This is a genomic window from bacterium, from assembly GCA_031082185.1.
In the GTDB taxonomy this organism is placed as follows: Bacteria; Sysuimicrobiota; Sysuimicrobiia; order Sysuimicrobiales; family Humicultoraceae; genus VGFA01.
In genome coordinates, this window is record JAVHLI010000003.1 from 173,015 (window position 1) to 230,501 (window position 57,487).

General features: G+C 67.6%; 53 protein-coding genes and 1 pseudogene (2 of these 54 cut by a window edge). 10 read left to right on the plus strand and 44 right to left on the minus strand.

All coding sequences use genetic code 11. The features are described from left to right. The 3 genes in view from RDU83_04660 to RDU83_04670 are tightly spaced (at most 57 nt apart) and all read right to left on the minus strand, a layout consistent with a single transcriptional unit that may run on beyond the window. Positions 1-836: the 5' portion of an anion permease gene (locus RDU83_04660; protein ID MDQ7840304.1), read on the minus strand. 100 nt of this gene lie to the left of the window's left edge; only the first 836 of its 936 coding nucleotides appear in the window; the start codon lies at positions 834-836; the stop codon falls past the left edge of the window. Positions 837-893: 57 nt separating this feature from the next. Then, entirely contained in the window at positions 894-1,829 is a 936-nt protein-coding gene (locus tag RDU83_04665) for an anion permease (GenBank protein MDQ7840305.1), read from the minus strand. 2 nt (positions 1,830-1,831) lie between these two features. Next, complete coding sequence (locus RDU83_04670) at positions 1,832-2,509, minus strand: DUF47 family protein (protein ID MDQ7840306.1); 678 nt, start codon at positions 2,507-2,509, stop codon at positions 1,832-1,834. 184 nt (positions 2,510-2,693) lie between these two features. Between RDU83_04670 and cutA the strand changes: the two genes are divergently transcribed. The 5 genes from cutA to RDU83_04695 all read left to right on the plus strand — a co-directional run bounded on the left by cutA (position 2,694) and on the right by RDU83_04695 (position 8,219). Then, on the plus strand, positions 2,694-5,042 hold the full coding sequence (cutA, locus tag RDU83_04675) for an aerobic carbon-monoxide dehydrogenase large subunit (protein ID MDQ7840307.1): 2,349 nt from the start codon (positions 2,694-2,696) through the stop codon (positions 5,040-5,042). Then, on the plus strand, positions 5,039-5,914 hold the full coding sequence (locus RDU83_04680; protein MDQ7840308.1) for an FAD binding domain-containing protein: 876 nt from the start codon (positions 5,039-5,041) through the stop codon (positions 5,912-5,914). The genes cutA and RDU83_04680 overlap by 4 nt, the downstream gene beginning before the upstream one ends. Positions 5,915-5,985: 71 nt before the next feature. Further along, positions 5,986-6,447 (plus strand): (2Fe-2S)-binding protein, encoded by a 462-nt coding sequence (locus RDU83_04685; GenBank protein ID MDQ7840309.1) that lies wholly within the window; start codon positions 5,986-5,988, stop codon positions 6,445-6,447. Next, complete coding sequence (locus tag RDU83_04690; protein MDQ7840310.1) at positions 6,444-7,319, plus strand: DUF2877 domain-containing protein; 876 nt, start codon at positions 6,444-6,446, stop codon at positions 7,317-7,319. The genes RDU83_04685 and RDU83_04690 overlap by 4 nt, the downstream gene beginning before the upstream one ends. Beyond that, positions 7,320-8,219: an EamA family transporter gene (locus tag RDU83_04695; protein MDQ7840311.1), complete on the plus strand. Its 900-nt coding sequence runs from the start codon at positions 7,320-7,322 to the stop codon at positions 8,217-8,219. Here the strand turns inward: RDU83_04695 and RDU83_04700 are convergent. The 8 genes from RDU83_04700 to RDU83_04735 all read right to left on the minus strand — a co-directional run bounded on the left by RDU83_04700 (position 8,185) and on the right by RDU83_04735 (position 19,284). Further along, positions 8,185-9,540: an aminotransferase class III-fold pyridoxal phosphate-dependent enzyme gene (locus RDU83_04700; protein ID MDQ7840312.1), complete on the minus strand. Its 1,356-nt coding sequence runs from the start codon at positions 9,538-9,540 to the stop codon at positions 8,185-8,187. The two genes, RDU83_04695 and RDU83_04700, sit on opposite strands and share 35 nt — an antisense overlap. Before the next feature lie 50 nt (positions 9,541-9,590). After that, positions 9,591-11,084 (minus strand): aldehyde dehydrogenase family protein, encoded by a 1,494-nt coding sequence (locus tag RDU83_04705; protein MDQ7840313.1) that lies wholly within the window; start codon positions 11,082-11,084, stop codon positions 9,591-9,593. Between the two features lie 22 nt (positions 11,085-11,106). Then, on the minus strand, positions 11,107-12,351 hold the full coding sequence (locus RDU83_04710; protein MDQ7840314.1) for a M20 family metallo-hydrolase: 1,245 nt from the start codon (positions 12,349-12,351) through the stop codon (positions 11,107-11,109). Positions 12,352-12,377: 26 nt separating this feature from the next. Further along, complete coding sequence (gene hydA / locus RDU83_04715) at positions 12,378-13,760, minus strand: dihydropyrimidinase (GenBank protein ID MDQ7840315.1); 1,383 nt, start codon at positions 13,758-13,760, stop codon at positions 12,378-12,380. A 149-nt stretch (positions 13,761-13,909) separates the two neighbouring features. Then, positions 13,910-15,331 (minus strand): solute carrier family 23 protein, encoded by a 1,422-nt coding sequence (locus tag RDU83_04720; protein MDQ7840316.1) that lies wholly within the window; start codon positions 15,329-15,331, stop codon positions 13,910-13,912. 131 nt (positions 15,332-15,462) lie between these two features. After that, positions 15,463-17,214 (minus strand): acetyl-CoA carboxylase carboxyltransferase subunit alpha, encoded by a 1,752-nt coding sequence (locus RDU83_04725; protein MDQ7840317.1) that lies wholly within the window; start codon positions 17,212-17,214, stop codon positions 15,463-15,465. A 26-nt stretch (positions 17,215-17,240) separates the two neighbouring features. Beyond that, positions 17,241-18,428, minus strand: a complete 1,188-nt coding sequence (locus tag RDU83_04730) for a CoA transferase (protein ID MDQ7840318.1) — start codon at positions 18,426-18,428, stop codon at positions 17,241-17,243. 25 nt (positions 18,429-18,453) lie between these two features. Then, positions 18,454-19,284: a cyclase family protein gene (locus RDU83_04735; GenBank protein MDQ7840319.1), complete on the minus strand. Its 831-nt coding sequence runs from the start codon at positions 19,282-19,284 to the stop codon at positions 18,454-18,456. Between the two features lie 179 nt (positions 19,285-19,463). Between RDU83_04735 and RDU83_04740 the strand changes: the two genes are divergently transcribed. Further along, on the plus strand, positions 19,464-20,741 hold the full coding sequence (locus RDU83_04740) for a cytosine deaminase (GenBank protein ID MDQ7840320.1): 1,278 nt from the start codon (positions 19,464-19,466) through the stop codon (positions 20,739-20,741). 23 nt (positions 20,742-20,764) lie between these two features. Here RDU83_04740 and RDU83_04745 read toward each other — a convergent pair whose 3' ends face one another. The 22 genes from RDU83_04745 to RDU83_04850 form a co-directional block, all read right to left on the minus strand. Beyond that, positions 20,765-21,154 (minus strand): helix-turn-helix transcriptional regulator, encoded by a 390-nt coding sequence (locus RDU83_04745; protein ID MDQ7840321.1) that lies wholly within the window; start codon positions 21,152-21,154, stop codon positions 20,765-20,767. A gap of 544 nt (positions 21,155-21,698) precedes the next feature. Continuing rightward, positions 21,699-22,157, minus strand: coding sequence for a RidA family protein (locus RDU83_04750; GenBank protein MDQ7840322.1), 459 nt, complete (start codon positions 22,155-22,157; stop codon positions 21,699-21,701). 36 nt (positions 22,158-22,193) lie between these two features. Continuing rightward, positions 22,194-23,432 (minus strand): DUF1116 domain-containing protein, encoded by a 1,239-nt coding sequence (locus RDU83_04755; GenBank protein MDQ7840323.1) that lies wholly within the window; start codon positions 23,430-23,432, stop codon positions 22,194-22,196. A gap of 4 nt (positions 23,433-23,436) precedes the next feature. After that, entirely contained in the window at positions 23,437-25,203 is a 1,767-nt protein-coding gene (fdrA, locus tag RDU83_04760) for an acyl-CoA synthetase FdrA (GenBank protein MDQ7840324.1), read from the minus strand. Between the two features lie 30 nt (positions 25,204-25,233). Further along, a complete protein-coding gene (locus RDU83_04765) occupies positions 25,234-26,568 on the minus strand; it encodes a S41 family peptidase (GenBank protein MDQ7840325.1) in 1,335 nt (444 codons plus the stop codon). A 3-nt stretch (positions 26,569-26,571) separates the two neighbouring features. Beyond that, a complete protein-coding gene (locus RDU83_04770; protein MDQ7840326.1) occupies positions 26,572-27,849 on the minus strand; it encodes a TolC family protein in 1,278 nt (425 codons plus the stop codon). A gap of 28 nt (positions 27,850-27,877) precedes the next feature. Then, a complete protein-coding gene (locus RDU83_04775) occupies positions 27,878-28,414 on the minus strand; it encodes a hypothetical protein (GenBank protein ID MDQ7840327.1) in 537 nt (178 codons plus the stop codon). Between the two features lie 50 nt (positions 28,415-28,464). Further along, positions 28,465-29,676: an ABC transporter permease gene (locus tag RDU83_04780; GenBank protein ID MDQ7840328.1), complete on the minus strand. Its 1,212-nt coding sequence runs from the start codon at positions 29,674-29,676 to the stop codon at positions 28,465-28,467. Then, positions 29,673-30,386: an ABC transporter ATP-binding protein gene (locus RDU83_04785; protein ID MDQ7840329.1), complete on the minus strand. Its 714-nt coding sequence runs from the start codon at positions 30,384-30,386 to the stop codon at positions 29,673-29,675. The genes RDU83_04780 and RDU83_04785 overlap by 4 nt, the downstream gene beginning before the upstream one ends. Positions 30,387-30,396: 10 nt before the next feature. Then, positions 30,397-31,863: an efflux RND transporter periplasmic adaptor subunit gene (locus tag RDU83_04790; protein ID MDQ7840330.1), complete on the minus strand. Its 1,467-nt coding sequence runs from the start codon at positions 31,861-31,863 to the stop codon at positions 30,397-30,399. Between the two features lie 43 nt (positions 31,864-31,906). Further along, positions 31,907-32,320 carry a MaoC family dehydratase gene (locus RDU83_04795; protein MDQ7840331.1) on the minus strand — a complete coding sequence of 138 codons (414 nt, stop codon included), beginning with the start codon at positions 32,318-32,320 and terminating at the stop codon, positions 31,907-31,909. Then, a complete protein-coding gene (locus tag RDU83_04800; GenBank protein ID MDQ7840332.1) occupies positions 32,317-33,099 on the minus strand; it encodes a 3-hydroxybutyrate dehydrogenase in 783 nt (260 codons plus the stop codon). Before RDU83_04800 ends, RDU83_04795 begins: the two co-directional genes overlap by 4 nt. 12 nt (positions 33,100-33,111) lie before the next feature. Then, positions 33,112-33,819 (minus strand): ABC transporter ATP-binding protein, encoded by a 708-nt coding sequence (locus RDU83_04805; GenBank protein MDQ7840333.1) that lies wholly within the window; start codon positions 33,817-33,819, stop codon positions 33,112-33,114. Further along, on the minus strand, positions 33,812-34,543 hold the full coding sequence (locus RDU83_04810) for an ABC transporter ATP-binding protein (GenBank protein ID MDQ7840334.1): 732 nt from the start codon (positions 34,541-34,543) through the stop codon (positions 33,812-33,814). Before RDU83_04810 ends, RDU83_04805 begins: the two co-directional genes overlap by 8 nt. After that, complete coding sequence (locus tag RDU83_04815) at positions 34,524-35,450, minus strand: branched-chain amino acid ABC transporter permease (protein ID MDQ7840335.1); 927 nt, start codon at positions 35,448-35,450, stop codon at positions 34,524-34,526. Before RDU83_04815 ends, RDU83_04810 begins: the two co-directional genes overlap by 20 nt. Continuing rightward, positions 35,447-36,304 (minus strand): branched-chain amino acid ABC transporter permease, encoded by an 858-nt coding sequence (locus RDU83_04820; protein ID MDQ7840336.1) that lies wholly within the window; start codon positions 36,302-36,304, stop codon positions 35,447-35,449. The genes RDU83_04815 and RDU83_04820 overlap by 4 nt, the downstream gene beginning before the upstream one ends. A 55-nt stretch (positions 36,305-36,359) precedes the next feature. Beyond that, positions 36,360-37,556, minus strand: coding sequence for an ABC transporter substrate-binding protein (locus RDU83_04825; GenBank protein MDQ7840337.1), 1,197 nt, complete (start codon positions 37,554-37,556; stop codon positions 36,360-36,362). Between the two features lie 3 nt (positions 37,557-37,559). Continuing rightward, positions 37,560-38,369 carry an alpha/beta fold hydrolase gene (locus tag RDU83_04830; protein ID MDQ7840338.1) on the minus strand — a complete coding sequence of 270 codons (810 nt, stop codon included), beginning with the start codon at positions 38,367-38,369 and terminating at the stop codon, positions 37,560-37,562. Between the two features lie 4 nt (positions 38,370-38,373). Continuing rightward, the gene (locus RDU83_04835) at positions 38,374-39,918 is read right to left on the minus strand and encodes a long-chain fatty acid--CoA ligase (protein ID MDQ7840339.1); all 1,545 of its coding nucleotides are present in this window, start codon (positions 39,916-39,918) and stop codon (positions 38,374-38,376) included. After that, complete coding sequence (locus tag RDU83_04840) at positions 39,918-40,928, minus strand: 3-oxoacyl-ACP synthase (GenBank protein ID MDQ7840340.1); 1,011 nt, start codon at positions 40,926-40,928, stop codon at positions 39,918-39,920. The genes RDU83_04835 and RDU83_04840 overlap by 1 nt, the downstream gene beginning before the upstream one ends. Beyond that, entirely contained in the window at positions 40,925-41,644 is a 720-nt protein-coding gene (locus RDU83_04845) for a TetR/AcrR family transcriptional regulator (GenBank protein ID MDQ7840341.1), read from the minus strand. Before RDU83_04845 ends, RDU83_04840 begins: the two co-directional genes overlap by 4 nt. Before the next feature lie 64 nt (positions 41,645-41,708). Beyond that, positions 41,709-42,185, minus strand: a complete 477-nt coding sequence (locus RDU83_04850; protein MDQ7840342.1) for a (2Fe-2S)-binding protein — start codon at positions 42,183-42,185, stop codon at positions 41,709-41,711. Positions 42,186-42,421: 236 nt separating this feature from the next. Between RDU83_04850 and RDU83_04855 the strand changes: the two genes are divergently transcribed. Continuing rightward, positions 42,422-44,305: an acetate--CoA ligase gene (locus tag RDU83_04855; protein ID MDQ7840343.1), complete on the plus strand. Its 1,884-nt coding sequence runs from the start codon at positions 42,422-42,424 to the stop codon at positions 44,303-44,305. A 27-nt stretch (positions 44,306-44,332) separates the two neighbouring features. Here RDU83_04855 and RDU83_04860 read toward each other — a convergent pair whose 3' ends face one another. Then, positions 44,333-44,842: a hypothetical protein gene (locus RDU83_04860; protein MDQ7840344.1), complete on the minus strand. Its 510-nt coding sequence runs from the start codon at positions 44,840-44,842 to the stop codon at positions 44,333-44,335. Between the two features lie 157 nt (positions 44,843-44,999). Here RDU83_04860 and RDU83_04865 point away from each other — a divergent pair. Continuing rightward, positions 45,000-45,305 (plus strand): annotated as a pseudogene (locus RDU83_04865) (AMP-dependent synthetase). Here RDU83_04865 and RDU83_04870 read toward each other — a convergent pair. From RDU83_04870 to RDU83_04890, 5 genes are read right to left on the minus strand one after another with little or no spacing between them, the layout of a single operon-like run. Next, a complete protein-coding gene (locus RDU83_04870) occupies positions 45,302-45,814 on the minus strand; it encodes a hypothetical protein (protein MDQ7840345.1) in 513 nt (170 codons plus the stop codon). The pseudogene RDU83_04865 and the gene RDU83_04870 overlap by 4 nt on opposite strands. A 26-nt stretch (positions 45,815-45,840) precedes the next feature. Continuing rightward, positions 45,841-46,644 (minus strand): SDR family oxidoreductase, encoded by an 804-nt coding sequence (locus RDU83_04875; GenBank protein MDQ7840346.1) that lies wholly within the window; start codon positions 46,642-46,644, stop codon positions 45,841-45,843. Then, positions 46,641-47,654 (minus strand): carbon-nitrogen hydrolase family protein, encoded by a 1,014-nt coding sequence (locus tag RDU83_04880; GenBank protein ID MDQ7840347.1) that lies wholly within the window; start codon positions 47,652-47,654, stop codon positions 46,641-46,643. Before RDU83_04880 ends, RDU83_04875 begins: the two co-directional genes overlap by 4 nt. Positions 47,655-47,665: 11 nt before the next feature. After that, the gene (locus RDU83_04885; protein MDQ7840348.1) at positions 47,666-48,664 is read right to left on the minus strand and encodes a lysylphosphatidylglycerol synthase transmembrane domain-containing protein; all 999 of its coding nucleotides are present in this window, start codon (positions 48,662-48,664) and stop codon (positions 47,666-47,668) included. A gap of 23 nt (positions 48,665-48,687) precedes the next feature. After that, positions 48,688-49,911 (minus strand): SPASM domain-containing protein, encoded by a 1,224-nt coding sequence (locus RDU83_04890; GenBank protein ID MDQ7840349.1) that lies wholly within the window; start codon positions 49,909-49,911, stop codon positions 48,688-48,690. Positions 49,912-49,972: 61 nt separating this feature from the next. On the opposite strand from RDU83_04890, the gene RDU83_04895 reads away from it, so the two are divergent. Continuing rightward, a complete protein-coding gene (locus RDU83_04895) occupies positions 49,973-50,554 on the plus strand; it encodes a metallophosphoesterase family protein (protein ID MDQ7840350.1) in 582 nt (193 codons plus the stop codon). A 25-nt stretch (positions 50,555-50,579) separates the two neighbouring features. On the opposite strand, the gene RDU83_04900 is transcribed toward RDU83_04895, so the two are convergent. From RDU83_04900 to RDU83_04910, 3 genes are read right to left on the minus strand one after another with little or no spacing between them, the layout of a single operon-like run. Then, positions 50,580-51,230 (minus strand): zinc ribbon domain-containing protein, encoded by a 651-nt coding sequence (locus tag RDU83_04900; GenBank protein ID MDQ7840351.1) that lies wholly within the window; start codon positions 51,228-51,230, stop codon positions 50,580-50,582. Continuing rightward, entirely contained in the window at positions 51,227-53,137 is a 1,911-nt protein-coding gene (locus tag RDU83_04905; protein ID MDQ7840352.1) for an aldehyde ferredoxin oxidoreductase family protein, read from the minus strand. Before RDU83_04905 ends, RDU83_04900 begins: the two co-directional genes overlap by 4 nt. A gap of 28 nt (positions 53,138-53,165) precedes the next feature. Next, complete coding sequence (locus RDU83_04910) at positions 53,166-53,411, minus strand: MoaD/ThiS family protein (GenBank protein MDQ7840353.1); 246 nt, start codon at positions 53,409-53,411, stop codon at positions 53,166-53,168. A 182-nt stretch (positions 53,412-53,593) separates the two neighbouring features. Here RDU83_04910 and RDU83_04915 point away from each other — a divergent pair, with 182 nt between their 5' ends. Further along, complete coding sequence (locus RDU83_04915) at positions 53,594-54,700, plus strand: mandelate racemase/muconate lactonizing enzyme family protein (GenBank protein ID MDQ7840354.1); 1,107 nt, start codon at positions 53,594-53,596, stop codon at positions 54,698-54,700. Positions 54,701-54,765: 65 nt separating this feature from the next. Here the strand turns inward: RDU83_04915 and RDU83_04920 are convergent, their stop codons facing one another. Together RDU83_04920 and RDU83_04925 are read right to left on the minus strand one after the other, a co-directional pair. Continuing rightward, entirely contained in the window at positions 54,766-56,325 is a 1,560-nt protein-coding gene (locus RDU83_04920; GenBank protein ID MDQ7840355.1) for a glutathione ABC transporter substrate-binding protein, read from the minus strand. 16 nt (positions 56,326-56,341) lie between these two features. Further along, a protein-coding gene (locus tag RDU83_04925; GenBank protein ID MDQ7840356.1) for a glycyl radical protein crosses the window boundary here: on the minus strand, positions 56,342-57,487 show its 3' portion. Its footprint extends 1,212 nt past the window's final position; 1,146 of the gene's 2,358 nt are visible here — the last part of the coding sequence; its start codon lies off the right edge, out of view; the stop codon is at positions 56,342-56,344.

Sequence of the window (57,487 nt, forward strand, 5' to 3'; positions counted from 1 at the left end):
CGGTTGACGCCCATGATCCCCTTGGTGAGGCCGACCCCGACAACCGCGCCGACGATCGCCTGTGAGGTGGACACGGGGATCCCAATCTGGGTGAACAGGTGAATCGTGATCGCCGTGGCCGTCGTGGCCACCAGGGCGGAGATCGGATCCAGCGCCGTGATCTGCTTTCCAACCACCGCCATGACACGATGGCTGTAGGTCAGCACGCCTAGCGCTATGGCCGCGCCGCCCAGGGCGGCACCGGAAGAGGCCCCGATCACCCCGACGGCCACGTACGGCGCCATGGCGTTGCCGACGTTGTTGGCGCCCATGGCATAGGCGGCATAGCAACCTATGACAACCGCGGCGTATTGCACGGACCGCTGGAAGAACAGCGCGCTTCCCAGACGCCCGGCAGCCAGCGCCGCGAGCCCCCTGTAGATCAGGTAGGCGATGGTGGCGGCTCCAACCGGCGTCGCCACCATTGAGGTGGCTACCCTCATCACGATCGGGATGTTGAACCCCGCCCGTTCGGCGAACCCGACGCCGATGAGCGCACCGATTATCGCGTGCGAGGTCGAGACCGGCATCCCGAATCTGGTCATCACGTGCACGTTAATGGCCGCCGCCAGGGCGGCCACCACGCTCATCTCGAGTGAGAGGTGGGTAAAACCGCCCAGGGCCGGAAAGATCTTCTGCCCCTCGACCACGGCGCCCAGGAAGCCGAAGGCCGCGGTGAGGACCGCGGCCCGGCGCAGCGTGACGATGTTGGCGCCTACCTGGGGGCCGAATGCGTTGGCGGTATCGTTGGCGCCGATCCCCCAACCGAGGTAGAGACCTGGAAGGAGACTCAGCACGGATGAGCCGCTCCGGGGGCGGCCCGTGTGCCTATGCCCATGCCCCTGCCGACCTTCTCACCGCAACAGGCCTGACCCTGCCATCAGGAGGTAGCCCGTGATTCCCGAACCCAGGATGCTGATAACCCATCCCGCTGGGATCATCCAGAACATCCGGCGGTTGACCGCCACCACCCCTTTGGTAAGCCCGACGCCGACCACCGCGCCGACGATCGCCTGCGAGGTGGAAACCGGGATCTTGAGCTGGGTGAAAAGGTGGACCGTGATCGCCGTGGCCAGCGCCGCCACCAGCGCGGTGATCGGGTCCAACGCCGTGATCTGCTTGCCGACCAGCATGACGACGTTCCGGCTGTAGGTGAGCACGCCGGCGGCGATGGCCACTCCGCCCAGCGCAGCCCCGGCGGCAGGGCCTATCACGCCCACGGCCACAAACGGGGCCATCGCGTTGCCGACGTTATTGGAACCCAGCGCGTACGCGGCGTAGCACCCCACCACCACAGCGGAATAGCGCACGGCACGGCCGAAGAGCATCCCCCCGCCGAGCCTCCCGGCCGCCACCGCGGCGAGCAGCCGGTGGAGGAGGTAGGCACCGACCCCGGCCCCGATCGGCGCGGCCATCATCGAGGCGACCATCCGCGCTGCGATCGTTGGATCGGAGCCTTTCCCCGTATACAGCCCTGCGGCAATCAGCGCGCCGAAGATGGCGTGCGAGGTCGAGATGGGCAGCCCCAGCTTCGTCATGACGTTGGTCGTGATGCCGGCGGCCATCGCGGCGATGATGCTCGTCTCCAGCGTCAGGCTGGTAAGGCGCCCCAGCGTTGGGAATACCTTCTCGCCCTCCAGAACCGCGCCGAGGAAAGCGAAGATCGCCGCCAGGACTATCGCGCGGCGGTAGGCGATGATGTTGGCGCCGATCTGGGGGCCGAAGGTGTTGGCCGCGTCGTTGGCCCCAATCCCCCAGCCGAGGTAGAGGGCAGGCAGTATTGCGATCATGTCTAGATCTTCAGGCCGATAATCAGTGCCTCAAGACGGTCGCCCGCGTCCTCCATCTTGTCGGACATCTCGGTCAGTGTATCAAGGAACTGCTTCAGGTGGGCCTTGCCGGCCAGGGGAAGCTCAGAGGTGAAGATCTGCCGGGTCATCTTCCACTCGATGCCGTCAATCAGTGATTCGGTGACGCCGAGCTTGGTCAGGCTATCGCGGATCACCCGTTGATCAGGGGTCAAGAAGAAGTTCGTCACGGCATCGTGCAGACCGCCGTAGGCCACCAGGGTTTGCTCCTGTATCTGCTGGATGTGCTCCGCGTACTCCGAGGGGATCTCGGGGCGCTGGCCCAGCAGAAAGTCGCACGCCACCTCGGCCGCATCGGCGATCATGTCCATCCGCTCAACGAACTCGTGGATGTCGGATCGGAAAATCGGCAGAAACGCTCCCCGGTAGAGCAGATCAACCACCGAGCGCCGCATCTGGTCCGCGTCGGTTTCCAGGTGGTCCACCTCGATCGCTCCTGCCTTGGCCTCTTCAATCCGGCCGGCGAGGTAGTCGTCCATGACGGTTCGGGCCCGCGCCACGCACTCACCGACCTTGTCTAGGTGTTGGAGAAGCAACTCGCGGACTTCCCCCTCGCTGCCGTGTCCAAAGATGAACTTCATCGCTCTTGCCACTGCCGTCACCTCCAAGAGGCATTCCTCCCGTAGGTTCGTCGCCGCCGCGGCCCCTCCTCCGCCCGGCCGGATGCACCGCGGTAGGGCAGGAGCACCGTTCACGCGCCGCGAAGAAGCCGGTACTCCCGCAGGGCTCGACGTTCCGCAGCGGTCCCGGGCAACCCGGCAGGCTGTGGCGTTGGAGGCGCACACGATGGGGACGCGGTGGTTCGGCGAACGGATCCGGCGGGTCGAGGATCCCCGGCTGCTGACCGGCAGGGGCACCTACGTGGACGACATTCAACCGCCCAACCTGCTCCACGGGGCTGTGCTCCGAAGCCCGCATGCCCGCGCGCGGATCGTGCGGATTGACGCCTCCGGGGCCCGGGCGATGCCCGGCGTCGCCGCGGTCTATACCCACGCCGACCTGCCGCCGCCGCTGGGGGATCCGCTACCCAGGCTCATTCCCCATCCTACCCTGGTCCACCACAAGACCCAGGTGGCACTGGCCGCGGAGAGTGTCCGACACGTGGGCGAGCCGGTGGCGTTCGTGGTAGCCGAAAGCCGCTACCTGGCCGAGGATGCCCTGGAGGCCATCGAGGTTGAGTACGAGGTACTACCGGCCGTTGCAGATTTGGAGACCGCGGCCGGGCCCGACGGCCCTCTGGTCCACGAGGATGCCGGCACCAACGTGGCCGCGCACTACACCCAGCAGGTGGGCGACCCCGAGGGTGCGTTTGCCCGCGCTCCGCACGTCTTCCGCGAGAGGATCCGCATGGACCGGGGGACGGCCGCCTCCATGGAGACCCGCGGGGTCGTGGCGATCTGGGACGCGCGCATGCGCAACCTGGTGATCTATGACTCAACGCAGTCGCCCATCCCGATTCGCAACGGCCTGGCGCAGCTGTTCGGCCTTCCCCAGAACAACGTACGGGTGGTCGCGCCCGATGTGGGTGGTGGATTCGGGCCCAAGATCATGATGTTCTACCCCGAGGAGATCCTGGTGCCGCTGGCCGCGATGCGCCTGGGCCGGCCGGTCAAGTGGATCGAGGACCGGCGCGAGAACTTCGTGGCCACCAACCAGGAGCGGGAGCAGATCCACGACGTTGAGATCGCGGTGGACGGCGAGGGCCGGATCCTGGGCGTGCGCACCGTCTTCCTCCACGACGCCGGCGCCTACATCGCCTATGGGCTGATCGTGCCCATCGTCGCCAGCACCACGCTGGTCGGTCCATACAAGATCCCCAACTACCACTGCGAGTTCAAAGCCGTGTTCACGAACAAGACCCAGGTGAGCCCCTACCGCGGGGCAGGCCGGCCTCAGGGCGTCTTCATCATGGAGCGCCTACTGGATAGGGTGGCGCGGGAGCTGGAGATCGACCGCGCCGAGGTCCGCCGGCGCAACCTGATACAGCCCGACGAGTTCCCCTACGACACCGGGCTGATCTACCAGGACAACGCGCCGCTCATCTACGACAGCGGCAACTACCCCGCGGTGCTGAAGAAGACCCTCGAGATGATAGGGTATGCCCTCTGGCCACAGAGGCAGGCCGAGGCGCGCAAGGCAGGACGAGCGGTGGGCCTGGGCCTGGCCCTCTACGTGGAAGGCACCGGAATCGGTCCATACGAAGGATGCCGGGTCACGGTAGAGCCGACGGGCAGGGTGTTCGCGGCGACGAGCGTGGGCACGCAGGGCCAAGGACACTTCACCGTGTTCGCGCAAATCATCGCGGATGCCCTGGGCGTGGACGTGCGCGACGTCACGGTCACCACCGGCGATACCGCGGCGTTTGGATGGGGCACCGGGACGTTTGCAAGCCGCTCGGCCGTGGTGGCAGGCAACGCGGTGGCGCTCGCGGGCCAGGCGGTGCGGGAGAAGGCGCTCACGGTCGCCGCGGGGATGCTGGAGGCGAGCCCGGACGACCTCGAACTTGCCGAGGGAAAGGTCTTCGTGCGCGGAGCGCCGGCAAGGTCCGTAACGTTGGGCGAGGTCGCCTCCGCGGCCAACCCGCTCCGCGGAACCATCCCAAAGGAATGGGAAGGTCCGGGGCTGGAAGCCTCACGCTATTTCGCCCCGCCGCGGGGCAGCTTCGCCGGCGGGTGTCACGCCGCAATCATAGAGGTTGACCGGGAGACAGGGACGGTGCACGTCGAGCGGTACGTGGTTGTCCACGACTGCGGCACCGTGATCAACCCTATGATCCTGGACGGACAGATCCAGGGCGGCGTGGCCCAGGGCATCGGCGGTGCCTTCTATGAGAAACTGGTCTACGACGAGGACGGCCAGCTCCTGACGCAGACGTTCATGGACTACCTGCTGCCGACCGCAGCCGAGGTCCCCAAGGTCGAGATCGGACATGTCGAGACCCCGTCCCCGCTCAACCCGCTGGGCGTGAAGGGCGCGGGGGAGGCGGGTGTGATCCCGGCCGCGGCGGTCATCGCCTCGGCCCTGGACGATGCCCTGGGCACGCAGGTCGCGGAGATGCCGCTTTCGCACAACCGCCTGCTGGAACTGCTGTGCTGCGCGGAAGCCCCGGCGGCAGATCGGAGAGTGCCATCGTGAAACCCGCACCCTTCGGATACCTCGCGCCCCGCCGGCGCATCGAGGCGCTGGAGGCCCTGAGCGAGTACGGTGTTGAAGCAAAGGTGCTGGCCGGCGGGCAGAGTCTGGTGCCGCTGCTGGCGATGCGCCTGGCCAGCCCGGCGGTACTGGTGGATCTGAACCGAATCAAAGACCTAGCCTTCATCCGTCCCTTTGGAGAAGGGCTGACGATCGGCGCGATGACGCGCCAGCGCGTGGTGGAAACCCACCGACGGGTGGTCAGGCGGATCCCTCTGCTGGCGGAGGCCGTCCGCTGCATCGGGCACCCGCAGATCCGCGCACGCGGCACGATCGGCGGGAGCCTGGCACACGCCGATCCGGCCTCCGAGCTGCCCGCAGCGGCCGCGGCGCTGGACGCCCACTTCGTGCTTGCCAGCGTGCGCGGTGAGCGGGTACTCGACAGTGAGCAGTTCTTCGCGGGCTACCTGACCACCGCCCTGGAACCCGACGAGATACTCACCGAGGTGCGACTGCCCGCGTTGCCGCCGGATGCCGGGTGGGCGTTTCTGGAAATAGCCCGGCGCCACGGCGACTTCGCACTGGCCGGCGTGGCAGCGGTCCTGCGCCTCGACGGCGATGGCCGGTGCACCGAAGCACGCCTGGTCTTCACCGGCGTAGGGCCCGGGCCTGTGCGCGTCCCGGAGGCCGAGCAGGCGCTGCTGGGACAGCAGATTGCACGCTCCACCGTTGCGGAGATGGTGTGCATAGTCCAGGACCGGCTCGATCCCCCTACCGACATCCACGCCACCGCCGACTATCGAAGGCACACCGCCGGTGTGCTGGCAGGCCGGGCCGCACTTCAGGCAGTAGAACGCATCAGGGAGCCACGATAATGCAGCGCGACCCCATTGAGCAGACCACCGCAATCCGGCAGGCCCAACGCCGCACCAAGCGCAGGGTGCCGGTGAGCCAGGCGCTTATCCGCCTGCGCGTCAACGGCAGCGAGGTCGCCCGAACGGTCGAGGTGCGGCGCACCCTGTCCGACTTCCTGCGTGAGGATCTGGGGCTGACCGGAACGCACGTTGGATGCGAGCACGGCGTCTGCGGGGCGTGTACAGTGCTGCTGGACGGCCAGCCGGTCAGGTCGTGCCTGCTGTTCGCCGTGCAGGCCGACGGCGCCGAGGTCACCACGGTCGAGGCGTTGGGCACGCCCGAAGCGCTCTCGCCTCTGCAGCAGGCGTTCATGGACCACCACGCGCTCCAGTGCGGCTTCTGCACGCCCGGGTTCCTGATGAGCGCGACGGCCCTGCTGCGCGACCATCCCCGGCCCTCGAACGAGATAATCCGCGACATGATGGGCGGGCACCTGTGCAGGTGCACGGGATATGCGGCGATCGAGGAGGCGGTGAAAGCCGCCGGAGCATGATGCGGGCCGATCTCATCGCCGCGCCGCTGGCGGGTCTGCGGAATCGAGACACGGCCGGAACCGTTCTGGCCTCGTTCGAGCGCAGCGCCTACCTGGACCTGGACGGCCGTGTCATCGCGGCTGCCTCCCGCGAACTCGACCCTGGACCGCTGACGATCGGGCTGAGCGAGTTCTCGGCTGTCGGGACGCTCTCCCCTGGGGAGCGGGTCGTCCTCCGGGACGGCATCCTGGGGATCGGGCGGTCCGAGGTGGACCTAGGATGCGCCCGCGTCTGGGATCCGGCGCTGCCCCCTCTGCCCGAAGACCTCGCGCCGGACGCGGCGCTGGTCGCGATGAATGGCGTGCGCGAGGCGGTCGTGGACGAGCTCCGTGCCCACGGATCCGAGTCAGGCGTTACGGCGAGGAGTGCAGCGGCAGGGGGTGGCCTCCTGGAAGCGCTCGCCTGTGGGCTGGATGCGATCGCCGCGTTTCTGTCAGGAGAAAGCAGTTCCGGTGCGACGGCCCACGCGGTCGTCGTGCAGATCGCCGGGCGCGGGCCCGGCCTGACGCCGTCCGGGGACGACCTGCTGACCGGGATCGTGCACGCGGTCACGCTGTGGCCCAAGTTGGCGGATGCGGCCGGAGGTGCGTCGCGGGTTCGGGATCTCCTGGTCAGCGCCGCGGTCCCTCATACCACGCGCATCAGCGCCGCCTACCTGGAAGCCGCCCGGCAGGGCTGGGCTTCGGAACCCTGGCACGCTTTGGTGGCTGGTATCGGCCAGGGACCGGACGCCGTGCGCGCGGCGGCCCAGCGGCTCCTGGGTATCGGTGAAACCTCCGGCGCCGACGCGCTGACCGGCTTCTGCTGGGCGTGGCGCCGGGTCGCGGCGTAGATGCGCTGGCGGGGGTATGCGGCGGTGACGGCAGCCGCGGTGCTGTGGGGCATCTCGGGCGTTGTGGCCAAGTCGCTCTTCTCGGGAAGGGTGGACCCGCTGGCGCTTGTGGAGATCCGGTTGACCGCGGCCTTCGCCCTCACCCTCGTCATCTTTAAGGTCCAGCGCAGACCGGTCCGGCTGCCCCGAGGGGAGGTCCTCCGGCTTTTGCCACTGGGCGCGGCGATGGTGCTCGCGCAGACCACATACTACCTGACGATCAGCCTGGCCGACGTGGCCACGGCCATATTTCTACAGTACACCGCGCCGGCGTTTGTTGTGGCCTACGGGATAATACTGCACAGGGAGCGGCTCACCGCCGTTCAGGCGATCTCCCTGTCGGGCGTGATCGGCGGCGCGTATCTGCTCGTGGCGGGGCCAGGGGGCCTGGCGGTCACACCGGCGGCCCTGGCTACCGGCATCGCCTCGGCCATTGGATTCGCGGCGTGGGTGCTGGTGGGCCGGTCGCGGGCGCGCACCACCGGCTCGTGGGAGATGCTCCTGTACGCGCTGGGCACCGGTGCCGTCCTGTGGAGTCTGTTCGTGCCGCCGTGGCAGGCCTACCTGCAGCCGTACAGCGCGGCCGAATGGGGCATGATAGCGTTTATCGTCTTGGCCGCCTCCCTGGTGCCGTTCGGCCTGTTCCTGTACGGTCTGCGGTTCATTGACAGCAGGGCCGCGAGCCTGACCGCCACGATCGAGCCGGTGGTCGCCGCTGGGGTGGCGGCGGCCTTCATCGGAGAGACGCTCACCGGCAGGGGGATAGCTGGGGCGGCGCTCATCCTGGCGTCGGTGATCCTGCTTCATGTGATGCCCGGGGTCCCCACTAGGCAGACCCGACCGGCTGAAGGCGACGCGTAAGTTCAGCCAGGCTCTCGTCGAGGGCCACCACGCCCAAATCGACCTCCTCGCGTGCAATCGTGAGAGGCGGGGCGATGATGAGGATGTTGTACCGCCCGAAGACACAGACGCCGCGGCTCCTCAGTGCCGCGTGAAACTCCCGAAGCAGCGCCGGGTCCCCACCGTATCTCGAAACCAGAGGCTCCCGGCTTTCTCGAGCTCTCACCAGTTCCAGGGCGAAGAACGCTCCCAGCCCTCGCGCGTCCCCCACGACGGCATGCTTGTTGCGGAGATCCTCCAGGGCGGGCCGCAGCCAGCCCTCTACTTCCAGGGCCCGCGTGAGCAGGCCCTCGTCACGGTAGGCCTGCTGTACCGCCAGGGCAACGGCCATCACAAACGGGTGGCCTGAGAAGGTGTGCCCGCACCAGAGGACGTTGTTGTCGAAGTGGCGCGCCAGGGACTCGCGGACCAGGACGCCGCCCAGGGGCACGTAGGCAGAGGTCGCGGCCTTAGCGAAGGTGATCATGTCAGGCGTGACCCCTAGGCGCTGGGCGGCAAAGGGCGCCCCGGTGCGGCCGAATCCGGTCATGACCTCGTCGAAGATAAGGATGATTCCGTGCCGCTCGGTGATCCTCCGGACCCCTTCCAGGTACCCATCCGGGTACACGATCACGCCGTTGGTCCCTACCACCGGTTCCAGGATGACGGCGGCAATCCGCTGGGGATCTTCGTTGAGCAGAATCAGCTCCAGGTGCTCAAGAGCCCGTCGCGTCTCTTCCGCGGGCTCCTCGGTGAAGAAAGGACTCCGGTAAGGGTACGGGGCCAGGAAGTGGACCACGCCGGGAATCCCGGGCTCTGCCGCGAACCGGCGGTCATCCCCGGTAAGGGTGGCCGCTCCGAAACTCGATCCGTGGAAGGAGCGGTAGGAAGCAAGCACCTTGGGGCGCCCGGTGATGAGCCGGGCCATCTTGACGGCATCCTCATTGGCCTCTGCCCCGCCGGTGGTGAAGAACGCCCTGCCTTCCTCCGGCCACGGGGCCAGCTTGATTAAGGTCTCTGCGAGCTCGGCCCGTACATCGTTGAAGAACGAAGGGGCTGCGTAGCAGAGACGCTCGGCCTGGGACTGCATGGCCCGCACAACATGGGGGTGCCCGTGCCCCAGGTTCACCGAGATCAACCCGGAAGAGAAGTCCAGGTATCGTTTGCCCTCCGCGTCGTAGATAAACGGTCCTTGCCCGCGGACGATTGCCGGAGGCCGCAGCCCGGCCTGTGCCGACCAAGGCGTCAGCACATAGCGGGAGTGCTTCGCCTGATACTCCGATGCCTGCTCAGCCATCTTCATGCCACCACCTTCCCCGACTCAAGGAGCTGGAATCACGACACGCGGCCCCGTCAATAGAGGTTGCCCGCCCGCCGCGCGCCGGTGTAGTCCAGGTAGACAACTTTAAGATCGGTGTAGAAGTCTACGGCCACGCTTCCCTGCTCGCGCGGGCCGACGCCGGTGGCCTTGGCGCCGCCGAAGGGCAGGTGGGCTTCGCCGCCCACCGTGGGCTGGTTGACGTGCACGATGCCGACCTCGCTACGGTCCACGAAGCGCATGGCCGCGGACAGATCGCGGGTGTAGATGGACGAGGCCAGTCCGTAGCGCACGGCATTGGCGGCCTCCACGGCAGCTTCGAAGTCCCTCACCCGGCAGACCGCCAGCACCGGGCCGAAGATCTCCTCCTGGAAGATGCGCATTGATGGGGTCACGCGGTCAAACACCGTGGGTGCGACGAAGCACCCCTTGGCGGAGGCGCCGTCGGTGAGCCGGTGACCGCCGGTGATCAGCACTGCGCCCTCCTGCCGGCCGACGGCGATGTCGCGCAGCACGCTCTGCACCTGTGATTCGTCCACCAGCGGGCCCATCTCGGTAGCCGGGTCCGACCCGTCACCCACCACCAAATGCGCGGCCCGGGCGGCCACCGCTTCCACGAACCGATCGGCGATTCCCTGGGTGACGATCACCCGGCTGGTGGCGGTGCAGCGCTGGCCGCTGGAGCCATAGGCGCCCTGCACGGTCCCGGCAACGGCCAGGTCGAGATCGGCGTCGTCCAGCACCACCACCGGGTTCTTCCCGCCCATCTCGGCCTGCACGCGGATGCCGCGGGCAGCCGCCCGCTCGTAGAGCTTCGATCCCACGTCATTGGACCCGGTGAACGAGACCGCCCGCACCGCCTCGTGCGCCACCAGCTCATCCCCCACGGTGCTGCCCGGCCCGATCACCATGTTGAGGACCCCGGGCGGTAGCCCGGCCTCGTGAAAGATCTCCACCAGCATCGTCGCGGTCCAGGGCGTCAGCGTCGCCGGCTTCAGGACCACGGTGTTGCCGCTGACCAGCGCGGGCGCCATCTTCCAGACCGGGATCGCAGCCGGGAAGTTCCACGGCGTTATCAGGCTCACCACGCCCAGGGGATCGCGCCGGGTGTAGGCAAAGGTATTGGGCAGCTCGCTGGGCAGCGTCTCGCCGCGCAGGCGCCGGCCTTCGCCGGCGATGAATTCCACTATGTTGCGGCTGCGCTGCAGCTCACCGGTGGCCTCGGCCAGCGTCTTGCCTTCCTCCCGGGTCAGGATCTCGGCGAGGCGGGGGATCTCGCGGTCGAAGCGCTCCAGCGCGCGGAAGAGGATGCGCCCCCGCGCAGGCGCCGGCGTGTCGCGCCATCCTGGGAACGCCTGGCGCGCGGCCTCGATCGCCTCCCGCGCCTCCTCGCGGCCTGACAGCGGCACCTGGCCCAGGATCTCGCCGGTGGCCGGGTTGCGGTTGGGCACCGTTCGGGTCCCGCCCGGAGTCTGCCACCGCCCGCCGATGAAGTTCCGGTAGATCTGCTCGCCTGCAGCTTCAACCATGTACTGCCCCTCCACTCGGGCCTCAGCCCTGCTCAAGAATCCAGGCCGTGGTCTTGGCGGCCAGGCGGTCCAGGGCCTGGACAGCCAGCTCCAGGTGTTCCACCCTGGTGTCCTCGATCTTGTTGTGGGATATGCCCCGCAGACTCTGCACGAACAGCATCACCGTGGGCACGCCGGCTCTGGCGACCTCCGCGGCGTCGTGAAGTGGGCCGCTGGGTAGGCGGTGGCTGTCGCCGCAGGTCTCCCTGATGGCCGCATCGCAGAACTCGATGAGGTCGGGGTGAAATGGAACCGGCTCGATGCGCCACAGATCGCTGAACTTCACCTCCACATTTCCCTCCTGAGCGAACCGGCGGGCGGCATCCTGGGCTTCCTGCCACATCTCGGCCAGGCGCTCGGCGTCCAGGTGGCGCTGGTCCAGGATGATGGCACATTCCTCCACCACTGAGGTGGCGATACCAGGCCGGGTCGTGCAACTGCCTATGGTGCAGAAACCGCCCCATCGGGCCGCGATGGAGTAGATCTCCTGGGCCATCTTGCCGGCGGCCAGGAAGGCGTCCCGCCGCCTGTCCATTGGCGTGGCCCCGGAGTGGGCCGCCTGACCCGTGAACCTGACTATGTGCCGCTCCACGCCCAAGGTGCCCAGCACAGCGCCCAGCGGCAGACCCAGACCCTCCAGCACGGGCCCCTGCTCGATGTGCAGCTCGATGTAGGCCGCGGCTCCCCGGAGTTCCCCTCGGGCCTCGGCCACACGATCCAGGTCGATCCCATAGGCCTTGAGTACATCGGGCAGGGCCACGCCCTTCCCGTCGGCTAGGCCGCGTACCTCATCCGGGTTCAGACTGCCGGCGGCCGCGCTCGACCCAAAGAGGCTACGCCCAAAGCGGGCACCCTCCTCGTCGGCCCAGTCCACCAGGCGCACCGTCACCGGCGGCCTGCCGCCACACTCGGCGTGGATCCGGCGCAGCACCTCAAGGCCTGCCAGCACATTGAGGCAACCGTCCAGCCAGCCCCCGTTCGGCACCGAGTCCATGTGCCCTCCGATCAGGAGGGCCTTCTCCGACGCGCCGGCCAGGGTTGCCCAGAGGTTGCCGGCCTCATCCCTGTGCACCTCAACGGGCAGATCGGCCATCCTATCTTTCAGCCAGGACCGAGCCTTGGCCCAGGTTTCGGTGAAGGCCACTCGCTGTGCGCCGTGCTCATCGGAAGTGAGAGACCGCAGATCCTTGAGCTCCTGGACGGTGCGGGCCGGGTTCAACGCCTTCACGCTTCCCTCTCCTCCTGGCCCGAGACTCAGGAATGCGTGGGCTCGCGCCGGAGGAACCGGCCTCGACCTGGATCGCCCACAAATCGGCCGTCGCGAACCGCGATCTTCCCCCGCACCGTAACGATGGACGGCCGTCCGTCAATCTCCATGCCCTCAAACGCGCTGTAGTCAACGTTCATGACCTGGGTCTTGGCCGAAAGCGTGCCCCGGTAACCGGGGTCGTAGATGACCAGATCGGCGTCGCTTCCCACTGCGATCGTGCCCTTTCTCGGAAACAGACCAAAGAGTTTGGCCGCGCGGGTGCTGGCCGCGTCCACAAAGCGATGGATGTCGAGGTGGCCGCGGCTCACCCCGTAGGTGTAGAGCAGGTTCACGCGATCCTCGATGGCGGGCATGCCGTTTGGGATCTTGGTGAAGTCCCCCCTGCCCATCTCCTTCTGGCCCTGGAAGTCGAAGGGCGCGTGGTCGGTGCCGACTGTGTCAATGAACCCCTGCGCAAGAGCGTCCCAGAGCGTCTCCAAGTTCCGCTTCTCGCGCAGCGGCGGCGACATCACATACTTGGCCCCTTCAAACCCGGGCCGTTCAGCGTAGGTCTTGTCGAGGATCAGGTGGGGGATGACCGACTCGATGTGGATACGCACGCCCTGGGATTTGGCCTCCAGCGCGACCCGCAGGGCCGGCTCGCACGATAGGTGCACAACATAGCCGCAAGCACCGGTGGCGGCCAGGAAGGTGGCGAAGTGGTACGTGCCCTCAGCCTCCACCGCTTCCGGGCGGCTCGCTTCGTGCCACTCTGGGCCGGTCTTGCCCTCGGTCACCAGCCGTTGCTGGAGGCGTGAAACAAGCTCCGCGTTCTCGCAGTGGGCCGTGACGATGACGCCCAGCTCCTTGGCCAGAGTGAGCGTCCTGAACAGCTCGTCGTCTTCTACTCCAAGGAAGTTCTTGTAGGCCAGGAATACCTTGAAGGAGGTGGTGCCGTCTTGGACGATCTGGCGGAGCGCCGCTGCGGTTCGGTCGTCGAACTTGGCGACCGACATGTGAAACGAGTAGTCGCATGCGCTGTGGCCCTCGGCCTTGGACTTCCACAACGCATACCCCTCCAGCGCGTCCTCGGCTCTGGTGGGGCAGCACATCTCGATGTAGGTAGTGGTGCCTCCCACCAGAGCCGCCTGACTGGCGGTGGTGTGCGTATCCTTGCTGAATGTCCCCATGAAGGGGAGGTAGGCGTGGACATGGGGGTCAATGAAACCGGGAAACACGTACTGCCCGCCGGCATCCACCACCTCGGTACCAGGAGGGACCTCGAGGTTCTTCCCGATGCGCGTGATCGTCTCGTCCTCAACGTAGATATCGGCCCGATAGCGCGAATCAGCCGTGAGGATCTCTCCGTTCTTGACAAGCAGCGGCATGTGATCACCCCACAGGTGCCCTGTCCTGACACCTTCTGCGCCGCAGAGGACCGGTCCTTTCCTTGGAGCAAAAAGACCGGATAGACGAGGCGGCCGCCATCAGGCGGCCGCCTCACACTATCAACCGGCAGGAATCGAAACCGGCCCGTCTAGCTCTTTATGCCCCGCTCCTCGGGCGTCCCAGGCAGCAGGTTGTCCAGGATAAGCCCGAATATCGCGGCCACCGCCATGCCGGTGGACCCGATGATGTTGATCATATCGGCCAGCCACGGTGCCCAGGCGATGGCCACCCTCCTGGCCTCGAAGCCCATCTCCGGCACGCCGCCGAAGTAGGCCGGCAGGCTCAGGCCCATGAAGAGAGAGAACCCGATGATCAGCAGATTCCGGTCGCTGCGCAGATCTGCCCGGGCCACCTGCTGCACGCCGATCGCGGCGATAAGACCGAACAGCGCGCAGTACATCGCGCCCACGACCGGCCGGGGCAGCGTCGCGACCAGCGCCCCGAACTTGGCGAAGATCCCAAAGAAGATGAGGATGAACGCCCCGATGGTCACCACGTATCGGCTGGCCACACGCGTGATACCGATCAGGCCGATGTTCTCGGAGTAGCTGGTGCTGGAGAAGCCACCGAAGATCCCCGTGAAGAAGCAGCCCACACCCTCGGCGCGGATGCCACGACTGATCGTCTGCTCGCTCGGGTCTGGGAGCCGGCTCATGTACGATACCGAGTGGTAGTCGCCGAACGACTCAATCATCGAGGCCAGATAGCTGGCCAGGATGGCCAGGAAGAATGCCAGGCTGAACTTGGGCCATCCCCACGGGAAGATCCAGCCGACCCCCTCGCCCCACGGCGGCCGGAACCACGGCGACGCCGCTACCCCTGCCAGGTTGACATAGGCCGGGTGCTTGGGATCGAACGTCCCGATTGAGCTGAAGAGGAGGGAGACACCCCAACCAATGGCCGCTGCCAGCAGAATGGGAAACAGCCGGAACACGAGACTGGTACGGGACAGGAACTGCGAGAACCAGAAGATACAGATGATCACCAGCGCGGAGATGGGCCAGAACAGACCGGCCATCGGCGCGCCAACCTTGAACAGCGCCAGTCCGATCAGCATGATCACCGGCCCGATCACCACCGGGCTGATGTACCGGCGCAGCTTACCGACCCAGCCGAACTGGCCGACCGCCGCCTCGACTACCGCGCCGCTCATGATGGCGCCGGCGATGTACTGCATGACGGTAGCAGGACCGGCACCCTTGTGCGCGCCTATGATCGCGAAGAACGGTCCGAGGAACGAGAACGAAACGCCCTGCACGATCGGGAGCCGGGTCCCCCAGTGTACCTGCAGCAGGGTCACGAGACCGGAGGCCAGCATGACGGCGCCGATCAGCGTCGCGATCTGGTGCGCGTTCATCCCCATTGCCGGTCCCAAGAGTAGCGGGACGGACACAGTTGCCCCAAACATAGTCAGAACATGTTGGGCGCCCAGGAAGAAGGCTCTGCCAAACGGGCGGGGGATGTCGTCAACGCTGTAGATGAGATCCCCTCTTCGCACTTCCGCTGCCATCCATTCGCCTCCCTTCGTGGTCAGAATCCGCCCATTCCGACTTTCCCATCCACCCCCTCTCCATCAGGAATTGCAGAAGCCACACAGGAATCGTGCAACCGTTCGACGCTGCGCAGGAGTTCCCTGCTGATCTAGCTCTCGGCCTCCGGTGATGCCCGGTCCTGACGCCCGGCCCCCCTGCGCCGCGGCAGCCTGCGCTCCAGCATCTCCAGCGCATCCTGCACCTCTCCTACCACCACCTCTCGCCAGTAGGCGCCCACGCGCCCGATCTGCCGGTACTTGTGGTAGCGCCGGCGCAGCAACCTGTCCGTGGACTGGTGGCGAAGGGCGCCCAGCGCCACGCGAAGGTGCCGGCGCACGGATTCGGCAGCGGCATCAGGATCGGCGTGCGCCCCGCCGGGCGGCTCCGGCACGATCTCGTCAATCACTCCCAGCTTCAGCAGGTCGGGCGCCGTCAGCTTGAGCGCGGCCGCGAGATCCTCGGCACGCGTAACGTCCCTGTAGAGGATGGCGGATGCACCCTCGGGCGAGATGACCGAGAAGTACGCGTGCTCCAGCATCATCACCCGGTCGCCCACCGCCAGCGCCAGCGCGCCGCCGCTGCCGCCTTCACCGATGACCACCGCCACGATCGGCGTGGGCAGAAGCGCCATCGCCTGCAGGTCGTGGGCCAGTGCCTGGGCGATCCCCCGTTGCTCGGCCTCGTACCCCGGGTAAGCGCCCGGGGTGTCAATCAGGGTCACCAGCGGCAGGCGGAACTTGGCGGCCAGGTTCATGAGGCGTAGCGCCTCGCGGTAGCCTTCGGGGTAGGCCATACCCCGGCGGCGCGCGGACGCCTCTTCCGGGGTGGCGCCGCGCTCCTGACCGATCACGACCACGGTCTGGCCGTCGAGCTCGCCCAGCCCGCCGACAATCGCCGGGTCGTCGCCGAACTGGCGGTCTCCATGCAGCTCGACGAATCGGGAGAACAGGCGCCGTATGTAGAACAACGCGGTCGGGCGATCCGGCCGTCGGGCGACCTGGACGATCTCCCAGGCCGGCCGATCTGCTGCCCGGGTTGTGGCGCGGGCAGGCAGGCGGCCCGCGGCCCGGCGCGCGGGAGGAGGCCTCCGCATGTGGTGCACCAGGCCTGAGACCACCTCGCGCAGTGCGCGCCGGTCAACCAGCATATCCACCATGCCTCCGGCGAAGAGCCGCTCGGCGCGGTGCGATCCCGGAGGCAGGGTCTCGCCGATCGTTGCCTCGATGACGCGCGGCCCTATGAACCCGATCTGCGCCCCGGGCTCCGCGACCAGCACGTCGCCCAGAGAGGCGAAGCTCGCGGCCACGCCCCCAAACGTGGGGTGGGCGAGCACCGAGATGTGAGCCAGTCCGGCGGCGTGATGGTGCCCGCGCGCCGCCGCGGTTTTGGCCATCTGCATCAGGGAAAGCATCCCTTCCTGCATCCGGGCGCCGCCGCTGGACGTGACAGACACCACCGGCCAGCGGCGCCGGGTGGCGACCTCGAACGCGTCGGCGATCTTCTCGCCAACCACCGAGCCCATCGTCCCTCCGAGAAACGCGAAATCGAAAACAGCCAGGACCACCGGCAGCCCGTCTATCCGGGCAACCCCGGTCACCACCGCCTCGCGCAGTCCGGTCTGCTTGCGGGCATCGAGCAGCCGCGCCCGGTAGGCGCGCTGATCCGTGAACTTGAGCGGGTCCACCGACACCAGGCCGCGGGTAAGTTCCTTGAACGTCCGCGGGTCGGCCAGGGCCTCGATCCGGTCGCGGGCCGGCATGGAGAGGTGCCACCCGCACGAGGGGCACAGCCACAGGGCAGACCGCAGCGTGCCGAGGGCGGTCTCGGTCTGACATTCCGGACAGCGTTCGGTTTCAGCCATGGCGCGGCCTCTCTGGACTGGGGATCCTAGATTGCGCCGGCGCGGCGCATGCCTTCAACCGCCTCGGCGTCGTAGCCCAGCTCCGCCAGGATTGCGGCGGTGTGCTCTCCCAGCACCGGCGGCGGCGAAACAATGCGCCCCGGGGTCGCCGAGAGTTTCACCGGAACGCCTGTCTGCCTGATCCGACCGGCTCGCGGGTGATCCATCTCCACCACCATGGCCCTGTGTTGCACCTGGGGGTCGCTGAAGAGGTCCGAGAGCAGGTAGATGGGGCCGCAGGGCACCCCGGCCTCCTCGAGCATGGCCACCCAGTCGGCTGTCGCGCGAGCGGCGAAGAGTTCCTCCAGGCGCGCGATCAGCACGTCCCGGTGCGCCACGCGGTCCGGATTGGCGCGAAACCGGGGATCGTCGGCCATCTCCGGAGCCCCTACCGCAACCACGAACCGGCCCCAGATCGCCTCGCTGCCCACGGCTACGTTGACGTACCCATCCCGCGTCCGAAACGCCTGGTAGGGAACGATGGACGGGTGCGCGCTGCCCAGGCGCTTCGGGTTCTCGCCGGTGGCGAAGTAGTGGCCGGCCTGGTAGGTCATCCATGCCACCTGGCCGTCCAGCATGGAAACGTCCACCAGTTGGCCCCTTCCGGTGCGGTCGCGCACGCGCAGCGCCGCCAGGATTCCGTAGGCCGCAAACATGCCGGCGGCGATGTCGGTCACGGCGACCCCCACCTTCACCGGCGGCCCACCCTCCTCACCGGTGATGCCCATCAGGCCGCCCATGCCCTGGAGGATGAGGTCGTAGGCCGTGCGCTCGCGGTAGGGACCGTCCTGCCCGAACCCAGAGATGGAGCAGTAGACCAAGCCGGGATTCAGCGTGCGCACGGCGGGATAGGCGAACCCCAGGCGCTCCATGATGCCGGGGCGAAAGTTCTCCACCAGCACGTCCGCCCGCGCGATGAGCCGGCCCAGCACCTGTTGACCCTCGGGCGTCTTCAAGTCCAGGGTGAGGCTCTCCTTGTTGCGGTTGATACCCAGGAAGTAGGCGCTTTCACCGGCGATGAACGGAGGTCCCCACCCTCGGGTATCATCTCCGCCGGTGGGGACCTCGATCTTGATCACGCGGGCGCCGAAATCGCCCAGCATGAGGGTGCAGTACGGCCCGGCCAGCGCCCGGGTCAGGTCAACGACCAGGAGGCCTTCCAGGGGAGTCTTCATCAGCAGCGGGCGCCCGCTTCGTCTTCTACGCTTCCACAAACCCCACGAAACGGCAGAACGCCGCCTCGCCACCCTTGAACCGGAACGGGAAGCAGCCCACCCAGACGCGCTGGTTAAGGATCAGGTCAATGTCCCCGCCCACGTTCTCGATGTGGAACACGCCCTTGGGGAAGAGCCGGGTGTGCGTGGCCTGGTAGTCCTTCGGCCAGGGGAACGCCTGGTCCATCGTCATGCCGATCTTGGCCTCTACCTCGGGGATCAGGTCGCGGCGGGCGTCACGCACCTTGGTGTTGAACGGGTGATCGGTCGAGATGGCGTCCACGGCCATCCAGCGGATCCCGCGATCGAGCACCCAGTCGCAGAACTCGGCCTGCGGCCCGGGATGGCGCAGGAACGCCCGGGGCAGGTCGGCCCGGGCGTCGGCGTGCTGCTTCTTGGTGTGCTCGGACCAGTCCTCGTTGTAGTAGGCGTGATAGCCGGTGTGGATGACCAGGATGTCGCCGCGCTCGATCTTGGTGTTGTACTTCTTCTCCCACTGCTCGAAGTGCTTCGGGCCGTAGATCTCGTAGTCGCCAATCCCAAACTGCGCCAGGTCCACGATGCACGCTGGGCCCACAAGGGCGCCGATCGGGATCCCTGCCACGTCCGGCCCCGGGTCGTTGAAGTGCAGCGGCGCGTCGAGGTGCGTGGCGATGTGGTTGGTCGAGCTGATGTGCTGGGCGTTCACGCCCTCGAAGGCCATCTTCTTGACCCACTTGATGGTGGGACCTTCGTAGTAGGCAAAGGGCGGCGAATCCACGCTGAAGTTCTGCGAAAGATCCAGGACCCGTGCTTTTGACAGATCAAACGACTTCATCCGTTCACCTCCATCTGGGGCTTCTCAGTCCGTCGGTTGGTTCTTCGGCGGCGGCGGCGCCATGCCTGCTGCGCCCCGGCCGGAATCTGAAGGGAAACAACGCCGCCGCGGGTAATCCGTAGCCATCACGGCGCCGGTGGCGGGCGTGCACGCCCCGGCCGCGGGGCGCAGTTCCCGAGGTGAGCGCTTTGGACCTCATCATCAGGCAGGCAACGGTCGCGGGCGCGGCGCAACCCATGGACATCGGCATCCGCGGTGAGTGGATCGCGCGGATCGGCCCCGCGATCGAGGAGACCTCGCCCCACGAGATTGACGCCGCCGGCCGAATGGTCACTCCGTCGCTGGTCGAGACGCACGTCCATCTCGACGCCGCACTTACCGTGGGCCAGCCCCGCCACAACCTCACCGGCTCGCTGTTCGAGGGGATCGAGATCTGGAGCGAGCGGGTCAAGACGCTCACGCGCGAGGACGTGATCCGCCGGGCGGACCAGGCCATTCGCTGGATGCTGGCCTGCGGCGTTACCCACATCCGCACGCACGTGGATGTGTGCGATCCGGCGCTGGTGGCCCTGGGGGCGCTGCTCGAGGTCCGCGAGGCCTGGCGGGGTGTGGTCACGATCCAGATAGTGGCCTTCCCGCAGCAGGGCATCTACTCGTTCCCTGACGGCGAGGCGCTGATGGTCCAAGCGCTGGATCTCGGGGCAGACGTGGTGGGGGGCATCCCGCACTACGAGTGGACGCGCGAGTACGGCGAGCGCGACGTCAAGACCGTGCTGCGCCTGGCCGCGGAGCGTGGGCTGCGGGCCGACCTGCACTGCGACGAGACCGACGACGACCAGAGTCGGTTCCTCGAGGTGGTGGCGGCCGAGACCATCCGGCTGGGCCTACAGGGCCGCGTGACAGCCGGCCACGCCACCGCGATGCACTCCTACAACAACGCCTATGCCCACCGCTTGATCCGCTGGATACGGCAGGCAGGCGTGCACATCGTCACCAATCCCCTCGACAACTCGGTATTGCAGGGCCGGTTCGATGCCTACCCCATCCGGCGCGGGTTCACGCGGGTCAAGGAGTTGCTGGCCGGGGGTATCAACGTGTGCATAGGGCACGACTCGATCATGGATCCCTGGTACCCGCTTGGGACCGGCGATCCCATGCAGGCGTGCTTCGTGATGGCGCACTACGGGCAGATGTCGGGATACGAGGAGGTGCGCGCCCTCCTGGAGATGGTGACGACGCGCGCGGCCGCCTGCTTCGGGCTGGACCAGTACGGCCTGGCCGAGGGCTGCGGGGCCGACCTGGTGGTGTGGGACGCGCCGACGCCCGAGGACGCCGTGCGGCGCATCGCCCCACGCCTGGCGGTCATCTCGCGCGGCCGGGTGGTGGCGCGGACGACACCGGCCCGGTCAGAGGTTATCCTGCGCGGGACCCCAGAGGCGGTCACATTTCAGCCATGACCGGCAGCGCACCAGGGGTCAGGTTAGTCCCCTTCTGCGGCCATCCGGACCACCGGCTCCACAAGGCGAGGACCGCTCCTGATGCGGACAGGCCTGACGCCCTTTGCCGGCCTACCTGACCTGGTAACCGGACGGACTTCCAGATCGTATCCTGCTGCCCCGTACACCTGCGCCAGCTTTTCCAGCCCAGGCAGCACCTTACCCCTCTCAATCTTTGCAAGCTCAGGCGGCGACATCCCGGCCGAGGTGGCGGCTTCCCGCTGCGTCAATCCGCACCGCCTGCGCAGTTCAATCAACTGCCGGGCAATCTCGTACTCTGGAGCCAGCCGCTCGAATGCGGCCCTAAACCCGGGATCGACCAGTTCCCTCTCAAGCCAGTACCGCCAGCTCACGCTCGGGGGTACCTTCCGCACGCGCCTCACTCATGTCACCTCGCAGCACTTCTCGCTCGCCAGTCTCGTTTGCGCGCCTTTGCAGTCCTTAGATCGTGGTCCGGTATTTCCCGTCCGCCCTTCGCCAGTCCATGGAGGACGACGAATCTGTGTCCCTGGGCCACGGAGTAGAGCATTCGCCTATCGCTCCCCACTGCCCGCATCTCCCAGATGCCTTGGCCCGCAGGAGCCACATGTGGCCTGCCTACATCCAGACCGTACTCCTCAAGCAACCGAGCTACATGAGCAAATCGCGCCTGAACCTCCTTCGGCTGACGGCTCAGCCACTCCTCGGCAGGCCTGCGGCCGGACGGTGTCCGGTAGAACTCCACCGTCCATTTCACGATGCTCCTCCCGAGTGTAGGGGCAAGAAGAGATTAGCAAATAAGCTAATTCAGGGCAAGCGCTGGCGTTGGGGCTCTTGATAGCGTGTCACCATCAAGCATCGGCACATCCCAGGAGGATTTGCGGTGTCAGGCCGATGATGGGTGGTAAGTCCACGGGCGCCGGGCGGCCCTGCCGGTCCCTACTCGACCTCCAGGATCATCTCAATCTCCACCGCGATCCCCCGCGGCAGCGCGTTCATCCCGACCGCCGATCGGGCGTGGCGCCCGGCATCCCCGTACAGCTCCACCAGCAGGTCTGAGGCACCGTTGATCACCTCGGGCTGCTGCCCGAATTCCGGCACGCAGTTGACCATGCCCAGCAGCTTCACCACCCGCTTCACGCGGTCGAGGTCGCCGAGCGCTTCCTTCACGGAAGCCAGGCAGTTGAGCGCCACCAGCCGGGCGGCCTGGTAGCCTTCCTCCACCGTCAGGTCCGCGCCGACCTTGCCGACGAACTGCAGCTTCCCATCACGGTAGGGACCGTGCCCTGACACGAACAGCAGGTTCCCCGTGCGCACGATGCGGACGTAGTTTGCGACGGGCCTGGGCGCGCTCGGAAGCTCCAGTCCCATCTCGGCAAGCTTGGCCTCGACCTTCATCTCATAACACCTCCGTCAGAGTCTTCCAGTTACACCTTACGTCGCGAGCTCGGCCATCGCTTCCAATGCCTGTTCGAAGCAGGCCATCGGCGGCCGCACCAGCCCGGCCCCGACCTGACCGACACCCGGCATCCTGTGCGCTATCCCGGTGTTGATGCGCGGGGTGATGCCGGTGCGCACTACCTTGCGGATGTCAATGCCGGTCGGGGTGCCGCGGAAGTCCAGCGGCGGCAGGCCGAACGCTGGGTTCTCGCCGACGGTGATCTCGTACATCTCCAGGGTCGCGGCCGCCGCTTCTGCCGGGGTCCCGCCCACGAACTTCACGATGGCAGGTGCCGCGGCCATGGCGAACGCGCCGATGCCCGCGGTCTCCGTGATCGTCGAGTCGCCGATGTCGGGGTTGGCGTCGGCGGATGAAAACCCGGGGAAGTACAGCCCGACCGGCACCGTGGCCGGGGCGGTGAACCAGCGATCGCCCAGGCCCGAGACCCGGACGCCGAAATCGGTGCCGTTGCGCGCCATGCACGTGACCACCGTGCTGCCGGCAATCCCTTGCGCTGCGTCCATGGTGGCCTTGCACGCGGCCATGACCGGGTTGAGCACCGCCAGATCGTTGTCGGCGAAGTAGCGCAGCACCTGCTCCAGCGTCTCAGGAGAGAGACCTACGCGGGCGAGGTGCGGCGCGAGCAGGCGGCCGAAAATTGCCGATCCGGCCCGGTTGCGGTTGTGGCCCTCGTCGCCCATGGTGAGCTGCTGCGCGATCAGGGCTTTCATGTCTAACCCCCCGGCGCGCCGCAGGGCTTCGCCGACCGCCGGCGCCAGGGTCCCGTTGATCCAGCGCAGCCGCGCGAGAACCTCCTCGCTGTAGGCGCCGTAGCGCAGCACCTTACCGTAGCCTTCGTTGAAGTTAGAGTACGCCCGATTGCCGGCCGCGCGGTTCTCAATGATGTAGACCGGCATAGAGGCGGTGGTCACGCCGGCCATCGGCCCCACCGCGGCGTGGTGATGGCACGGTTCAAAGCGGACCGCGCCCTGCTCCACCAGCGCCACCGCCTCGGCCTCGGTTTCCGCGCGGCCCTCGATGATCAGCCCGCCGATGATCGCGCCGCGCAGCGGGCCGGACATGCGCTCCCAGGCAATCGGCGGCCCCGCGTGAAGGATCAGATCCGGCGCCATCCCCGGGATGAGATCGAGCGCGCGGCCGACACCCACCAGAACCGGCTGCGCGGCAAGGATGCGGCCCAGTGCTTCCTGATTCGCGGCGTTGATGTCCACGGCACTATGCCTCCAGTTTGTCCAGCAGATCCAGCAGGTGTTGCTTCCCCCCGGCCGGTGGCTGCCAGTCCACGGAGACCACCGGCACACCTTGGGCCTGGAGACTCTCGGCGAACAACTCCAGCCCGACGTTGATGACCGCGGGCCGCGTCCCAAGCAGCGCGCTGACCGGCCCGACATCGGGCCATGCCGGCGCCGCGGCGGAGGCGGCAATGACCTTCTGCGTGTGGCGGGCTTCCCGCGCCCCGCGCGTCTCTACTATCAGTCGCGCGAGGTGCACCGCCTGCGCGTTGCTCTCCCCAACCAGCACCCCGGCCTCGACCAGCGCCGCGCGTTGCGCGCCGGCGCCCTGCGGATCGTCGTCGGTGCCACACACCGAACCCACGACAGCGAGGTGCCGCCCCTCACGGAACGCCAGCTCGCGGACCTCCCGGACTACCGGCGCGAGCGCCCCGGCGGGATCGGGGTGGGCGCCGTAGCCCAGAACCACGTCCAGCAGCACGATCGCCGTCTCTGGATCGGCGGCCTCCTGACGCAGGCGCGCCAGCCGCAGTGTGGGATCAAGCATCGGGTGAAGACGGCCCTGCGTGAACTCGTCCCCACCCATGTCAATCACGGTGTGCTCCCGGCTGCGCGTCACCGGTTCAAGCGCCTCCTTTGGATCTGCGGGAGAGTTCGAGTAGATGGCGCCCAGGTACGGCCGCAGCAACACCAGCGCCTCGTAGCAGAGGGTGCCGCCGCTGTAGAGGCCGCGCAGATACCGCTGCCCGCCGGAGAGCCGTCCGGACTCCTGCTCGGGCAGCGATCGCATCGGCGGTAGGGCCGCCTCAGTGCCGCAGGCCAGTTGCACCGCGCGACACGCGGCCTCCTCCAGGGTCGCGGCGCCCTGTACCCGCCCGGTGGGTTCCACTGTGGCGCCGACGAAGGCGGCGACGACCGGCTTGCTGCAGGCGGCGGCCGCGGCCAGGATCTTGCCGGCCACCTCGGGCGCGGGCGGCTTGCTCACCAGAACGATCACGTCGGTACCGGGGTCGAGCTCCAGCGCCCGCAGGCCCGCCAGCATGGTTGCCCCGCCGACGGCCGAGGAGAGGTCGCGCCCGCCGGTGCCAATCGCGTGCGTGATCCCGCCGCCCAGCCGGTGGATCAGCGAGGTAACCTCCTGCAGCCCGGTGCCGGCCGCGCCGACCAATCCGATGCGTCCGGCGCGGATCCGATTGGCGAAGCCGAGCGCGGCGCCGCCGATGATCGCAGTGCCGCAGTCTGGGCCCATCATGAGCAGTCCCTGTTCGCGGCTGCGCGCCTTCAGGGCGATCTCATGCTCGATGGGGACATTGTCCGAGAATAGGAGGACGTGCAGACCGGCATCCAGGGCCTCGCGCGCCACCGAGTACGCGAACCGACCAGGGACCGAGATCAGGGCGATCGTGGCCTCGGGAAGGGCACGCGCGGCCGAGGCAACCGTCTTGGGGCGGTAGGTATCACCAGCCGTTGACACCCGGCGGCGGGTGAGCACCTCTACGGCGAACGAGGCGGCCGCCTGCGCCTCCGCCTCCGATGCCGCCCGGGCAACGATCGCCAAATCGTCCGCCCGTGCCCCGGCGAGCCCTGGGAACTCCAACCCGCCTGCGCGCAGGATCTCCTTGTTCGCATCGGTCGCCATGACGACGCCGACGTCCTCCACGCCGGGCAGATCGCGCGCCTCGCGCTGCGCCAGCATCAGCGCCACGGAGTCGTAGTAGGTGCTGCGACGGACCTCACCGTAGATTGGCACGGCGCCTCCTGTGAAGCTTGGGGATCAGGCCTAGCGGGATGCGACGCCCACGAGCGATGCCGACTGCTGGAGCATCGCCACCGCGCGGTTCAACGGCGCGTCGCCAGGACTTCCGATCAGTGCTCCCCCAGTGGCAACCTCCACGTCCGGCGCCAGCCCGCGGCCTTCGATGTCGCGGCCCAAAGGGGTCAGATACCGCGACACGGTCAGCCGCAGCCCGCTGCCGTCGCGCAGGCGGTAAACCGCCTGCACCGTGGCCTTGCCGTACGTCCGCGTGCCCACGATCTTGATGCCGGCATCCTGCAGCGCCCCGGCCACGACCTCGGAGGAGCTGGCGCTCCCGCGATCCACCAGCACCACCAGCGGGCCGGTGTGCTTGGGAGCGCGCGGACGGACGGTGTACGTGATCGTACCGCCCCGGCCGTAGTCTAAGGTCACCACCACCCCCCGTTCCAGAAAGTGGCTGGCGACGTTCACCGAGGCGTCCACCAGGCCGCCGGGATTGCCCCGCAGGTCGAGCACCAGGCCCTTGGCCCCTTGCTCGAGGAGCTCGCGCAGTCCGGATGCGACCATCTCGGACGACGCCTGGTTGAACTGCGTGATCCGCAGGTACCCGATTCCGGAAGCCAGCACGCGGGTTGCCACCACACGCTGCATTATGCGGCGCCGGATAAGCGTCACGGACAGCGGCGCCGTGGCCCCCAGGCGCTGTATCGTCAGAGAGACCTCCGACCCCTCTGCGCCGCGTATCATCTGGCTCACCCGCTCGAGTAACAGCCCGGCGGTCGGTACACCATCTACCGCGAGAATGACGTCGCCGGCACGAAGCCCGGACTCGATCGCGGGTGACTCCTCCAGCACCTCCGTGATGACCGCCCCTCCGGCCCGCTCCTCGATGACGATACCGATGCCGACGAACTCATCCCCGCGGATCCAGTTGTTCAGTTGGACGAGGGCATCCGGTGAGAAGAAGGCGCTGTTGGGATCACCTAGCGCGGCCACCATGCCCGAGATCGCCGCGTAGACAACGGCAATCGGCCGGGCGCGGGCGAGCATTTGTACCTGCGCGATGCGGTACAGGAACTGTTCGAGGTCGCCCCGCTCATCCCCGGTGACAATCAGGGCACTCAGGGAGGCAGGGTTCTGCCCCTCCTCCCGCAGCAGGCCGCGCAACCCGGCGTCGGCGCCGCGCAGCAGGGTCTCCGATGAAGGTAGGAACAGGCTCTCTTCCCGCAGGGTGCGGTAGCTCTCGAGGAAGAGCCCGACGCCGATGTCGGCGGGTTGGGCAAGAGCAGGAGCAACCGGAACCCCGACCGCCAGGATCAGGGCCAGTAGAATCGGCAGGAGCCGGTTGCGCATACGCATGCCCTAGATCGCCCCGTCCACCAACGATCGCCCGAGCGCGTACCTCAGCGACAGCACCGCTGCCAGTTCGTCGAACTCCGCCCGGGCCAGCGTCACCTCGGCCGTCACCAGCGCCGTCTGCGCGTCCACCACCTCAAGGAAAGGCCCGGCCCCGGCGGCGTACCGCCCCTGCGCCAGGCGCAGCGACTCCTGTGCGAACGCAAGCCCCGCGCGGGCACTTGCTATGCGCGCCCGTGCGTCGAGTATCGCCAGATACGCGACAAAGCCTTGCTGTTGCAGCGTCAGGCGGGTGGTCTGGATGCGCTCGCGCACCGACGCCAGGGTGGCGGTGGCCTCCGCGACCTGGGCATCCACGCGGCCCGCATCCGAAAGCGGGAAGCTGATCGTGGTGCCTATAGAATAGGTGGTCTGCGTGGAGGGCGCGAAGGCCTGCGTGCCCCGGCCGTCTAGGGTCATCCGCAGGCCGCGGCCGGCTTGGGCCAGGGCCAGGGCCGCCTCCGCGGCCTCGATCTCGGCCAGCGCCCGGCGCACCTCTGACCGTTCCTCTATGAGCGCGGGCAGGCCCGCCGGCGTGATCGTCAGCCCAGGGACCGCGGGCGCAGGCGCAACCGCCACGGGCGAGGGCGGCGCTTGCCCCAGGACGACGTTCAGCGCTGCCTTGGCTTGATCCACCGCGTTGCGGGCAACGAGCAGCTCACCTTCGGCAGCGGCCAGCCCTGCCTGCGCGCGCACCACGTCGGCCCGGGGTACAACGCCGGCACGGAACTGCCCCTCGGCCAGGCGCAGCGACTCACGGCTCTGGGCCATGACCTGTTCTCGCAGCCCCACCGTGCGCTCGGCGCGCAGAAGGTTCACATAGGCCTGGGCCACGCCGTTGGCCACGTCCTGGCGCGCGGCCTCCAGTGCCAGACGGGCGGCCTTGAGGTTCGCCTCGGCCTGCCGCACGGCGTGGCTAATCTGGCCGTTGTCGTAGAGAACGTAGCTGGCGGAGATCGATGTGGAGCTGGAAAAAGACGGGGTCGTGGTGGCAGTTCCGCCGCCGGCCGTCGCCGCGGTGCCCGACGCGGTGAAGGTTGGACCCCGGCCGGCGCGGGCCAGCGCGACCCTGGCTTCGGCAACCGCGATCGCCTGGCGCGCCGCCGCGATGGACGGGTTGCGCTGATCGGCCGCAGCGATCAGCTCGGCCAGCGTAGCCGGTCGGGCCGTGGGCGTCTGGGCCGCGGCCGGGCCGCACGATAACGAGAGCAAGACGAACGCGATTGGGAGCGCCAGGTAGCGCATTGAATCCTCCTAAACGGGTTCCCGGATCTTAGGACTTCATTCGTCGTTCCAGGTACCGAATCATCCTCTCGAAAGTCCTGGCGCGACGCTGCGCGCGCTCCTCGTCGGTGACGTCAGCTCCGGCACCGGCCCCACCCGGACCGAGACCTGCGCCCAGGCCTGCTCCACCGGCCCCCTGCCCTCCTGGGACTCCCTGCCCTCCCGGGACTCCCTGAGCCAGTGCGCGTTCCCGGAACTGCTTCCTGGCCTCTTCAAGAGCGGCGCGCTGCTCCGCCGTGAAGACCTCGCTGACGGCGCGCACAATCGCCATGGAGGCCTCCACGTCCGAGAGCGGCACGTCCTTCAACGCCTTGATGAACGGCAGAACCCTGGCGATCTGTTCCCGGGTCAGTCGGGTCTCGGGCTCGCGCTCCAGGGTTCGGATTGATAGTATCACCAGAAACCCGGGGTCGCGCGGTCGCTGGGGCTGGGCGGCCGGCCGGCTGCGGCCACAGTAGTAGACACCTGCCCCGGCCATCGCCACGACGGCCACTGTCACCCCGAACCAGGTCCAGAGTCGCTTCATCGCCTCTTACCCTCCCAGATCACCGTCGGGCTGTCGGCCCGCGGCCGTCCCTACTCGTGGCGCAACGCGACGATCGGATCCAGCCTGGCCGCGCGCTGCGCCGGGTATAGCCCAAAGAACACGCCCACCGCTACCGCGAACGCGAACGCCAGCAGCACCGCCTGCAGCGACAGCATCGTGGACCACCCCGCGAATCGGGTGATCAACCGCGAGCCCAGGACTCCCACGCCTATCCCAATCAACCCGCCGCCCACGCTGAGTGCCACCGACTCAACCAGAAACTGCAGCATGATGTCGCGGCGGCGTGCGCCCACCGCCATGCGGATCCCAATCTCGCGCGTCCGTTCGGTCACAGAGACGAGCATTATGTTCATGATACCGATGCCGCCCACGATCAGCGAGACCGCGGCGATCCCGCCCAGCAGCACGGTCATCGTCTGGGAGACGCTCGTGAACGTCTGGAGGATGTCTGCCTGGCTGCGCACCGTGAAATCGTTATCCTGGTGGGGAGCCAGGCGGTGGCGCTGGCGCAGCAGTTCCGTGATCGCCTCCTGCGCGGCGGGCATCTCCTCGGCCGAGGCCACCTGCACGTGGATTGTCCGGACGTGCGTCACGCCGAAGAGGCGGCGCTGCGCGGTTGTAAGTGGAACGAAGACAATATCGTCACGGTCGGAGAACGAGGTGGCGCCCTTCTCCTCCATGACACCGATTACCGTGAAGGTGATCCCGCGGATCTTGATGCGCTGGCCTATGGGTTCGGTGTCGGGGAGGAGCCGGTCGGCGACGGTCTTTCCGACCACCGCCACCTTGGCCCGGCTGCGCATGTCCGCCTCGGTGAAGAACTCACCCCGGGCAGGCCGGAAGTTGCGCACCTCCTGGAACTCCGGGGTAACACCCGAGATCTGGCTGATAGCGTTCTCGGCCCGGAAGACCACCTGCGCCTGCCGCGAGTACTCGGCGCTGATGCCGGTTACGCCGGGGGTCGCCTTACGGATCTCCTCGACATCTTCGATGTTCAGCGTCTGTACCGCGTCGCCCCGCACGATCCGGCCTAGCTGCACCTGCCCGGCAAAGACCGTCAGCAGGTTGCTGCCCAGCGCCTGCACCTGGTCGGTGACCGCGCGGCGGGCGCCCTGGCCGATCGCGACCATCGCTATCACCGCGCCGACCCCAATGATCACTCCCAGCGCCGTAAGGAGCGAGCGCAGTGGGTTTGCCGCCATAGCGCGCACCGCGATACGGAAGCTTGCTCCAATCGTCATGGCTGCGCCGGCCCCTCCGCAGCCACTGTGCGCGACCGCACCGGCTCATCGCTTACGATGTGGCCGTCTCGGAACAGGATGTGCCGGCGCGCGTGCGCGGCGATGTCGGCCTCGTGGGTAACCAGGACAATCGTGATGCCCTGCTGCGAGAGCCGATCGAAGACATCCATAATCTCGCCCGCGGTGGAGGAGTCGAGGTTGCCGGTCGGCTCGTCCGCCAGGATGATCGCAGGGCAGTTGACCAGCGCCCGGGCGATGGCGACACGCTGCTGCTCTCCTCCGGAAAGCTGTGTGGGCAGGTGCCCCGCCCGCGCGCCCAATCCCACCGAATCCAGCGCTGCGCGCGCGCGCGCCCGTCGGTCCGGGGCGCCGGCGTACACCAGCGGCAGCTCGACGTTCTCGATCGCCGGCGTGCGCGGCAGCAGGTTGTACGACTGAAACACGAAGCCCAGCCGCCGGTTGCGCAACCGCGCCAGCGCCTCGTCGCCCAGCGTGGTCACGTTGGTGCCGTCCAGCAGATAGGTACCGGCGGTAGGTCGGTCCAGGCAGCCCAGTATGTTCATGCAGGTGGACTTGCCCGATCCGCTGGGCCCCATGATCGCCACGAACTCGCCTGGCTCGATCGCAAGCGAGATGCCGCGGAGCGCGTGGACCTCCACCCCGTCCATGCGGTAGATCTTCTCGACGTTTCTAACAGTGATCAGCGACATTGGGAAAGCGTTAGCGCCTCACCGGCGGCCGACTCGGCATGAACGGGCTGGCCGGCTGCGATCGCGTGGCGTTGCCTCCCTGGCGGCGGGTGGGGCCCAGATAGACGGTCCGGCCCTGCTCGACGCCGCGGACGATCTCCACCTGCCGCCCGTCGGTAGCCCCGGTTTCGACCACCACCGGGGTAAGCTTTCCGTTCTCCACGATGATGAGGACCTTGGCATCCTGACCGCGCACCGCCTCCGCGGGCACGAGCAGCACGCCCTGCCGCTCGGTGATGATGAACTCGGCATCCAGGGTCATTCCCAGACGCAGCTCCCGGCCGGGGTCTTCGACCTCCACTATCACCTCATACTGGGTCACGTTCTGAACGACCGCGGCCTGCGGCGCGATGCGTGCCACCTTGCCGTTGAAGGTGCGCCGGGGCAGCGCGTCCGCGGTAACCCGCACAGCCAGCCCCGTCACGATATTGGCAATGTCGGATTCGTCCACACCGACTTCGGCCTGCACCACCTGAACGTCTGCAATCACCATCACGAGGGTACCGCCGGAGCCGGTGCCGCCGATCACGCTCTGTCCCACCTGCACTAGCTGGCGCGCAACGATCCCGGCTATCGGCGCCAGAATCCGCGCCTCGCCCAGTCGGTCGCGCGCCTGCGCCAGTTGCGCGCGGACGTTGCGGACCTGGGCCTCGGCCGCCACCACGTCCGCGGCCTGCACGCCCTCCTGCAGCAACGCGGCCCTGGCCTGCGCCAGCGCCGCCTCGGCCTGCCGGACCTGCGCGCGGGATACCTCGATCTCCTCGGGCCGGCTGCCCGTGGTGATCTCGCGCAGCCGTGCCTGCGCAGACCGGAGCTGCGCCTGGGCCACGTCATGCTGGTTCTGGACCTGATCGAGCTGCGCGCGGGAGATCAAACCGTCGGTGAACAGGTCGCGCGTTCTGGCCAGGTTCTGACGCGCCAGTTCCGCCGAGAGCTCGGCCTGCCGCAGGGCTTCCCGCGCCTGATCGAGCTGCTCGGGCCGCGAGCCGGCCACTACCTGCGCCAGGCGCGCCGCCGCGATGGCCAGCGAGGCCTCGGCCTCGACCACCCGCGTCTGCGTCTGCGCGCGGGTCAGGGCAAGCTGGCTGCGGGACTGCTCGAGCCGGGCCTGCGCCGAGGCGAGCTGCGCGGCCCGGGTCTCGTGTTCGGCCCGGGCATCGCGGTCGTCAATGACCACGAGCAGCCGGCCCTTGGACACACGGTCGCCTTCCTGCACGTGCACCTCGACCACGGTGCCGGTGGCGCGTGACCGGACCTCCACGTGCGAGTACGGCTTCAGAGTCCCGGTGGCCGACACGCTGTGGATCAGGCTGCCGCGCGCCACCCGCGCGGTGCGGGGTCCCTCATCAACCGGTGTCAGGGCCGCACGGCCGCGGTAGATCCAGGCCCCGCCGGCGAGGGTGACCAGCACAACCACAATGACGACGATACGCTTCACTCCGATCCTCCGGATGCAAGACTCTTGTTGTTTGACGCCGAGCTCAGGAGCCGCGTTGAGTCGCCTCAACCAGGAGCACGGCCTCGCCGTCCAGCACCGCCTCGTCTCGCTGGTTGACGCAGGACGTTCGGAGCCGAAGACGCCGCCGTTCGGCGTCGTAGGCGGTGACCTCGGCGGTCGCCGTGATTGTATCACCGATGCGGACCGGTTTGAGGAAGGTGAGGGTCTGGCTGAGGTAGATGCCCCCGGGACCGGGCAGGTGCATGCCCAGGACCGCCGAGATCAACCCGGCGGTCAGCATGCCGTGGGCGATCCGCCCGCCGAACCGACTGGCAGAGGCGAACTCGGGGTCCATGTGCAGCGGGTTGAGGTCTCCGGTCAGATGGGCGTATGCCTCGACATCGGCCTCGGTAATCACCCGGGTGGTTGAGGCCGTCTGTCCAGGCGTGAAGCTCATCGGGCGGTCCACCCCCCGTCCATCGTCAGTGCGGCCCCCGTGATCATGCCCGCGGCCTCCGAACAAAGGTACACCACCATCGCGGCAACCTCGTCGGGCTCGATCATGCGCTTGATCGCGTGGGGCTCAAGCATGATGCGCTGCACCACCTCGGCCTCCGGGATTCCGTGCACCCGTGCCTGGTCGGCGATCTGCCCCTCGACAAGCGGTGTGCGCACGTAGCCCGGGCAGATCGCATTCACGGTGATACCGTGCTCGGCCACCTCCCAGGCGGCGACCTTCGTGAAGCCTGCGACGCCGTGCTTGGCGGACACGTAGGCCGACTTGAACGGCGAGGCGACCAACCCGTGTGCCGAGGCGATGTTGACGATCCGGCCCCAGCGCCGGCGGATCATGTGCGGCAGCGCGTACTTGGTGCACAGGAATGTGCCGCGCAGCAGCACACCCACGAGCAGGTCCCACTTGTCCTCGGGATAGTCCACGATCGGCGCCACGTACTGCAACCCGGCGTTGTTGACCAGGATGTCCAGTCCTCCGAAGTCCGCCACGGCCACCTCCACCATGGCGCGCACGTCGTCGGAATGGGCGACATCCGTCCGCACGAAGCGCGCGACGCCGCCGGCGGTGACGATGGCGTCGGCGGCCTGCCGGCCCCGCACCGCGTGCAGGTCGGCGATGCAGACCGACGCACCGGCGCGGGCCAAGTCCTGAGCGATGGCCAACCCGATGCCGCTCGCGGCGCCGGTTACGACCGCGGACTTCCCCTCGAGAATGCCCATACCGCCCTCCTGCTAGAGCCGCAGGTACGCCTCCTTGACGTGCGGACTTTCGAGCAGGTCGCGGCCCGCACCCTGGAGGACGATCCGGCCGTTCTCCATCACGTAGGCCCGGCCGGCCAGGCGAAGGCTCTGCCGGACGTTCTGTTCGATGAGCAGCACCGAGACCCCGCTTTGGCTGACCTCGCGCAGGGCCGCAAAGACGGCCTGCACCATGAGCGGGCTCAACCCGTGGCTCGGCTCGTCCACCAGCAGCACCTCAGGCCGGCTCATCAGCGCCCGCGCGATCGCGACCATCTGCTGCTCCCCGCCCGACAGCGTGCCGGCGATCTGCGACCGCCGGTCGGCCAGGCGCGGGAACAACCGGTAGACCTCTGTCAGGGTCTGCGCGGCGCGCGCCCATGCCGCCGGACGGGCGAACGCCCCGAGCTCCAGGTTGTCCTGCACGGTCATCAGGGGGAACAGCTCGCGCGCCTCGGGCACGTGGGCGATGCCCCGCGCAACGATCTCGGACGGCCGCCGACCGGCGATCTCGGCCCCGCGAAACCGGATCGTCCCGCCGGTCGGGCGGATCAGCCCTGAGATCGTGCGCAGCAGCGTGGTCTTGCCGGCGCCGTTGGCGCCGATGAGGGCCACGAACTCGCCGTCGGCCACCTGCAGGTCCAGGCCCCAGAGCACCTGCACTTTGCCGTACCCGGCCTGCAGGCCGCGCACCTCAAGCACCGCCGGTCTCCTCCAAGCCCAGGTACGCCTCGATGACCCTCGGGTGACCCGTTACGTCCCGGTAGCTACCCTCGGCGATCTTCTCGCCGAAATCCATGACGATCACGCGGTCGGCCAGATCGCGGACCACCCGCATGACGTGCTCGATGAACAGCACCGCGACCCCGGTCTCACGCACGGAGCGGACCACGGCCAGCATCTCGTCGGCCTCGTGCGGCAGCAGCCCGGCCATCACCTCATCGAGCAGCAGCACGCGGGGCGAGGTGGCGATCGCGCGGGCCATCTCCACCCGCTTCTCCCAGGCCAGGGTGAGATCCCGCGCCGGCATCGCGGCCCGGCCGGCCAGGCCCGTGAGGGCGAGCACCTCGTCGGTCCGCCTGCGCGCCTCGGCGAGCGAGCGCTGGCGGCTGCCGAACAGCGCGCCAACCATGAGGTTGTCGCGGACCGTCATCTCGGGAAACGGCTGAACGACCTGGAACGCGCGGCCCAGGCCGAGGTGGCAGCGGTCCTCGGCCGGAAGGCGGGTGATATCAACGCCGTCGAGCACCATACGGCCCTCGTCGGCAGGAAAGACGCCGGAGAGCAGATTCAGCACGGTCGTCTTGCCGGCGCCGTTGGGGCCGATAATGGCTAGGATCTCCCCCGGATCGAGGTGGAAGTCGAGTCGCCGCACCGCCGCGACCCCACCGAACCGCTTGGAGAGGTTAGCCGCCGCCAGCAGCATCGCGCGACCGCCGATTCCAGAGGCTCACCAGCCCGCCCGGGAGGTAGAGGATGACCAGCATCAGGATCACTCCGTAGACCGCCAGGTACCCTTCGCGCAGCACCAGCCGTAGCCCCTCTTCAAGGATGCGCAGGATGATCGCGCCGAGCACCGGCCCGGCCGTCGTGTAGACCCCGCCGAAGATCGCGGTCGCCAGCGCGGTCACCGACAGCCCGATACCGAACGTGTCCTCCGGGATGACGAAGAACAACCGGCTAGTGGCGTAGGCGCCCACCATTCCGGTCAGGGCCGCCGACATGACAAAGGCCAGGAGCTTGGTCCGCACCACCCGCACGCCTAGGACCCGCGCGGTCAGCTCGCCCTGGCGGATCGCGGTGAAGGCGTAGTGGAGCCGGGTGTGGCGGACCGCCAGGCTGGCTGCGACCACGAGCAGCAGCACGCCGAGGCCCAGGTAGTAGAGCCCGGTCTGGTGCCCGCCCAGTAGCGGCGGCGCGGTCAGTCCCACCGCACCGCCGGTAAGATCCAGCGGCAGTTCCTTGAAGACCACCTTGACGACCTCGGCGAACGCCAGCGTGGCGATGGCGAAGTACAGCCCTTGCAGCCGCAGCGTGACGACCCCCAGACCCAGGCTGACCGCGCCGGCAACGAGCGGCCCCAGCAGGAACGCGACCGGAAGCGGCACACCGCGGAGCGCCGCCATCGTGTACGCGTAGGCGCCGAGCCCGAAGAACGCCGCCGACGCCAGCGAGAGCTGCCCGGTGCGTGCTTGAATGTCCCAGGCCAGGGCCACGGCCGCGTTGATGAGGACGAACGTCGCCACCTGCACCACGTACTGCTGGTAGCCGCCGGCCGGGGCCAGCGGCACCAGGAGCGCCACGACCAGCGCCGCCGGCCCGACCCACCTCATGCCGCCCTCCATGAGCGCCACACCAGCGTGAAAAAGATAAGCAGGAAGAAGACGGCCTCGGCCGCGCCGCCCCCGCCTGGGACGTAGGTGCGCACGAACGCCTCCGCGGTCGCCAGGACCAGCGACGCCCACAGTACCCCGGTCAGGTTCCCCAGGCCCGCCATGACGATGATCGCGAACGCCTTGAGGACGAACCCGAACCCCATGTGCGGGCTGGCTCCGATCCGCACCAGGACCATCGCACCGGCGATCGCGGCCAGCGCCGAGGCAATGCCGAAGGTAATCAGGTAGATACGGTCCACGTCCAACCCAACCAAGTGCGCGCCGGTACGGTTCTGTGCCACCGCGCGGATGCTCTTGCCGATGCCGGTCCGGTACAGAACGGCGTACATGCCGGCCAGCAGCGTGACCGATACCACCAGCGTGATCAGCGGGGCCACGCCTACCGAGACCGGGCCCAATGTCACCGCGGTGAGCTGGTAGGCGGTGTGGACCACGCGGGGCGTGGCGCCAAACGCCAGCACCGCCAGGTTCTGCAGCGTGATGCCGATCCCGAAGGTCAGCAGCAGCGCGTTGAGTTCGGGGGCGAGCAGCACGCGACGGATGCTGGCCTGGTAGATCACCCCGCCGGCCGCGAACATGACGGCGCCGGCAGGCACCAACGAGACAATGGGATCGATCCCGGCCAGCACGCTCAGCCAGTAGGCGACGAATGCGCCGACCATCAGGAACTCGCCGTGCGCGAAGTTCACGATGTGAAGCACCCCGACCGCCAGGGCCAGGCCGGCCGATGCCAACGCGTAGGTCCCGCTCTGAATCAGCGCGTTGGCCAGGGTCTGAAGGAAGAGGTCCATCACGCCACCCCGGCCGGCCGCCCGTACGCGCACGGGCGGCCGGAGATCTCTGCTCCTATCGCCAGCGCCACGCCAGCGGACCCGCGGCCATGGACTTGGGCCAGACAGGCACCCGCCGCCCATCCCGGAACTGGAACACCATCCACAGGTCGGAGTCGAACCCCTGGTAGACGCTGGGAGTCAACCGGCTGGGCTTGAACCGCAGCTTCCCGAGGGGCGTTTCCGCGTCGGTCTTGGCCAGTTCGGCCGCGACCCTATCCTTGTCGGTCGTGCCGGCCTTGTTCATCGCGGCCGCAAGCGTCGTCAATGTCACGAAGCCCATCGGCGCCATGTACTCCTCGCTAAGGCTGCCGTACTTGGCCTGGTACTTCTTGACGAACTCCTTGGACGCCGCCAGCGGGCTGGCCGACGTCCATCCGGCCATTCCGGAGACGTCACGGGCCACCGGGTTGCCCTCGAAGCCTATCGGCCAAGATGCCGGCGTTCCGAAGATCAACCGCGGCTTGAAGCCAACCTCGCGAGATTGCACCGCGATCGGTAGCGCGTCGGCGTCGAACCCGATCCAGAACAGCACGTCCACCGGATGGCGCTTAGCGCGCGACAGCAGCGCGGTGAAGTCGCCAGACCCGCTCTTGAACGACTCCATGAACGGCACATCGAACCCCCGCTTGATCAACTCAGCGCGGGTGTCTCCGACGCCCGCCGACCCAAAAGGGCCGTCCTCGTAGAGGATGGCGATGGTGGACGCGCCGGTGCCGGTCCGCACGAAATCCATGAAGTTGAAGACCGCCTCCATGTTGTGGTACGCCCACGGATGATAGTGGAACAGGTACTTGTAGCCCTCGAAGCCACGCTCCACGAGGGGCGAAGCCGCGCCCAGCATGGCGATCAGGGGCTCGTGCAGCTTTGCCGGCCCTACGATGCTGACCCCTATCGCGCTCCCGAAGATACCGGTGATCGCGTGGACCCGGTCCACCGTCACGAACTTGGTAAAGATCGGCACGCCCTTGGCCGGCAGGTTGCCGTCATCCTCGATGAAGATCTGCAGGCGGCTGCCCAGCACCCCGCCGGCCTTGTTGATTTCGTCCAGGGCCAACCGGTAGCCGGCCTCGGCCGCCTTGCCGCTGGCTGAGGCCGGACCGGTCAGCGGCAGGGAGATCCCGATCCGGACCTGCTCACGCTGCGCCATGCCTTCCGTCCCTGCCATGGCCAGCAGGGCCACCACCACGAGCACGACCGCGAGCTTATTCATCGTCTACCTCCCCTTAGGGTCGTCCTCGACCAGGAACTCGATCACGAGCCGGTTGAACTCCGCCGCCTGCTCCCAGAAAAAGAGGTGCGACGAGCCTTCGAAGAGATGCAGGCGGGCATGCGGGATGCCATCGGCCAGCAGTGCCGCGTTCGCGGAGGGTACGATTCGGTCTCCGGTGCCGTGGCAAACCAGCGTCGGCGCGCGGATCGCGCGCAGCCGATCCGCCGCGTCGTGCGCTGCGGCCGCGGCAAGCTGGCGGTGATAGGCGAACAACGGCTGGGGGTGCGCCAGACGCCAGACGATGTGATCCTCGATCGCGCCCGGGCAGGCCTTCCGGTATTCCTCGGTGGTCATCAGCGCGATCGTCCGCAGGAGGTCGGTCCGCGGGTCGCCGGTCCGATTGACCAGCACCTCCACGGCCTCCTGAGGAATCGGCGCGCTCCTCGGCCCGCCCGGCGAGGTGCAGCACAGCACCAGGCGGCCCAGCCGATCCGGGTGTCGCAGGGCGAACTCTTGGGCGATGAACCCGCCCATCGAGGCGCCGACCAGGTGCGCACTTGCGATTCCCAGGGTGTCCAGCAACCCGGCCAGGTCGTCGGCAAACACCGCGACCGAGTACGGTTCGTCCGGCATCGCCGACTGCCCGGCACCGCGGTTGTCCACCGCGATGACGTCGAACCGCCCGGCCAGCGCCGGCACCTGGTGGTGCCAGAGGCGGTGGTCCCCGCCCAGCCCGGGCACCAGCAAGACGGCGGGCCCGTCTCCTGCCCGCTCGTAGTGCAGCGTGACCGCGCCGACCGCTGCCTGCGGCATCGGGCTAACCCTCCCCGGCCTTCCCGTACGTCTCGCGCAGCACGCGTTTGAGCACCTTGCCCGCGGCGTTGCGGGGCAGCGCCTCGACAAACACCACCCGCCTGGGGATCTTGTACCGGGCCAGCCGGCCCTGAGCGGCGGCGATGATCTCCTCTGCCTCGACTCGGGCCCCGGGCTTGAGCACCACCAGCGCCATCGCCGCCTCGCCCCAGCGGGCGTCGGGAATGCCGATGACGGCCGCGTCGAGAACCGCCGGATGCTGGTAGAGGACCTGCTCCACCTCGGCGGGATAGATGTTCTCTCCGCCCGAGATGATCATGTCCTTCTTGCGGTCGGCCACATAGAGGAACCCCTCGTCATCGGCATAGCCCAGGTCGCCGGTGTGGAACCACCAGCCGCGATAGCCGCCCGTTGCCGCTGGATCGCCCGGCTGCCCCGGCGGCGAGAAGACCTCCGCGGTGGCCTCGGGCAACCCCCAGTAGCCGGAGAACAGATTGGGGCCACGCAGGCAGATCTCGCCGATCTCACCCGGCGGGAGATCGTGGTCAGCATCGTCCACGACGCGCGCCTCGACGTGCAGGGTCGGCGGGCCGACCGAACCCTTCTTCCGGAACGCGTCCTCCGGAGGCAGCAGCGTGGCCGTGGGCGCGGTTTCGGTCAGCCCGAAGCCCTGCTGGAGCAGCAGGCCGCGCTGCTCGAACTCCTCGATCACCGGGAGCGGGCACGGCGCGCCCCCCACACCGAACCGGACGCCTTGGTGGTCTCCCTGTTGGAAGGCGGGTGTCTGCAGCAGGGCCTGGTAGATCGCCGGCACGCCGAACATCGCGGTGACGCCTTCGTCCCGCAGCAGGCGGCAGGTCTCCTCCGGGTCGAAGGTGCGCTGTATGACCAACCGGCCCCCGACATGGAGCGTGGGCAGCGCGTAGAGCCCCAACCCGCCGATGTGGAACATCGGCAGTACCGTCAGGGTGACGTCGCGGTAGGTAAGCCCGATCGCCGTGCCGATGTTGATGCTGTTCCAGAGCTGCGTACCCTGGGCCAGCACCGCGCCCTTGGGCCGGCCGGTGGTGCCTGAGGTGTACATGATGATGAGCGGGTCGTCGAAGGCGCCCTGCGCGTCACTCCACGGCTGCGTGTGGACGGCTTCCTCGTACTCATCCCCGATCAGGACCAGGGGCAGCGCGAGGCGCGCCTCTGCCGCGGCGGCTCCTGCCAAGTCGCGGTGTTCGGGGTCGGCGATCATCAGGCCGGGCGCGCTGTCGGCAAGCTGGACGGCCAGCTCCGGCGGGGTCAGCCGCCAGTTGAGGGGGACCATGATCGCGCCCAGGCGTGCCAGGGCGAACAGCACCTCCAAGATCTCGACCCGGTTGAACGAGAGGACCGCGACGCGGTCGCCCCGGCCGATCCCGCGCCGCCGCAGGCCCGCGGCCAGCCCGCGCACCCGCGTGGCCAGATCGCGATAGGTGAGCCGCCGATCGCCGTCCACCACGGCCAGGCGGCACGGCGTGATGAGGTCACGCCGGTCGAGCCAATGCCAGATCCCCTGCATCAGCCATCACCCCATTGGATGGCCACCGCGCCCCAGGAGTAGCCGGTGCCGGCGCTGACCGCCACGGCCAGCATGCCGTCCCGCAGCCGGCCGGTCCGGCGGCCCTCGTGCAGTGCCACCAGGGGGTCGGCCGCGGAGAGGTGCCCGGTCGTGTCCAGGTAGACCGACTGGTCCTCGCGCAGTCCCAGCGCCGCAAGCAGGTGGTCATGGAGCGACCGCTTGGTGTGCAACACGGCCAGGAACCCTATCGCCTCAGTGGTATACCCGCTGCGCTCGCAGGCCGTGCGGATGACCTGGAGGAAGTTGGTGATGGTCAGCGGGTCGAGGCGCGCCTTCATCCCTGCGGGATCCGGGACGTCGAAGGAGTGCATGCCGCGCGCGACCGTTTCGGGGCTCGTGGGGTGCACCGAACCGCCGGCCGGCACCATGACGTCCATGGCGAACGCGCCGTCGGTGAGAAACGCGCCCCCCAGGATGCGGTTGCTTAGGTGGCCGCGCCGTAGCAGCGCGGCCGCGGCGCCGTCGCCGAAGTTGAACATGAAACGCGAGCGTGCGTTCTGGTAGTCCAGTAGATAGGACTCGCGGGAGCCGGCCACGACCAGGATCGTCCGGAGCGTACCGTCGGCCCGCAGCATGTCCGCCGCCACCTTGAGGGCGATCGGCCCACCGGCGCTGGTGTTCATCAGCTCAAAGGCGTACGCCCGATGGAGCCCCAGCGCGTGCTGGATGCGCGGGGCCACCGGCCAGACATAGTAGTCCCGGTGGTAGCTCCCGAAGTAGATGACGACGTCAATCTCATCGGCGGGCACCACCGAGAGCAGGGGGCGCGCGGCCTCAATGCACAGGTGTGAGAGATGCTCGTCGGAGGCGGCGATGTGCTTGCCCCGCAGGCCGAACTTCTCACGCACGACCTCGGCGGGTATGCCGGACCGGCCGGCGACCTCCTCGGCGCTCATGATCTGCGCCGGGAGGTAAACCGCCAGGTCCACGATGCCCACCGACGGGATCATGCGCCGCCCCCCCGGCTCCGCTTGCCGGCACCTGACGGCGGCGACCCGCCCTGCCGATCTGCGCGAGATGGCCGCCGGTCCCCACTCATCGTTGCCGGCACGGCGGCGGGCGCCAGGCCCGAGGCAATGAACTCGAACATGCTGTCCAGGGCCCGCCGCGGCAGGCCGGCCCGGTTCCACAGCGAGTAGCGCATCCCAATGAAGTTGCCGATGCCCATCAGGCAATACGAAAGGGCCTCGGGATCGGTGCGCCGGATCTCCCCGGCGTCCATCGCCGCGGACAGCCCCCGGACGTACCCCTCCGCGAAGCGCCGGTAGTACCAGCGGTAGACTTGGGGGTTGACGGACTCGGCCTGCAGCACTATGCGGTACAGGTTGCGGTGCGTGGCGACGAACCGAAGGAAGGTTTCAAAGCCCTTGCGCTCCACCGTCAGGCGATCCCCGGCCCCTGCCACCTCCTGCTGGATTGTGTGGCGCAGGGCCCGGCTCAGGTGCCGCACCAGCTCCGCGAAAATCGCCTGCTTGCTCGGGAAATAGACGTAGAAGGTGCCCAGCGCGACTCGGGCGCGGCGCGTGATGTCCGCCACCGAGGTGGCGAAGTAGCCCCGCTGGCCGAACTCGGCCTCGGCGGCGTCCAGGAGTTGCTGCCTGGTGCGCCGTCCCCGCTCTCCCTTGGGATGGGTAACCGGCCGGCGGCTATCTGGCAGGTGAATCACCCTTCAACTTTGTGGCTTCGTCACACCGTTCGCCGTGCCTATCCGATCTCCTGCTTCGCTGGGGCTATCCGGGGGGTTGAGCGGCCATCACACGCGCCGCGGACTTCACGGCGTTTATGATGTTGTGGTATCCGGTGCACCTGCACAGATTGCCTTCCAGCCCGCGCCGGATCACCTCATCGGTGGGCTGCGGATGGCGCTCGATGATCTGCAACGCGGTGAGCATCATGCCCGGCGTGCAGAACCCGCACTGCAGGCCGTGCTCCTCCCAGAAGGCTTCCTGGATCGGGTGAAGCTGGCCGTCTTGGGCCAGGCCCTCAACGGTTAGTATCTTCCCGCCGCCGGCCTGTACGGCCAGCACCGTGCACGACTTCACCGCCAGGCCGTTGAGCATCACCGTGCACGCCCCGCAACTGGTGGTGTCGCACCCGATGTGCGTACCGGTCAGCCCCAGCACCTCACGTATGTATTGCACGAGCAGGAGCCTGGGTTCAACGTTGTGGGCCGCGGTGACGCCGTTGGTCGTGATCGTAACCTTCAAACCCGTTTCTCCTCCCTGGGCGGCGTGTGGTTCAAAGCGCCATGCTACATTCTCATGCTACAACCCTGCGTTTTCTTCGGCGGAGGACCGTATCCCTTCGAGGCGGCTTGCGCCGGGTGGAAGTCCGCCACTACAATGTCTGTGCGATGCCACCGGAGTACGGCGCAGCCGCGACCCCCAGCCTCCCGAACCGCATCGTCTGGACCCCCGACCCCGCATCGGCGCAGGCCAGCCGCATGCAACGGTTCATCGAGCGCCACGGGATGGGCGGCTACGAGACCCTCTACCGCCGCTCGATCGAAGACCCTTCCTGGTTCTGGGGCGCGGTGGTCGAGGACCTGGGGCTCCGGTGGCAGCGACCGTACGACCGCGTACTGGACACCTCCCGCGGGATCGAATGGGCGCGCTGGTTCACGGGCGGCGCCACCAACCTCGTGGACAACGCGCTCGACCGGCACCTGAGCGCAGGGGGGGGCGGCAGAACGGCTGTGATCTGGGAGGGCGAGGACGGCAGCACGCGCACGCTCACCTACGCGGAGCTGCACGGTGAGGTGTGCCGCCTCGCATCGGCGCTGCGGGAACTGGGAATCGGCCGGGGCGACGTGGCCGGGGTGTTCATGCCGCTTGTGCCTGAAGTGGTCATTGCGACGCTGGCGCTGTCGTGGGTCGGCGCGATCTACGTTCCGATCTTCTCGGGCTTCGCGGCCCCGGCGGTCGCCACGCGGCTGGCCGACTGTGGGGCGAAGCTGCTGATCACCGCCGACGGCTTCCAGCGGCGCGGCCAGACGGTCGAGATGAAGCGTACGGCCGACGCGGCAGCGGCACTGGCCCCGGGCATACGGCACGTGATCGTGGTCCGGCGCCTGGGGATCGAAGTGCCATGGACCGATGGCCGCGACCTCTGGTGGCACGATGCGGTGCGCGACCACCAGGGAGACGCGCCGGCCGAGGCCATGGACCCGGAAGACCCCTACATGATCATCTACACCTCGGGCACGACCGGGCGTCCCAAGGGCACCGTGCACGTCCACATGGGGTTCCCGCTCAAGACCGCCATGGACATGGCCTACTGTTTCGACGTAGGGCCAGACGACCGCGTCTTCTGGTACACCGACATCGGGTGGATGATGGGACCCTGGCTGATCCTGGGCACGCTCTGGCTGGGCGCGGCGATGTTCCTCTACGATGGGACGCCAGACCACCCCGGCCCGGACCGCCTCTGGGAGATGGTCGCGCGGCACCGCGTTACGGTGCTCGGCATCTCGCCCACTGCGATCCGGGCGCTGATGCGCCACGGCCCTGAACTGCCGCGCCGCCACGATCTCGGCAGCCTTCGCATCCTGGGCAGCACCGGCGAGCCCTGGAACCCGGAGCCGTGGAAGTGGTACTTCGAGCACGTCGGCGGCGGGCGGTGCCCAATCATGAACTACTCGGGCGGCACCGAGATCTCCGGGGGAATCCTGTGCTGCGACCCGCTCCACCCGCAGGCGCCCACGGCGTTCACCGGCCCGATCCCAGGCATGGCCGCGGATGTCTTCGACGAGCAGGGCCATCCGGTGCGCGGGGCGGTTGGCGAGCTGGTGCTTACCCAGCCCTGGCCCGGCATGACGCGGGGATTCTGGCGCGACCCGGAGCGCTACATTGAGACCTACTGGTCCCGGTGGCCCGGGGTCTGGGTGCACGGCGACTGGGTGCGCGCGGACGAGGACGGCTTCTGGTACATCCTGGGCCGCAGCGACGACACCCTCAACATCGCCGGCAAGCGGATCGGGCCGGCAGAGGTCGAATCGGCGCTGACCGCGCACCCCGCGGTGGCCGAGGCCGCGGCGATCGGCGTGCCTCATGAGATAAAGGGCGAGGTGGTCGTGTGCTTCGCGGTGCTGCGGCCTGGGTACGAGCCCGGTGATGAACTACGCCGGGACCTGAAGCAGGTTGCCGCGGCGCACCTGGGCAAGGCCCTCGCCCCAGATGACATACAGTTTGTCCGCGATCTCCCCAAGACGCGCAACGCCAAGGTCATGCGGCGCGTTATCCGCGCCCGCTACCTGGGACAGGATCCGGGCGACGTCTCTTCGCTGGAGAACCCGCAGGCGGTCGAAGAAATCCCGACGCTGCGCTGACCCGGGCCTGCAGCGGCGGGGCCTGCGCTAGCGCTGCATGAAAGGCATCTCGAGATCTCTTTGGTCTCCCTCTGTCGTGATCCCCGGGATGTAGATCACGAACCGCCCCGACTCCCAAACGATCCGCACATTGGCTAGGCTGATGGATCCAAAGGGAATGCCCGTGGCCGGGCGCGGCAACGGTACCATGTGGAACAACCGGCCGTTCAACTTGGCGCCTGCCGGGGTACCGAGCCGAACGATCTGTCCCGGAGGGATCATCGGAGGCCCCGGAGGGCCGAACCCCAGGAAGCTGCCGCCGGAGTTGCGCAGGAGATAGAACGTGTAGCATCGGCCTCCGGCAATGACGACGTTACCGAGGGACATGGGGCGGTCGAAACAATAGGCGTCTCCCTGGCGCCTCACAGCATCGGCTTTAGGCCTGCCTATCCCCACTGGGGGCTCCGGCCTGGCCTGGGGCTCGGCCGTAGCAATAGCAACGGAAGCGAGCAGCCACACGGCCAGCAGCGCGCCGGCAAGCAAACGATGAACGCTCATCTCGATCACTCCTTTCCACGCTTTACCTAGTCTACGCTCGGCCCGCGCGGAATGTTCCCCTGCCCGCGGCGGGTCAGGTGGAGGACCAGGCGATCCACGGCCGACGGCAACACGGCGTTGAGCGCGATCACGATCCCGTAGGGCCAGGGCAGTACGCGCCGCGGCCGCGGCGATCGGTGTGCCTCACGAGATAAAGGGCGAGGTGGTCGTTTGCATCGCCGTGCTCCGACCCGGACACGAGCCTGGTGAGGATCTGCGCCGGGACCCGAAGCAGGTTGCCGCGGCGCACCTGGGCAAGGCCCTCGCCCCAGATGACATACAGTTTGTCCGCGATCTCCCCAAGACGCGCAACGCCAAGGTCATGCGGCGCGTGATCCGCGCCCGCTACCTGGGCCAGGATCCGGGCGACATCTCCTCGCTGGAGAACCCGCAGGCCGTCGAAGAAATCCCGACGCTGCGCTAGCGCTGCATGAAAGCCATCTCGAGATCTCTTTCCGTACTTCCCCCGGCCGTGATTCCTGGGATGTAGATCACAATCCGTCCCTGCTCCGGAACGATACGCACATTGGCAAAGCGAATGGCTCCCACCGGGATAGTCGTGACCGGACGCGGCAACGGCACCGTGTAGAACAACCGGCCCTTCAACTTGGCCCCGGCAGGTGTGCCCATCCGGACGAGCTGTCCCGGAGGGATCATCCGCGGTCCCGGAGGGCCGAACGCCAGGAAGCTGCCGCCGGAGTTGCGCAGGAGATAGAACGTGTAGCATCGGCCTCCGGCAATGACGACGTTACCGAGGGACATGGGGCGGTCGAAACAATAGGCGTCTCCCTGGCGCCTCACGACACCGGCCTTCGGCTTGACCTGCACCTCTGGGGGTTTCGGCCTGGCCTGGGGCCCGGCCGAAGCAAGAGCGGCGGGAACGAGCAGCCACACGGCCACCATCGCGCCGGCCAGCCATCGCTGAACGCTCATCTCGATCACTCCTTTCCACACTCTACCTAGTCTACGCTCTGCCCGCGAGGAATGTTCCCCTGCCCGCGGCGGGCCAGGTAGATGATCAGGCGATCCACGGCCGACGGCAACACGGCGTTGAGCGCTATCATGGCCCGGTACGGCCAGGGTAGTACGAGCCGCGGCCGCGGCCGGTCGGCGAGCCCCACGATCGCCTCGGCCACCCGACCCGTGTCGGTCCGCAGCCACCTGGGCCCCCGCACCCTTATGGGCATGGGCTTCCTCCGCGCGCTGAACTCGGTGCCGGCAACCGGTCCCGGGGCGACCACGCAGATGTGGATCCCCTGAGGGCGCACCTCGCGGCGCAACCCCTCGCTGAACCCTTCCATGCCGAACTTCGAAGCATTGTAGATCGTCGTCGTAGGGGTCGCGATCTTCCCGGCCACCGAGCCGACGTTGATGATGACCCCGCGCCCCTGCGCCTGCATGACCGGCAGCACCGCTCGGGTCAGGAGAATCGGCGCGACCAGGTTCACTTCGATCTGGGTCAGGATCTCGTCCTCGGGCAGGCGCTCCAGCCAGTCGTAGCGCCCCAGGCCGGCGTTGTTGACCAGCACGTCAATCGTGCCGTAGCGCGCCAGTGTGGCTTCCACGATCCGGGCAATGTCCTCGCGCCGGGTAAGGTCGGCGGGCACGACCAGGCAATCCGGCAACCCGGCCGCAAGCTGCTCCAGCCGCTCGGCCCTGCGCGCAACCAGCACTACCCGATCTCCGGCGCTGCCGAACGCCCTGGCCGTTGCCTCGCCGATCCCGCTCGACGCGCCGGTGATGATGACGGTCCGGCCGCTCATGAGAGGTGTGCCTCATCGTCGGCCGAGGTCGGCTCCGGGTCCGCGCCGTCGCACCAACTGACACTCTGGACCGGAGGCATCGGCTGTTCGTTCACCAAAAGACGGAAAACGTCGGGTCGAGCATAGTGCCCGGCCACGTCGAAGTCGAACTTCCCCTGGACGACCTGCCCCAGGTCGAGATCGGCCGTCAAAATGCCCTCCTGACCAAACAACGGGCCTGCCAGGTACTCTCCCAGGGGGCCGACGATCGCGCTGCCGCCACGCGAGAGGATCTCCGGCGATTCGGACAGCTCGTCCAGCACTTCGAGATCGGCCGGGTACATCTCCCTGGTCACAAACTGGCAGCAGGACAGCACGAAGCACCGCCCCTCACACGCGATGTGACGGATCGTGGCCTGCCAGGTGTCGCGCGAGTCGGCGGTAGGCGCCAGGTAGAGTTCCACCCCCTTCGCGTACATGCTCATCCGCGCCAGCGGCATGTAGTTCTCCCAGCAGATCAGCCCTCCCAGCCGGCCGTAGGGAGTCTCCAGGACCGGCAGCGTGCTGCCGTCACCGCCCCCCCAAATGTACCGCTCCGCGGCGGTAGGCATGAGCTTCCGGTGCTTGGCCAGCAGCCGGCCGTCCGGACCGAAGTACAGCAGGGTGCAGTAGACCGTCCCGCGGCTGTAGGTCTGGTCGCGCTCGATCACGCCGATGGCCACATACGCCTGCGCCCGGCGTGCCGCCTGCCCGATCGCCTCGGTGGCCGGACCCGGCACCTCCACGGCGTTGGCCCAGTAGCGCGCCCACGCCTTCCTGCCCTCGACGGTTCGCCCACCCACGCGCGTCCCGAACCGAAGGCCCCACGGGTATGCCGGGATGAACGCCTCCGGAAACAGAATCAGCCGCGCGCCCTCTTCCGCGGCCGCGTCAATCAAGCGGGAAGTCTTCTCAATCGTGGCCTCCCGATCCATCACCACCGGGGCCGCCTGTACCACCGCGGCGCGAACTTGAGCAAACCCGTCACCCATAGCAGGCCTCCCTAGTTGAACAGTCTCAACCGCCGGACCATGAAGAAGCCGAACACCATCGGCAGCCAGAACGTCAGGCCGCGGAAGGCCAGCGCGACGACAGTGGCCTGCGGAGCCGGCACGCCCAGCGATACGAAGACCAGGATCATAACACCTTCCACGACCCCGACCCCTTCGGGGATCGGTGACATCTTCCAGAACAGGATGCCCATAGCGTAGCCCGCCACCAGCGCGCCGGGTGCGATGGGCTGGCGGAACGCCAGAAACAGGGCGTAGAGACTCGCCAGGTCCACCAGGTGCGCGGCGAGCGCGATGGCGAGCGGGCGCCCCAACCGCCGCGGGCGCGTGCCGATCGCGATCCCGGCCTGGGTGAACTCATCCGCGCTCCGCTCGGCCCAACCGGGCCTCAAGAGCCCGGGGCTACGGAACCGGCCGGCCAGCCGTACTGCGGCGCGCTCGATCCAACCCAGGCCGCGGCGCAACTGCGCCGGATGCCACAACCCCAGCAGCAGCACGCCAGCAAGCCCGGCGGTGCCCAGCAGCAACATAACGGCGCCGGCGATCTCGTAGGGCTTGAGATGGTGCCGCAGGAACAGGTGGACCAGCCCGACGACCAGGATGGCCGCGAAGGCGCACGCATCCGCCACCCGCACCAGCAGGGTGCCGGCCAGGGCACGGGCCGGAGACTGCCCGCGCCGGGCCGCGTCGTCCACGAAGAGCGCAGAACCGGCCGTTCCCCCGCTGGGCGCCAGGGTGTTGACCAGCAGCGAGGCGAGCAGCACCGGGAGCAGGTCGCGCCCGCGACCGTCCACTTCTACCACCTTGAATGATGCCTCGAAGAGCGCGGCGTACGCGGCGTAGTACATTCCCTGTAGCAGGGCCGCGGCCAGCACCCACGGCCACAACCCATGGCGGAGCGTCGCCACCAGGTGCTCGATCTCCGTGAGGCGGCTCACTACCACCGCCACGAACGCGATCACGAGCAGTACGAGCAGCCACCTACGCATCATATCGTCTACCGCGGTCCCTCGAGCTAGGGGCACCGCAGGATATCCTGCGCCCACAGGCAGTCGGCGCAGGAGGGTGCGTTGCCCCAGCAGTCTTCATTGCTCGCGGCGTAGGCGCAGGCCATGCCGCAGTCCACGCAGGACGGGAAGCGGAACTCGCGCACCGTCGCCCTGAAGGTCACGTACTCCTCAGCGGTCCAGATCTCCGCAAGAGGCCGCTCGTCCACCCGGCCCAGCACGTAGCGGCTCACCTCTTTCCGCCTTCCATAGATGTAGCACGGATAGGAGTGCATCATGGCATAGCAGGGACTCACCCCGCCGTCCCACCCGATAACCAGCGCCCGATCCTCGACGAAGCGGCAGCGCCGGGCCGCGCCCCAACGCATGCGTGGGAGCCGGGTGATTCCCCATACCAGCCAGTCGGCCGACCTCACCGGCCAGCCCGCGGCCACCGGCAACGGCTCCGCGCGGTCGTAGAGAATATCGCCGGCCATCTCCTGGGTATGGGGCAGGAGGTTCGTAACCAGGGCGAAGGACGCGCCCGCGACCTTTGCCAGCTCCGGCAGCCGGCTCAGTTCCTCCACGTTGCCGCGGGTTGCCACGAACTCCAGGCCGATTCGTGGAGCCATGAAGCCGCGCTCCCGCGCCAGATCTCGCATGCCCCGCACATTGTCCAGAACCCTGTCAATGCCGTCTGCCAGCCCTGCCCGCGCGTACGCCTGGAGGTGCGCCGAATCCACGGACACGACAAGGGTGTCGAGACGGGCTTCAAGCAGGGCGTCGGCCGTGTAACGATCGAGAAGCAGTCCGTCTGTTGCCAGCGTCACACCTGCGCCTGTTGCGCTCGCACGGGCCACCATATCCACGATCCGGGGGTGCAATAGCGGCTCCCCGAAACCGCCGAACGTGATGCGGCGGAGGTCGGGGAAGGCTCTTAGTTGCTCGATGACAAGGTCGAAGGTTTCGGAGCCCATCTCCCCGGCCCGATCGCGCCAGGCCCTGTGAATGCAGATGGCGCAGTCCAGGTTGCAGCGGCCCATGACCTCAAGGTAGATGCGGCGGGCATCCGGCCTGGCCTGCCAGAGAGAGATGCCTTCCTCGCGGGGTTCCAGGACGACCTCCGTGCCTTCGTAGCCAGGGGGCAACGTAATGCGACCGTCCTGCCCCACGACAACCCTGCCCACAGGCAGCACCCCCAGGCCGCGCCTCGAGATCGCAGCCGTGGCCACAATTCTACGACTGCCTGCCACTCTCTTGCTCCTGCCACTCTCTTGCTCCTGCCGCTGTCTTGCTCTGGTATCATGGTGGCTGATGCCGGCGGTTCGGATCCTTGCCTTTGCCGACCTCCACGGGCGGACGGAACGCGTCACCCGCGTTCGCGCGCTGGTAGCCGAGCACGCCCCTGATCTCGTGGTACTGTCGGGCGACCTGACCCATGTTGACAAGGGGGCTGAAGCACTCTCCCTGCTCCACACCCTTCCGGTCCCGGTCCTGGCCGTACCCGGCAACATGGACGGCCCGGGTGCGGTGGACGAGATCACGCGCCACGGCGGGCTCGCCGGTGAGATACCCAAAGCCATTGCGGGCTTCTCCTTCGGAGGGCCGGACGTGCAGGCCGCCTGTGATGTGATCGTGACGCACGAACCGCCGCTCGGCACCCTTGACCTGACTTTCTTACGCACGCGCGCCGGCTCGCGCATGGTGCTGGAGCTGCTGACGCGCCACCGTCCACGCGTGCTGGTATGTGGGCACATCCACGAAGCACCCGGGGTCGCACGCCTGGAGGAGACACTGGTCGTCAACTGTTCGATGGGCAACGGCAAGAACGCGGGGGCATTGATCGAGCTCTCCGAGGAGGGCACAGACGCCAGGCTCCTCGGCGACTCGGGGTAGCCGCCGCGTTCAGGCGCGCCGCGCGCTATTGTGTCTTAGTGCCGCAATCGGCGCAGAACTTCGCCCCGGGGGCAAGCTTGGCCCCGCACTCCGTGCAGTGGGCTTCGACCTGGATCTTGGCGCCGCACTCCGGGCAGAACTTCGCCTTCTTGGCCAAGGCAACCCCACAGCTGGGGCAGGTTGCGCGCGCGCCTTCCCGCCAGCTCTGCTCCTTCAGCATCGAGCGGTCTTCCTCGGCCATCTTGGAGTGCGCCCAGATCTCCTCGACGGTGCGGCTGGACTGCGCCGCCGCCATCTCGACGCCCATGTCCGGTGCACACTCCTTGCACAGCCCCTTCTGTACGCTCCAGCAGTTCTTGCGGCACACCCAGGTGGAACAGCGGGGGCACTGGATGAACTCCGGCCGTAGTTCCGCCATGGCTTCCGTGAAGGCCGCGTCATGGGCCTTCTCCCAGCTCGCCGACCGAACGCGCTCCGAGAGGTCCGCCGCCCTGCCGAAGACCCCCCCGAACAGACTGCTGGCGGCGTCCATCGCACCGGTGACCGTGCCGGTTACGGATGCCCGAAACGGGGTGCGAAAGCCGGTTCCGCACCGGTTGCAGGCAACCTCGAACTGGAAGCCCCTATTGGTGCTCAGGTCGGAGTAGTTGCTGGTGAACTCGATCTTCTCGCTCATGCGATCACCCCTCCATCGATGCGCATCGCCGTATCAGCCGCCCAGCCGATACCCAGCTCCAGCATCTTGCCGCGGGTGGGCACGCCTGTCTCCTCATCCCAACCCATCATCGCGTAGAAGGTGCGGACGGCGTGGCCGAACTTCTCGGCATCAATGCCGCCGTTCTTCAAGGCGCCCGCGCGGGTGGGGCCGAACATCCGCTTGGGCAGGCTGTCCTGGGTTGAGGTGATCCCCTCGCGTAGGTTGAACAGGCGTCCCAAGGTGGCGACCCGCTCGCCCAGCTTCACTGCCTCATGCGTGGTGTACGACCAGCCTGTGGCGGCACGCACTATCTCCACCAGCTCGTCCACGCTCCACGGCACGAACTGGCAGCAGACCACGGAATCGAGGAAGAGGTTCCACAGGTGGGATGCCTTCTGAGACGCGACCTTCTCGTCCGACAGGTCGTTGGCGGGCAGGGGCCGGGTGGCTCCCATGCCCCGCAGGTGTTCGAATGAGGGCGAGTTCATGGTGTAGCCGGTGTCGTGCATGCCGGAGCAGTGATCGGCTCCTTGCGCCCCCACGGCATAGATGAGACCCAGACCCTGCTTGACGCGAGGCTCGTGCATGGGGATCTCCAGGCCCTTGACGTGCATGGCGAACGCGTCGGCGCCCCGTCCCAGCTTTTCGGCCGCCCGCTTCGTGCCCTCGGCCAGAAGATCGCCCAGGCCCCGGCGACGGGCAATCATCTCCACCATTTGCAGCATCGCCTCGGCGTTGCCAAACTTGAGCTCGATGCCGTCGGTATCACTGGTGGTGAGAATCCCATTCTCGAAGCACTCCATGGCGAAACCAATGGAGACGCCCAGAGAGATGGAGTCCAGGCCGTAGAGGTTGGCCAGTTCGTTGGCCTTGGTGATTGAGGCCAGGTCGTCCACGCCGCAGAGAGGCCCCAGGGCAACCAGGGACTCGTACTCAGGCCCGCCGTTGCGGCGGTTGACGTTCCAGGGCTCGCCGATCTCCACCACCTTCTTGCAGCGAACGCCACAGGCGGCGCAGGCCTCCATGCCCACACCGTAGGTCTCGAGGACCGCGTTGGCAGTGACCTTGGCAGTGCCCTCGAAGGAGTTGACGCCGAAGTTGTAGGAGGGCAGGTTGCCTATCTCGTTACCCGCCAGCATCATGGCGGCGCCGCCGGTGCCTCTCTCGTGGAGGTTCTTGGCGAATCCAAGGGGGTTGTCGGCGAAACCCTTGTTCATCATAGAGGTCAACTGGTGGATTCTGGCGGGATCGGCCACCTCAGGATTCCAGCGGCCGCTGGCGGCGATGGCCTTCAGGTTCTTGGAACCCATGACCGCACCCAGCCCTCCGCGGCCGACGGCATCTTTGAGATCGTTCATGATGCAGGCGAAGCGGACCAGGTTCTCGCCCGGGGGGCCGATGGCGGCAGTGCGAATTGTCTTCTCCCCTAACTCGAGGGCTATGGCATCCTGGGTCTCCAGGACCGTCTTGCCCCACAGGTGCGAGGCGTCCCGGATCTCTACCTTCTGGTCGCTCACCAGGAGGTAGACGGGCCGGTCGGCTTTCCCCTCCACGATGACGGCGTCGTAGCCGGCCTTCTTGAGGGCCATTGGGAAGAAACCGCCCCCCTCGCTCTTGGAATACCCTCCTGTGAGCGGAGACTTGGCGCCCACGCAGTTGCGGGTGGCGCCCGGCATGGCCAGGCCGGTCATCGGGCCGAGGGCGAAGACCAGCTTGTTCTGGGGGTCGAAGGCGTCTATGCCTCGGGGCACCTCCTTGAACAGGTAGTAGGAAACGAAGCCGGCGCCTCCCAGGTAGGTGCGGTAGAACTCCTCGTCGGGCTGGTCCACCTGGATCGTGCCAGAGGTCAGATCTACCCTGAGGACTTTGCCGGCAAACCCGCGCATCGTTGTAGCCTCCCTGATTGATCAGTGATCAGGCCGACTGACAGCCCCCTGCGATGGGGACGAACACCAAAAGGGAATCCCCATCGTTGAGCAGGTGTTCAGCATACACTAGCTGACCGGAGATGCTGGCGTTCCACGGCTCGTCGTCCGGCACACCCACGGCGCGAAGGGCATCGGCCACCGTGCTGCCGGGGGGCAGGTCAAGCGTCGTGGAGCGCCGGCCCTTGGGCAAGCGATTGCGGAGCGGGCTCATCACCTCGATCGTGATCCGCATGACCTAGCGTGCAGGTTGAGCGTTCATCCGTGACACTGGGCCTCACCCGTTCCCACTCCTGGAGCCGCTGCTAGGACTCTTCGACCATGGAGGTCAAAATCCCCCAACGCGTTATTGCCGGCGGGAGCGGAGCACCACTCCGCCGAACCTACACCGCGCACACATTCCGGAGGTGGGTATCGTTGCAGATCACGCAGATCGAGATCTACGGATACGACCTGCACTATGTCCACGGCGACTACGTGATGTCCGGCGGCCGCATCGTGCGGGCGTTGCCGTCTACCGTGGTGAAGGTGACGACCGACCAGGGGATCGCCGGCTGGAGCGAGGTCTGCCCGCTGGGCCAGACCTACCTGCCCGGGTTCGCGGGAGGCGCCCGGGCGGCGCTGCGCGAACTCGCGCCCGCGCTCATCGGCGCCGACCCTGGAAACCTGGCCCTAATCAACGAGCGGATGGACAGCGTGCTGCGCGGCCACGCGTATGCCAAGAGCCCGGTAGACGTGGCCTGCTGGGATATCCTGGGCAAGACCACCGGGTTGCCGGTTGCCACGTTGTTGGGAGGCCAGCGGCGGGATAGGTACCCGCTGTACATGGCGGTCCCGCTCGGAAGCGCCCAGGAGATGGCCGCGTACGTCCAGGCACGCCGGGCCGAGGGCATCCACCGATTCCAGCTGAAGATCGGCGGCGATCCGCTTCAGGACGCGGCCCGCGTGCGGCACGTTGTCGAGGTCACCGATGCGGATGACGTCATCATCGCCGACGCCAACGGAGGGTGGCGCCTTCAGGACGCCATCGTCGCGGCCCGTCTGCTCGAACCGCTGCCGCGCGTGTATCTGGAGCAACCGTGCCCAACGCTGGAGGAATGTATCACCGTCCGCAAGGTTACGACGTTGCCGATGATCTATGACGAAATCGTCACGGATGTGCCGTCGCTCCTGGCCGCCGTGCAGCAGGGCGGCGCCGGAGGCGTCAATCTCAAGATCAGCAGGGTCGGCGGCCTGACCAAGGCCCGGTTGATTCGCGACGTGTGCGAAGCGCTCGGGGTGTCGCTGACAATCGAAGATACCTGGGGCGGAGACCTGGTCACGGCGGCCGTGAGCCACCTTGCCGCAAGCGTGCGGCCTGAGGCGCTCTTCACCGTGTCGTTCATGAATGACTGGACAAAGGAACACGTCGCGGGCTACCGGCCGCGCTCTCAAGACGGCTGGGGCGGACCCGCACCGGGTCCTGGCCTCGGCGTCGAGGTGGACATCCGGACGCTCGGCGAACCGCTGTACGTGGCGCGCTAGAAGGGGGGAGGCCTGTGCGCCTCCCCCCTCTGCTTCCGCGTTCCCACCAGTACCGGAGCGATCCGCTACCGTCGCAGCCAGGCCTTGTGCGCCATGACGCGCTCCGCCGGATGAATGATCAGGCCCTGCGCGGCGTGGCGTATGCCGGTGACCTGTGCCTCGCTGTGCAGGAAGAGCCAGGGCGCGTCGTCCATGATGACGCGCATGGCATCAGCATAGATCTTGTCGCGCTCGCCCTGGTCAACGGTCCTCCGGCCCAGGTCAAGCAGGGCATCCACACGTTCATTCTTGTAGAAGCCCCGGTTGTTGGAAGCCGGTGCCCACTGCGACGAGTGGAACAGGGCGTAGAGCCCGTAGTCCGCGTCGCCCGTCACGGTGCCCCAACCGATCATGTACATCTGAGTCTCGTTCTCTGGCTGCGGCCGGCTCGTGAAGGCCAGGTAGGCGCCCCACTCCATCGTCCTCAACTCGAGCTCTATCCCTACCCGGCGCACTAACCCCTGGATACCGGCGGCTATCTCCGCATCGCGGATGTAGCGCCCGGACGGATGATGGAAGACGGCGCGCAAGGGTCGGGCTCGGCTGAACCCTGCCTCGCGCAGCAGCGCCTCGGCCCGGTCCAGGTCCCAATCATAGGTCATCGTCTTGGAATATCCCTCGACGTTGGGTGGGATGGGCGCATCGGAGACCCGGGCGGTGCCGTTCAGGACGCTGCTGACTATTGCGCGCTTGTTGACCGCGTAGTTTAGTGCCTGGCGGAGGCGCCGGTCGTTGAACGGCGGGCGGGTCACATTGAACCCGACAAAGATCGTGCGGAGACTCTCGGACACCAGCACGCCTAGGTCCCGGTGGCCCTTGAGCCGGTCGATCTCGCGCGGGGGCACCCGGACGGCCACATGGATCGAGCCGGCCTCCATCGCCGCCAGCCGCGCTCCGTCGTCCGGGATCACGCGGAACTGCACCTCGTCAACAAAGGCCTTCTCTCCCCAGTAGTCGTCGTTGCGCGTCACCACGACGCGGTCGCCGCGGATCCATTCCTTGAACTTGAACGAACCGGTCCCCACCGGCTGCCGGGCGTAGTCGGCGCCCAGCCGGCGAATGGCCGTCGGGCTCTGCATTCCCACCGCACTGTGCGTTAGGTGGGCCAGCAGTGGTGCAAACGGAACACTGGTGACCAATCTGATCGTCATGGAGTCTACCACGGTGACGCTCGTGATGCGGTCGATCAGGAACCGGAACGGCGCCCGCGTGGCAGGATCAAGCATCCGGTCGAGGTTGAACTTGGCCGCTTCAGCGTCAAACGGGGTCCCGTCATGGAATCGTACTCCGGGCCGGAGCCGCAGCGTCCGCGTAAGCCCGTCTGGGGACACCGTGTGCGAGGCGACCAGTGTGGGTTGGATCTTGCCTTCGGGCGTGAGCTCGAAGAGCCCCTCGACCATGTGTTCCAATATGGCGAAGCTCGGTGCGTCCACGGCGATTGGCGAGTCGAGCACCACCGCGTCCGTACCGGACGCGATGATGAGCGCTCCGCCGCGCGTGGGGGTCACGGCCGGAGCGGCCAAAGCGGAAACGCCCAGCGCCCCGGTCAATGCGATCGTCGCAAGAGCGGTCAGGAATCTACGCATGCGATCTGATCCCTCCTTAGAATGACTGGTGCTCAGTGCGCGCGATGATCTCGTCCTGCAAGGTCTTGCTCAGCTCGCAGAAATAGTCGCTGTACCCGGCGACCCGAACAATGAGGTCCCGGTACTGCTCCGGATGCGTCTGCGCCTTGCGGAGTGTTTCCGCCGTGATCACGTTGAACTGGACGTGATGACCGCCCAGCGCGAAGTAGGAACGCACGAGGTGGACGAGATTCTCGATGCCCTTCTCGCCCTCCAGCAACTGCGGCGTGAACTTCTGGTTGAGCAAAGCTCCGCCAGTCCGGACGTGGTCCATCTTTCCGGCGGAGCGCAGGACCGCCGTGGGCCCCTTGCGGTCGGCTCCCTGGACGGGAGAAATCCCTTCGGAGAGCGGCGTCCCCGACATGCGACCGTCGGGGGTTGCCCCTGTAACGGAACCGAAGTACACGTGGCACGTGGTCGGAAGAAAGTTGATGTGGTAGTGTCCGCCCTTGGTGTTCTTCCGGCCGTCGACGGCACGGTAGTATATGTCGAACACCTCTCGCATGATCTCGTCGGCGTAATCGTCGTCGTTCCCGTACTTAGGAGTCTTGCTGATAAGGATCTGGCGAATGCGCTCGCGACCTGCAAAGTCATCCCCGAGGGCTTTGAGCAGGTCCGGCATCCTAATCGTAGGATTGTCGAAGACATGATGACGGATCGCCGCCAGGCTGTCGGTGATCGTGCCGATCCCGACGCCCTGGATGTAGCTGGTGTTGTATCGCGCGCCGCCGCTGTTGTAGTCCTTCCCCTTGACGATGCAATCATCGATCAGGATCGAGAGGAACGGCACCGGCATGTAGTCCGCGTACAGCCGCTCGATGGCGTTGTTGCCGCGCACCTTGATGTCTACGAAATGCTTCAGTTGCCGATGAAACGCCTCCATCAACTCGGGGAATAACGAGAACGTCGCCGGATGGCCTGTCTCGATGCCGATCCGCGCTCCCGTGCGCGGATCCACTCCGTTGTGCAGGGTAACCTCCAGCACCTTGGGAAGGTTGAGATAGCCCGTCAGGATGTAGCTCTCCTTACCGAACGCCCCGGTTTCCACGCACCCGCTCGCTCCCCCGCCGCGGGCATCTTCGATCGTCTTGCCCTGGCGTAGGAGCTCTTCCACGATGGTGTC

Coding starts and splice junctions, on each gene's coding strand:
- RDU83_04665 (MDQ7840305.1), bottom strand. CDS start 1,829: ATGATCGCAATACTGCCTGCCCTCTACCTCGGCTGGGGGATTGGGGCC.
- cutA (MDQ7840307.1), top strand. CDS start 2,694: ATGGGGACGCGGTGGTTCGGCGAACGGATCCGGCGGGTCGAGGATCCC.
- RDU83_04690 (MDQ7840310.1), top strand. CDS start 6,444: ATGATGCGGGCCGATCTCATCGCCGCGCCGCTGGCGGGTCTGCGGAAT.
- RDU83_04695 (MDQ7840311.1), top strand. CDS start 7,320: ATGCGCTGGCGGGGGTATGCGGCGGTGACGGCAGCCGCGGTGCTGTGG.
- RDU83_04700 (MDQ7840312.1), bottom strand. CDS start 9,540: ATGAAGATGGCTGAGCAGGCATCGGAGTATCAGGCGAAGCACTCCCGC.
- RDU83_04705 (MDQ7840313.1), bottom strand. CDS start 11,084: ATGGTTGAAGCTGCAGGCGAGCAGATCTACCGGAACTTCATCGGCGGG.
- hydA (MDQ7840315.1), bottom strand. CDS start 13,760: ATGCCGCTGCTTGTCAAGAACGGAGAGATCCTCACGGCTGATTCGCGC.
- RDU83_04720 (MDQ7840316.1), bottom strand. CDS start 15,331: ATGGCAGCGGAAGTGCGAAGAGGGGATCTCATCTACAGCGTTGACGAC.
- RDU83_04725 (MDQ7840317.1), bottom strand. CDS start 17,214: ATGGCTGAAACCGAACGCTGTCCGGAATGTCAGACCGAGACCGCCCTC.
- RDU83_04730 (MDQ7840318.1), bottom strand. CDS start 18,428: ATGAAGACTCCCCTGGAAGGCCTCCTGGTCGTTGACCTGACCCGGGCG.
- RDU83_04735 (MDQ7840319.1), bottom strand. CDS start 19,284: ATGAAGTCGTTTGATCTGTCAAAAGCACGGGTCCTGGATCTTTCGCAG.
- RDU83_04750 (MDQ7840322.1), bottom strand. CDS start 22,157: ATGAAGGTCGAGGCCAAGCTTGCCGAGATGGGACTGGAGCTTCCGAGC.
- RDU83_04765 (MDQ7840325.1), bottom strand. CDS start 26,568: ATGCGTATGCGCAACCGGCTCCTGCCGATTCTACTGGCCCTGATCCTG.
- RDU83_04770 (MDQ7840326.1), bottom strand. CDS start 27,849: ATGCGCTACCTGGCGCTCCCAATCGCGTTCGTCTTGCTCTCGTTATCG.
- RDU83_04775 (MDQ7840327.1), bottom strand. CDS start 28,414: ATGAAGCGACTCTGGACCTGGTTCGGGGTGACAGTGGCCGTCGTGGCG.
- RDU83_04780 (MDQ7840328.1), bottom strand. CDS start 29,676: ATGACGATTGGAGCAAGCTTCCGTATCGCGGTGCGCGCTATGGCGGCA.
- RDU83_04785 (MDQ7840329.1), bottom strand. CDS start 30,386: ATGTCGCTGATCACTGTTAGAAACGTCGAGAAGATCTACCGCATGGAC.
- RDU83_04795 (MDQ7840331.1), bottom strand. CDS start 32,320: ATGAGCTTCACGCCTGGACAGACGGCCTCAACCACCCGGGTGATTACC.
- RDU83_04800 (MDQ7840332.1), bottom strand. CDS start 33,099: ATGGGCATTCTCGAGGGGAAGTCCGCGGTCGTAACCGGCGCCGCGAGC.
- RDU83_04810 (MDQ7840334.1), bottom strand. CDS start 34,543: ATGCTGCTGGCGGCGGCTAACCTCTCCAAGCGGTTCGGTGGGGTCGCG.
- RDU83_04815 (MDQ7840335.1), bottom strand. CDS start 35,450: ATGAGGTGGGTCGGGCCGGCGGCGCTGGTCGTGGCGCTCCTGGTGCCG.
- RDU83_04820 (MDQ7840336.1), bottom strand. CDS start 36,304: ATGGACCTCTTCCTTCAGACCCTGGCCAACGCGCTGATTCAGAGCGGG.
- RDU83_04825 (MDQ7840337.1), bottom strand. CDS start 37,556: ATGAATAAGCTCGCGGTCGTGCTCGTGGTGGTGGCCCTGCTGGCCATG.
- RDU83_04830 (MDQ7840338.1), bottom strand. CDS start 38,369: ATGCCGCAGGCAGCGGTCGGCGCGGTCACGCTGCACTACGAGCGGGCA.
- RDU83_04835 (MDQ7840339.1), bottom strand. CDS start 39,918: ATGCAGGGGATCTGGCATTGGCTCGACCGGCGTGACCTCATCACGCCG.
- RDU83_04840 (MDQ7840340.1), bottom strand. CDS start 40,928: ATGATCCCGTCGGTGGGCATCGTGGACCTGGCGGTTTACCTCCCGGCG.
- RDU83_04855 (MDQ7840343.1), top strand. CDS start 42,422: ATGCAACGGTTCATCGAGCGCCACGGGATGGGCGGCTACGAGACCCTC.
- RDU83_04860 (MDQ7840344.1), bottom strand. CDS start 44,842: ATGAGCGTTCATCGTTTGCTTGCCGGCGCGCTGCTGGCCGTGTGGCTG.
- RDU83_04870 (MDQ7840345.1), bottom strand. CDS start 45,814: ATGAGCGTTCAGCGATGGCTGGCCGGCGCGATGGTGGCCGTGTGGCTG.
- RDU83_04875 (MDQ7840346.1), bottom strand. CDS start 46,644: ATGAGCGGCCGGACCGTCATCATCACCGGCGCGTCGAGCGGGATCGGC.
- RDU83_04880 (MDQ7840347.1), bottom strand. CDS start 47,654: ATGGGTGACGGGTTTGCTCAAGTTCGCGCCGCGGTGGTACAGGCGGCC.
- RDU83_04885 (MDQ7840348.1), bottom strand. CDS start 48,664: ATGATGCGTAGGTGGCTGCTCGTACTGCTCGTGATCGCGTTCGTGGCG.
- RDU83_04895 (MDQ7840350.1), top strand. CDS start 49,973: ATGCCGGCGGTTCGGATCCTTGCCTTTGCCGACCTCCACGGGCGGACG.
- RDU83_04900 (MDQ7840351.1), bottom strand. CDS start 51,230: ATGAGCGAGAAGATCGAGTTCACCAGCAACTACTCCGACCTGAGCACC.
- RDU83_04905 (MDQ7840352.1), bottom strand. CDS start 53,137: ATGCGCGGGTTTGCCGGCAAAGTCCTCAGGGTAGATCTGACCTCTGGC.
- RDU83_04910 (MDQ7840353.1), bottom strand. CDS start 53,411: ATGCGGATCACGATCGAGGTGATGAGCCCGCTCCGCAATCGCTTGCCC.
- RDU83_04920 (MDQ7840355.1), bottom strand. CDS start 56,325: ATGCGTAGATTCCTGACCGCTCTTGCGACGATCGCATTGACCGGGGCG.